This window comes from Paraburkholderia sp. JHI2823, assembly GCF_038900695.1.
Taxonomy (GTDB): Bacteria; Pseudomonadota; Gammaproteobacteria; order Burkholderiales; family Burkholderiaceae; genus Paraburkholderia; species Paraburkholderia mimosarum.
In genome coordinates, this window is the sequence record NZ_JAYMRY010000005.1 from 230,687 (window position 1) to 284,422 (window position 53,736).

A 53,736-nucleotide genomic window follows, 5' to 3' on the forward strand; every position below is an offset into this window, starting at 1 on the left:
GACGCACTGTACCGCAACCTCATATGTACGCAATGGAGTCCAGGCTCGAATCGGGCAACTCGCTCGCAGCAGTTAGCGTGCCGGCGACGTGAGTCGTCCCGATCAAGGCAGCGCGTCAGAGACCGAGGTCGGAGAGGCCCGGATGATCATCGGGGCGGCGCCCGAGCGGCCAGCGGTAGAGGCGGTCCGTTTCGCGAATCGGCAGATCGTTGATGCAGGCATGGCGACGCGCCATCAGGCCGTTCACATCGAATTCCCAGTTTTCGTTGCCGAACGATCGGAACCAGTTGCCCGAATCGTCGTGCCATTCATAGGCGAAACGCACCGCGATGCGATTGTCCGTGTATGCCCACAATTCCTTGATCAAGCGATAGTCGAGCTCGCGTGCCCACTTTCGTGCGAGGAACGCAACGATCGCCTCGCGGCCCGTCACGAACTCCGCGCGATTGCGCCAGACGCTCTGCGGCGTGTACGCGAGCGAAACACGTTGCGGGTCGCGCGTGTTCCAGCCGTCTTCGGCGGCGCGCACTTTCTGGATGGCGCTCTCGCGCGTGAACGGCGGCACCGGCGGGCGGACTTCGGTCGCTTCACTCATGGTCTTTCTCCTGGGGTTGGTTCGCGCGATGCAACGGTGCGCGGTCTGGACTCACTGCCAGACTTGCTTCGGGTATAAGCGGTGCTTCATGGCGCGAGCGCCGCGAGCAACGATCGGCCTGCCGAGCGTGCGTCGAGCGCGGCATCGGCGTCGCCGCTCACGAGCGCAACGCCGATCGCGCCATCGATCAGGATCAGCCATTGGCGCGCGAGCCGTGCAGCAACCCGGCGATCGGCGCCGACCGCCAGGGCCCACGCATCGCTTTGCTCTCGCACGAATGCGAGCAGGCGCTCCTTGTGCTGCCGCGCGACCACGCGCACAGGGTCGTCAGGCGATGCGATCTCGCCCGCAGCATTGAGGAACGCGCAGCCGTGAAAGCCGTCCGATGCGAACCATTCGCGCAGCACGTCGAACATGCCGATGAGGCGGGCCTGCGGCGTACGCCCGCGCGCGAGCGTGCCGGCGACGAACCAGCGCATCCAGCGCTCGTCGCGCCGCGACAGCGCGGCCGCGACGAGCGCGTCCTTCGAGTCGAAATAAGTGTAGAAGCTCTTGCGCGCCGCACCCGCCGCACGAACGATCGCATCGACTCCCGTTGCGTGAATGCCGCCCGCATAGATCAACGCCTCGGCGGCGTCGAGCAGGCGCTCGCGTGCGTCTGCCTCACGGGCTTGCGGATTCTGGACAGCGGGTGTGTTCATGGCTTCGTGCCGTTAGCGGCATTGCGTGGATCATCGGGAGAATGATCGTTCTCCCGATGCGCAATGTAGAACGATCATTCTCCTGAGTCAAGGGGTGTTACGGCCGCGCGCGCCGCGGAGTCGGCGCCTCACGTGCACGCGGCGGCCCGACACCGCGAACACGGCGCCGACAACGAGCGCGAGCCCCACCGCGCGCGTGAATGTGAGCGGCTCGCCCAGCAGCAGCGTGGCGAGCGCGACGCTCGACACGGGCGCCACCGCCGTGAAGACGGCCGCCTCGCCGCCCGGTACACGCGCAGCGCCCGCGTACCAGAGCCAGAATCCACCCACGGTCGGCACGAGCGCGTAATACGCGACGCCGAGGAAAGCGTGCAACGGAATGGCATGCGGCGCGCCGAGCCAGCCGGGTAGCGCACACGCGCCGGAAACGACGAAGCCGAGTCCCGTCATCACGCCAGCCTGCGCAAGCGGCGGCCACGGCTGCGAAAGGCGCTTGTTTAGCAAGACGAACAAGCTTTCGCAGATGACCGCGCCGAGAATCATCGCATTGCCCATGAGCGAGCGGACGCCGTCGCGATGTTCGCCGGGTGCGAGCGTGACCATCGCCACGCCGAGGCTCGCGATCGTCACCGAGACGATCGTGCTCGCACGCAGCCGCTCGCCGAGCACCAGCGCCGCTGTCAACGCGCAGACGGCCGGCAGGGTTCCGAGGATGATGCCGGCGTCGCTCGCGGAGGTGCGCTGCGTGCCGGCAATCAGCAAGACCGTGTAGCCGACGCTGCCGATCGCGGCCTGGGTGAGCAGGAGGAGCGCATCACGCAGGCCCGGGCGCGGAAACGCGGTGCCGGTGAGCCGCATGAACAGCAGAAACACCGGCAACGCAATGGCGAAGCGCAGCGCGGTGGCCGGCAGCGGATCGAGCCCGGCGCCGATCGCCTTGCTGGCGATCACCGTGCTGCCGACGGTCAGCATGGCGCCAGTCAGTTGCAGATGGGCGATGGATCGGGGGGACAGTGCAGTGCGTCGTGCGTTGGCGCACGACGGCAATCGAATCGACATGGAGCGCTCCTCGTGGTGATACGCCTGTATAGGCCCACCACGGCGCGCCGTCTTGGATCGATGTGCGTCAGCGCGTGGGAAACTCGCCGCGCGCGAGGCGGTAGCGCCCCGGCGACACGCCGAACTGTCGTGCAAACGCGCGGTTAAGGTGGCTCTGGTCGCAGAATCCGGCGGCCAGCGCGGTTTGCGCCGGCGCGTGCCCCGCCTTGAGCAGGCGCCGCGCGAGCGCCACGCGGCGATGCAGGATGTAGCCATGGGGCGCGACGCCGAACGCACGCAGGAAGCCGCGATGGAGCTGGAAGCGGCTCAGACCCGCCGCATGGGCGAGCTCGGCGAGCGAGAACGCCTGGGCGGGATCGGTGTCGATCATTTCGCGAACGCGGGCAAGCGATGCCGGCGAGCATGGGGCGAGCGCGCGCCGGTGGCCGAGTGCTTCGACTAGGCGGGTCATGATTTCGAGCGCCGCGCCGTAGAAGGCCATCTGCGACAGGTCGCCGCTTTGAGCGCCCTGATTGTCCAGCTGGGTCACGTGGGCGAAGGCTGCATCGAACAGTGCGCGCAAAGGCGGTTCGGAGATCACCGGCGCATGCAGCGCGAACGCGGTGTCGTCGCCCTGCGTGATGTCGGCCTGCAGCGCGTCGATCCAGCGCGGCTCGAAATAGAGCATGCGCCACGTGCGGCCCGCGGCGTCGAGCGGGCGGCCGTCGTGCACTTCGCCGGGATTGACGAGGATGAGATCGCCCGGCACGGCCTGGACCTGGCCCGCGTCGCTCAGCGAGACGTGCCCGCCGCGTTCGATCACGCCGATGCCGTACTGGTCGTGCGTGTGCCGGCCGAACGAGCGCGCCGTGGCAGCCGTCATCGCATCGACGTCGCGCACGAGCGTGGCGTGAAAACACACGGCGTGGTTCGTGACTGGCATGGCTCGGCGCTCCGCTCGTTCGCACTTCGATGGGCGTATGAAACCCGAGTTTCGCGCGGCATGCAATGTGCGGCTCATCTACGGCCGATGGCTCCCTTCGCTGCGATCCGGCCCCGACGCGTTATGCTTCGCGAGCCGCGTGGAAGAAACGCGGATCGCCAAACGTACTGGAAATATCGACGAGCCAATGGGAAGAAACATGAAAGAGCGGCCGTTTTCGTCTCGCATTCGCCAATCGCGCCGCGCCTTTTGCGCGGCGCTGTGCGCGGCCGGCATCGCCGCATGCACGCCGCTGCGCGTCGTCACGCACAGCGTGAGCCGCGCCGAGGCCGATGTGCCGCCGGGGCGCTACACGATGGACGAGCATCACTGGAGCGTCCTGTTCGACGTCGATCACTTCCATTACTCGCGCTTTGTCATGCGCTTCGACCGGGCACAGGCCACGCTCGACTGGCGCGCGGGCGGCCTCGAAACGGCCGCGGTCGACGCGACCATCGACGCCACGAGCCTCGACACCAATGTCAGTGCGCTCGACGCCATGGTGAAAGGCCCGCAGATGCTCGACGTGCAACGCTTTGGGCAGATCCGCTTCACGAGCACGCACTTCGAGCGCACGGGCGAAGGGCGCGGCAGGCTCACCGGGAATCTCACGATACGAGGCGTGACGCAGCCGGTCACGCTCGACGTCACCTTTAACGGCTCCGCGCCGAATCCGCTCACGAAGCAGCCCACGCTCGGCTTCGCGGCCACGGGCCAGTTCAGCCGTGCGGCGTTCGGATTGACGACCTGGTATCCGGCCGTGGGCGACGAGATCGGCGTGCGCATTCAGGCCGAGTTCGCGCAGCCCGCGCCGGGTGCGCAGCCACCAGCCGCCGCGCCAGCGCAATGAGAGGCGGCGCGCTCAAGGCTCGGACCAGTCGAGAATCACCTTGCCGCTCTCGCCCGAGAGCATGGCTGCGAAACCTTTCTCGTAGTCGTCCACGTTGAAGCGGTGCGTGATGGTGGGCGAGAGATCGAGCCCGCTTTGCAGCATCGCGACCATCTTGTACCAGGTCTCGAACATTTCGCGGCCGTAAATGCCCTTGATTTCGAGGCCCTTGAAGATGACCTGATTCCAGTCGATGGCGGTTTGCGCGGGCGGAATGCCGAGCAGCGCGACCTTTCCACCGTGATTCATCGAATCGAGCAGCGCCGTAAATGCGCTCGGCACGCCCGACATTTCGAGCCCCACGTCAAAGCCTTCGGTCATGTGCAGATCCGCCATCACGTCGCGCAGCGACTCGCGCGCGACGTTCACGGCACGCGTCGCACCCATCTTGCGCGCCAGTTCGAGGCGATAGTCGTTGACATCGGTGATGACGACGTTGCGCGCGCCTACGTGCTTCGCGATCGCCACGGCCATGATGCCGATCGGCCCCGCGCCCGTGATGAGCACGTCCTCGCCCACGAGGTTGAACGAGAGCGCCGTGTGCGTGGCGTTGCCGAACGGATCGAAGATCGCGGCGAGATCGTCGGAGATTTCCGGCGGGATCTTGAACGCGTTGAAGGCCGGAATCACGAGATATTCGGCGAACGCGCCTTCGCGGTTCACGCCTACGCCCGTCGTGTTGCGGCACAGGTGCCGCCGCCCCGCGCGGCAATTGCGGCAAAAGCCGCACGTGATATGCCCTTCGCCCGAGACGCGGTCGCCTGGTTCGAAGCCGCGCACTTCCTGTCCCATCTCGACGATCTCGCCCACGTATTCGTGGCCCACGTGCATCGGCACCGGAATGGTCTTCTGCGCCCAGTCGTCCCATTTCCAGATGTGGATGTCCGTGCCGCAGATCGCGGTCTTGCGGATCTTGATCATCACATCGTTGTGGCCGACTTCGGGTTTCTTCACGCGCGTGAGCGTGAGTCCCGGCGCGCGTTCGAGTTTGGCGAGAGCTTTCATTTGGTTCGCAATCCTTGTTAAATCACGCCGAGCTGCTTGCCCACCCGCGCAAAAGCGTCGACGGCGCGCCCGATCTGTTCGGGCGTGTGCGCGGCGCTCATCTGCGTGCGGATGCGCGCGCGGCCCTTCGGCACGACGGGATACGAGAAACCGATCACGTAGACGCCTTCTTGCAGGAGCGCGTCGGCCATCTTCGCGGCGACCTGCGCGTCGCCGAGCATCACGGGAATGATCGGGTGTTCGCCGGGCACGAGCGTGAAGCCCAGTGCGCTCATTTCGCGGCGAAACTGCGCGCCGTTCTCGCGCACGCGCCGACGCAGTCGCGCGCCTTCGTCGCTCGCAATCAGTTCCAGCACCGTGAGCGACGCGGCGGCAATGCTGGGCGTGAGCGTATTCGAGAAAAGATACGGGCGCGAGCGCTGACGCAGCAGGTCGACCACTTCCTGCTTCGCCGCGATGTAGCCGCCCGACGCGCCGCCAAGCGCCTTGCCGAGCGTGCCGGTGATGATGTCCACCCGTCCCGCCACCCCGCAATGCTCGGGCGTGCCGCGCCCATGCTCGCCGATGAAGCCCACCGCGTGCGAGTCGTCTACCATCACGAGCGCGTCATAGCGGTCGGCGAGGTCACAGATGCCCTTGAGGTCGGCGATGATGCCGTCCATCGAGAACACGCCGTCGGTGGCGATGAGCTTGTAACGCGCGCCGGCTTCGTCGGCTTCTCTCAGCTTTGCTTCGAGGTCCGAAAGATCGTTGTTCCTGTAGCGGTAGCGGCGCGCCTTCGAGAGGCGCACACCGTCGATGATGCTCGCGTGATTGAGTTCGTCGCTGATGATGGCGTCGTCTTCGCCGAGCAGTGTTTCGAAGAGGCCGCCGTTCGCGTCGAAACAGCTCGAGTAGAGAATGCAGTCTTCGGTTTGCAAAAAAGCGGCGAGCGCACTTTCGAGCTGCTTGTGCACGGTTTGCGTGCCGCAGATGAAACGCACCGACGCCATGCCGAAACCGTCGCGCTCGAGCCCGTCTTTCGCGGCGGCGATGAGGCGCGCGTCGTTGGCGAGCCCGAGGTAGTTGTTCGCGCAGAAGTTAAGCACCTCGCTGCCATCGGCAAGCCGGATATCGGCGGACTGTGGCGTGGCGATCACGCGCTCGTTCTTGTAGAAGCCGTCTGCGCGAATCTGGTCTAGCGTTGCGCGCAAGTGATCGATATACGGGGTACGCATGAATCGTGCTCCTGTCATAAGCCGCGGGCCGCCGCGGTTGCCGCGGTTTGATATAGTCGCCATCAGCCGCTGGCGAATATTTCCTTTATTTCGAACCTGCGTTCGATATGTCGAACGCACTCTAAACGATGAGGCCGTGAATGGCAAGCACCCGCAAAACACGCGCCGCCGCGGCGGCTCCTGAAACGCTCCCGTCGGCTGTATCGAGCGCTCTGCCGGCATCCGCCGTACCCGCCGCGATCGCGCCGCCGCGCGTGGGCGAGCAGATCCAGCGGCTGCGCACCGAGCGCAAGATGACGCTCGATGATCTCTCGCGCGCGGCGGGCGTCTCGAAATCCATGCTATCGGAAATCGAGCGCGACAAGGCGAATCCGACGATCGCCGTGGCCTGGCGGCTCACCAACGCGCTGGGCGTCAAGCTCGATTCGCTGTTCGCCGCTCCCAAGGCGCCCGAGGCCATCGCCGTTGCCGGGCCGCACGATATCCCGACGCTGCTCGGCCACGAGGCCGGTTATCAGTTGCGCGTGTGGGGGCCTATCGAGCTCGCCGGCCATTTCGAGTGGTATGAACTGACGCTCAAGCCCGGTGGTGCGCTGGTTTCCGGCGCGCATGAGCCGGGCACGCGCGAGCACCTCACGGTGCTGCAAGGCAGCATCGAGGTGGAGGCGGCGGGCACGGCGCAGCGTCTGAAGGCGGCGGACACGGCGCGCTACATCGCCGATCAACCGCACGCCATCCGCAACGCAGGCAAGGGCGAAGCGCGCGCGCTGCTCGTGGTGATCCACGGCTGAGTGCGCGCGTCACCGCCTGGGCTCCTGCCGATCGGATGAGGCTGCACGATCGGAGCGACTACTGTATATTCATACAGTGAAAGTCCGACTGGAGCCGCCGATGTCCCTCCCAACCGAACTGCCGCGCGAGCACGATCTCGCCGCCTTGCGCTTTCAGGCCGCCGCCCGCGACCTCGAACACATTGTCCGCAATATTGCGCACCGCTATATCGCTCAGCAGGTGCCGCTCACGTGGCGCCTGCTGCATGCCATCGAAGCGGAGGCGCTCGCCGACCTCGGCTTCGCCAGCCGTCACGACGCCCTCATGCTCGGCCTCTTTCAGCGGCCGGGCGGCCTCGCGTGGCCAGAGACGGACGACGCCGTCGACTTCGGCCGGTCCAACGCGCTGCCCGCCGTATTCGCGTTTGCGGTCTCGGCCTACGAACGCGCTGCGCAATGCGCAGAGGAAGCACGCCGGCAGGCGCGTCGCAGCGGCCCCACGCGACGCGCACGCGCCTGGGGCGGTTGAACGTGTATCGTGGACGTCGGGTCGCACCGATGACGAACCGCTATAATGTTCCAGCTACGCAACTAACGGAATGATAGAGATGGCGTCCTCCACTTCCTCACGCGACCTCTTCGACCAACAGCGCCAGGATTGGCAGCGCGACCCCGTCGCCGCGTTCGATGCGTGGCTCGTCTCCCAGGACTTGCGCCGTTCTTCAGCGGATGTCTATCGCGTGCAGTGGGGCCGTTTTCTCGAATGGCTCGCGCTCAAGCGCAAAACCATCATGACGGTGGACACCGGCACGATCGCCGAATTCGTCGCGAGTCTCGAGGTAAAAAAGCCGCAGCGGCTTCGCTATCTGCGGCTCATCGAGCGCGTGCTCGATCATGTTCGCGAGATCGAACTCGCCTCCACGAATCCCGCGCGCTTCATCGCGCAGGACGGTGAAGCCGCATGGCGCAACGCGCGCGAGAACGAGCCGACCGGATTTCTCACGCCCGCCGAGCGCGCCGCGATCATCGGTCAGCTGTTCTCGCCGCTCGTCGAGCCATCGGCTGCGAAGCGATGGCGGGAACGCCGCGACCGGGCGCTCGTCGCGATCTTTCTTGGCGGTGGGTTGAAAACGGGCGACGCCATCGCGCTGACGCTCGACTGCGTGGCGATCGGCTCCGAAGCGGTCACGATCGAAGCCGCCAACCCGGTATTCACGCGCGTGGCGCGGCTCGCGCCGTTTGCGGTCGATGTGCTGGGCGCATGGCTCGAAGCGCGCCGGCTCGCGGGATTACCAGGCCAACTGGTGTTTCCTGGATCGCCTTCTGGACGCGCGATGCACAAGGCCACCGTACTGCGCGCAATCGACGCGCTGATGGAAGCCGCCGGCGTGGCGCAAACGCGCGCTGAGCGCGCAAGCCCGCAGACCTTGCGCAACACGTACGCGGCGGATCTCTTCGAGCGCGGATTCGATATCGATCAGGTCGGGCAGTGGCTCGGTTTCCTGCAGCCGATTTCCGCCGGGCGGCTTCATCGCGCATGGAAGACATGGGCGGAACGCGAGGCCTTGAATCCGATTTCCGCCGTGAGCGACAAGGCGTGAAAACGCAGCACGGGCCGGCGGTTTCGCATGGAACATGCGACACGACCGTCTCCCGTAAAAGCTCACTGGCCGGGCCCGCGGGGATGCTCCATCCACGCCGGGCTGCCGGCTTCCCGGCTCCCGTAAACGCTCACCTCAAGCGCGTTCGCGCGCAGCGTTGGCCGCCATGAAGCGCGCGTACGCCCCCAGCTTCGACACCGCCGTTCCCGATGTGTAGTCACACTCGGGGCACGTGAACTCGAAACCATCGTCCATTTCAGACAACTCTGGTTCCCCTTCGTGGCAGTTAGGACACCGCGCCGGTAAGGCGACGTGCCCATCCGCCACCGTACCGAGGCTCGCGAGTTCCGCTTCCGAGAGCCGCCCGGCTTCGGCCAGCGAACACAACACCGCCGCGACAGAAGCATCGAGTCCCTGCTGACCGCGCAAGGCGGCGACCTCCCGGGTCAAAACTTCGACTTCGTCGGAACGCTCACGCAGCACCGCATCGAGCCGGTCCGCGCGAGCCTTCGCCGTCGCCAGCTGCTGGATGAAATCGAACTCCTTCTTGCTGGCGTCGCGCTGGGTCGCCTGCCAGGTCGCCGACATCGTGCGCAGGGAATCGAGTTCGACGAGCATCGGTTTCACGCGCCGCTCGGCCTCGGCAAGCGCGTCCTTGATTTGCTGCGCATAGTGCTCAGTGCTCTTGCGCATCTCTTCGTGCAGGCCGTCGATGCGATCACGCAATCCCGCATTGGTGGTCTGTTCCGACTCGATCCGCTTGCGCAGCGACTCGTTTTCGGCCTCGAGGCGCTGGATTTGCACCGCGAGGTTGCCGTGTGCCAGCACGTCTTGCGCGGATGCAGTAGCGAGCTGACTTTCCAGTTCGCGCACACGGACAAAAGCCGCTTCGATACGGGCTTCACTACGCTGCAGCATTTCATCTGCCGCCGCACGGCGGGCTTCGGCATCCCGGACGGCCTGCTCGGCATCGAGGCGCCCGGCTTCGAACTCGGCACGTTCTGCCTTCAGCGCATCGGCCGCAAGCGTCAGCGCTTCTTCGAAAAGCGCGCCAAGCAATTCACCCGCGCGTTCCTCCAGTGCGGGCGGGATGGACCCCACGCCCGCACGCACTTTCGACGTCGCGCGGATGCGTTGCCAGAAAAGCTCGATGTCCTTGGGAATGTCGCTCGCGCTACCTGTCTGTGTCAGCTCACGGACAGCGGCCATCGACGGTTTGATCTCGAAGTCGAAAAACAGCCGTTTGCAGGCATGCAGAGATAGGTCTTGCCGGCGTGCGCCGTTTTTGCGCAATTGATCGAGCTCTTCGCGGATTGCCTGGCGGTCTTGGTCTCTCACGTTCGTCTTCTCGGCAGGGGAGTGGACGAATCATAACAAATTACGTTCTATTTGCTACGCTTTTCGAATTGAAGGCTGCGCAAGCCGGCGCAGCAGTCCTCAAGCGCGGTTTTACAACGCGAGTGACAGGCTTCCACGGACCAATTGCGTGAAACAAATTGAACTTCGCAACGTAAACCGTTGTAAATATGCTGTTTTTCGGATGAATTTTACTGCGATGCGTTGTTTCACGCGAGCAGAACAGAGGCGTCGCGGCAGCGAGGTGGGGAATAGTGAATTTTCAAGCCGCTCACAGGGAGTCATCGTGCTTGAGAGTCATAAAAGTAAACACCCTTGATACCAGTTAAAAACGTTAACGCCATGGCAAACCCTTACCTGGCGGGCGTTTTCGGCCGGTCAGGTGAAGCTTTACGGGATCCTGGGTGAGCGGGTGCGGGAAAGTCCGGTGAAGGGCTTCGGGACGATGGGTGAGCCGGTGCAGGAAAGAACGTGAGCGGGTTCGGGATCGAGGCGATTCTTGACTGCTGCGCAAGGGTGAGAGGATGCGGGAGGCCGCCCCCGGACCGGTCACGGTTGGCAGTCCTGGCCGCGATAGTTACGTGAAACGCAACGGTGAGCGGATTCGGGGCCGCGGATTGGCGCCACTTTTGTGCGAGATCAGGGTGCTGCGAGGCATGCGGTGAGAAGAATCGGGAAAAAATACGGATCGAAGGTGAAGCTTTTCGGGAGCGGAAGGCCGAAACCTGATGAAATGGGCGCTTTCGCGCGCCATAGGTGAGCTTTTTCGGGAGGGTCATTGCAGGCCGGGCGGGCGGCTGTCCGGCCCGGATGCGTTTTCACAGGTTTTTCGCCGCTAGAGGTGAGGCTTTTCGGGAGTAGCCGCGGTGTCGCGTAGCCGGGTGGTTGCGCGGTCAAACGTACGCAAAGGTGAGCGTTTTCGGGGGCTGCATTTAGACCCGTTGATGCCCTGGATGAGCAATTATGGGAGAAAGTTGGCGTTCACTACGCTGCAATGGCCGAGATTGCGCGGGTTCAGGCGGGGCGTTGTCGGCTCGGGATGTTGCACCGGTGAGGAAATTCGGGAGCATTTTCGCGCTGCTAGTTCGCTTCCCATTTGGGCCGTTGCTGCTTGAGGTGAGGTGATACGGGAGCAGCGCGATGGGTTTGCCGGCCTTCGATGCATGTGGATAAGTTACGGAATCTATTGAGCTTTTCTCTATGCCCGTTCAAATGGTGAGCGTTTCCGGGGGCGTTCGCCTCAGGGCTGCTGGACCGTCCTGTCGCACCGAAGGTGAGCGTTTTCAGGAGTATTCGCCCTCAGGCAGACGCGGCGACGGCGCTTTGAGGCCGACCGACACGGCGACCCTTTTTGGCTAATGGTGAGGATTTACGGGGGGCGATACGGGTTTTCGGACCTTCGGGAGGCCCATCTTTCGTCCGTTTTACCGAGAAAGAGGGTTTTGAGTCTAAACAGGAGGCACATTCAGCCTTTGCGGCGAGTTTGTGTCGTCAAGGCGAATATTTTTCGCTCAAAGGAGGGCCGCCGGGATTCCGCCACCAGCAAAAGGGATTTTTCACTGGCCGGGAGAAATTTTTAAGGTGAGGCAATACGGGAGTGGTCATCGCCCGTTGACTCGAGCGGAAAAACACGGATCGTGCCGGATCGCGCGACACGCAAAGCACCCCGCCAGACGGGCGTCCGGCTAACGGTGAGCCGATACGGGAAGTCGTCGCGGTGAGCGGCGCACGCGATGCCTCCATCACCGGCAATGGTGAGGGACGCCCTATAGACGCCTATCACCACAGGCGGTATCCTTTCGCGAAATTCTCTCCTCGATCCGACGCATGGCCACGAAGCGCGTGAAAAAGACCGATGTGGTAAGCCCCAGCTCGGCGGAATTGCGCAAGGCCGTCGAGGCGATCGCGATCCAGCCGAAAAGCGGCAAGATCACCCTGCTGACCCGCAAGCTGTTCAACGTTCTCCTGGCCGTTGCCCAGCAGGCCGACGAGTCTGGCGATACCTATCGCGCGCTGCTTTCGGACATCGTCGCCAACTCGGCGTTCGATTCGAACGATACGGCGCTCGTAAAGGAGCATCTGCGCCGCATGGTGTCGGTGCAGGTCGAATGGAGCCAGGGCACATCGAGCCAGAAGCCCGGCCGCAAGTGGGGCATCTCCACGCTGATCGCGGACGCGGAAATTCTCGAAGATCCGCAAACGCGTCGCGTCTGGGTGGAATTCTCGTTTGCGCCGAAGATCAAGAAGAAGCTGCTGGACCCGGTCCAGTACGCGCGCCTGAGCCTGCAGTTCCAGAGCCAGTTGCGCAGCAGCGCAGGGCTGGCGCTATACGAGATCTGCGTGCGCTATCTCACGAATCCCAGCCATCTGACGATGCGCGAGACCTGGGAGTGGTGGCGCCCGATCCTCTCGGGCACGCCGGATACCGAAGCGGGCGACGAGGCCAAACGCGAATACAAGTATTTCAAGCGCGATTATCTACGGCCCGCGATCGCCGAAGTCAACGCGGTGACGAACATCTTCGTCGAGCTGATCGAACATCGCGAAGGGCGTCGTGTCGCCGAAATCCAGTTTCGCGTGACCGAGCGCAAGCAACCGATGCTCGCGCTCGACGAGCACCCCAATGTGTTCGACAGTACGCTCGTCGACCGGATGGTCAAGATCGGCATTCCGCTCAAGGAAGCGCAATCGCTTTATGCCGACAGCGAGGAAAACCGCATCCGCGCCGCGCTGCAGTTGACCGAACAGCGTATGCGCAGCACGAGCTTGCCGCCGGTGCGCAGCGCCGCGGCGTTGTTCAAGGACGCGCTGAAGAAGGGCTATGCGCCGCCGGTCGAAACCGCGACGGGCGCCACGCCGGCGGTTGGCCGGTCAGCGGCCGCGTCCGTGACGGCGGACGATCCGAAGGCGCGTCTGCTCGACGAGTACGCGGCTTATCGGCGCAAGGAGGCACGCTCGCTCTACGAGGAACAGGGCGACACAGAGCGCGAACTGGCGCGTCAGTCATTCGAGGCAGATGAACTGCCGGTACTGGGCGCACACTTGCGCGATGACTGGCGCCGCCGTGGGCTTGAATCGAAACTGGCAGACACGGCGTTTTTCGACTGGCTCGCACGCAAGACCTGGGGCGAACCGACCGACGGTGACCTTCTGGCGTTTACGCTCAGCCAGTCGCGCGCGGCCTGAGCTGTCGCTGGGTAACAGCCTGACCTGACCATGAGCCGTGGGCCGCCCCATCCGATGCGGGGCGGTAAGGCGATCGCCGGCGGTCTGCCACAATGACCGCCAAGCGGTTTTCCAGCATTATTTATTTTTCAGGATCTGCTCGATCTGCTGAAGAATCGAGTCACGTCGATCTTTGGTCAGGCCTTTCAGCCGCAGTTCCAGCCGGTCGTCGCCGTATGACTTCAGGTCGCCGACGGCCACACCATCCAGCTTGATCTCCAGCCGTTGTGCATAGCGCTGACGACCCGCGGGCTTCGGGCTTTCCTGCGCATTCGCCCGGCCTTTCACGATATCGGCCACCTGGCGCGTGCTCAGATCGTCGGCGACGATCCGGTTGATGAGACGCAGCGTGGCATCCGTTCCGCGCGCGCCGTGATAGCGCCCAACCTGGTAGGCCATGTTCGAGCCGAAGCGGTCCGGGCGCGCGACCATCTCCTGCATGACCGATTCCGGCAACTTGCCGATCGACAGCGCAACGGCAACGGTCGATTCGTCGAGTCCGAGATGATCGGCAAGTTCGCGCTGGCTCTGGAAATGTTTCTCGTCGATGAATCGCTTCCAAACGACCGCATTGTCGAAGACGGTTTGTGAGTCGCGCTGAACGTTCAGGTCGTAACCGAGCTTGTAGCTCTGAATGCCGATCGGCAGATCGACAACGATGGCTTTGACGACCTCCTTGTTTGCTTCTTTCAGTGCGCGCACCCGGCGCCCGCCATCGCTCACGTAGTAGCTTCCGGGCGCCGAATAGTCTGGTATCACGTGAATCGCCTGTTGCTGGCCTTGCTTTGCGAGGTTGACGGCAAGTTCAGCGATCGAAGCTTTCAGATAAAAATGACGAGGGTTGAAGGGGCTCGGCTTGATGTCCTTGAGAGGCAATTCGATGATTTGCCCCGGGCGGTAGCCGCGCGCCATGCGCCAGGCGCGGTATTCGGCCGACTCATTTTCGAGGCCCGGCGTGTCTTCGAGCGCCGGTGCGGCGGCAGGCTCGAAACCCGGCACAAGCGCAGGCTGGCTCGCATGTCCCGCGACCTCTCGCGTTTTTTGCGGGTCCTGGACGAGTCCATCGATGGCGTTCAGGCGATCGAGTGCGGTGCGCTTTTCGCTGCTTGTCGTATCAGGGCGTGCCTGAAAGCCTTTGGCGAACTGGGAGGGTTTCATTCAGGGTCCTTTATGCGCATAAAGTCAGGGAAGCATGGCCGCGATCTCGTCGGCGCATGCGCGCACTTCGACTGCGGCGAGGCGCGCGCCGCGGTCGTTCATTTGCAAAACTGTCTGGCCTAGCGCCATTGCCTGCTTGTACGCCTCGCGGGTTGGAATCTGCGTTCTTAGCAGTGGGAAGCCGAGTTCTTCGAGGGCGCGTTTCAGTTCGCGTGTAAGCATGCGCTTCTCTTCGGTCTTGTTCAGCAGGAATACGGCGCGCAGGTCTTCATTCATGACCTGGGCCTGCTGGATCAACTTGACGAGACCGACGCTCGACCAGTAATCGGCTGGGGACGATGAGGTGGGAATCACGGCGACAGTGGCGGCCAGCAGCACGACGCCGGAAACCTTCTCCGTGATCGACGGCGGGCAATCCACGACGATCACGTCGTAGTCGTTGATGAACTTCTTGATCTCCCGATGAATCTGGCCGCCGGCTTCTGAGAGATTGACCACCGGAAACGGGATGCCGGTTTCGCCATCGGCTGACGCACTGGCCCAGTGTACCAATGTGTTTTGACCGTCGGCATCCACGACGAGAACTCGCTTCCCCTTCTCGTGAAATGCCGCGCCGAGATGCATCGCGATCGTGCTCTTGCCGACCCCGCCCTTTTGTTGCGTGACTGCGATTATCTCTGCTGCCAATTGGTATTCTCCGCTTTTGCTAATAGCTTGGGATTCTACCTGGATTGTTTTTCGATTCAACGATTTTGATGCAATTCGTCGCTGAATTAGCCACACGGACAAGGTTTATGCGCATAAAGCCCCGCGACGGGCTAGGCAAATCACATCGTGGTTACATTCGGCATGCGCCATCGGCGCTGGTATTCACCTCGCCGGTGTTACTGATGCCGTCGTGCACCCGAGCGTCTTTATGCGCATAAAGTCCGCAGACGCTCTCGGCCTAGGGTCTGTCCTCTACGGGTGACGTTGCCCGAATCGCACAAGAGGCCCGTTCCAGCGATTCGCCGTTAGCGACCGGATCGCGCCTACGCACACATCGTAAGTGGCCGGCACGCCAGCTAAAATCACAATTCTCGTCGGCTGTTCCCAATAGTCGCCCATCACCCCTTCTCGCACGCCTGAAGTCATGATCACGATCTACCACAACCCCCGCTGCTCCAAATCCCGAGCCGCCTGCGAACTGGTCACCAACGCCAGCGCGAGCGAGCCTGTCCAGGTAATCGAATACCTGAAGCACCCCCTCACCGTCGAGCAACTCAAGGCGCTGCATTCGATGCTAGGCGGCGAGCTGCTGGAAATGGTTCGCACGGGCGAAACCGAATACAAGGCGCTCGGTCTCGATGCTGACGGCGTCACAGAAGATCAGCTGTACGAAGCAATTTCGCGGCACCCGATCCTGCTTCAGCGACCCATCGTCGTGCGCGACGGCCGCGCCGTGATCGGCCGTCCGACTGAAAACGTCGCGGCGTTGCTCGACTGAAGGCGGTCGCACCTGCCATCGCCGCCGTTGCGTTGGCGCGCCGGCGGGAACCTCGCCGATGTGCGCCCGCGTGCATGACTGCGGCGCAATGGCCGTTATGCCCGCGCGCAAAGTGCATCTTTGCGAACCTGTAGACGAATCCGACGCGAGGTCCGTATATATCGGCCCTCCGCCTAAGTTGTCCACAACTTTATGCCCAAAAATTGTGGATAAATGTGCGCAAGCCAGAATTATCCACAGAGGCTATCGTGCGGGTTGCGCGCGTCTGCATCGCCGGATTTCGCGTGCGCCTATGATGTTGCTTCCATCCACTGCGCTTCGTGCGCGCTCTCGAGGACACTGAAATGACCTACAAAATTGCGGTCGTGATCGGTAGTTTGCGGAAGGACTCGTTCAATCGGCAACTTGCGCATGCGGTGACGTCTCTCGCCCCCGCCGATTTCACTTTCGACTATGTCGACATCGGCGTGCTGCCGCTCTACAGCCAGGATTACGACGCGGACTATCCGGAAGTGGCGCGCCGGTTCAAGCAACAAATCGAAAGCGCCGACGGTTTCCTCTTCGTCACACCGGAATACAACCGGTCGATGCCAGGTGTGCTGAAGAATGCGCTCGACTGGGGTTCGCGGCCATGGGGCACGAATTCGTGGCGCGGCAAGCCCGGTGCGGTTCTCGGCACCTCGGTTGGGGCGACCGGCACGGCGCTCGCGCAGCAGCATCTGCGCAATGTGCTCGCGTATCTCGACGTCGCGCTGCTCGGGCAGCCCGAGATCTTCATCAGGCATGACGCCAGCCGCATCAACGAGAAAGGCGAGATCGTCGCTGAGGACACGCGCAAATTCCTGCAAGGGTTCATGGATACCTACGTGGCCTGGATCAAGCGCCAGCTCGGCCGCTGACGCCCGATCTCGCGCATGCGCGCAAATTCAGTGCAGCGAGCGCGGCGGCATGTCCCTATGATGCTCAGGCGTGTCCTCCTCATACTCGAGGAATTCGTCGGGAATCTGCGGCGCGGCGCCAGCGGCGGGTCGCGTCGCCTCGGGCGCGGCAGGAATGTCCACATGATGCACGCCCATCACCGCGCCGGAGCCGGGCGCGCTCGCCGACGTGAGCACGGTTGCTTCCGCTTCGCTCGTCGGGCGCATGGATTCATCCGCTGGTGCGACGGTGGGGTCCGGGAACGTGGGTTCTCGCGGGGCCTCGCCCGCTGACCCGGTCTGAGCGGCGCGGCGCCGCATGGCCTCGGCGAATTCCGAGAGACCCAGTTCATCGAGCGCCGAATGCTCGCGCGCAAGCGGACGGTCCGCCGCAGGCCAGCCCCACGACGTGCCGCGAAGCGCAACGTCCATCGCGTGTTCCTCGCGCAGCGTTTCGTAAGCGAGGTTGGCGTGCACCTCGTCGCTCACGTGCACGCCAATCCGCACCGATTCGCCCGACGGCGGCGGCATGCCGGTCTGGGCCTCCGTTGTTCGCCGCACGTCGCCCGTCGCCGAAAAGAAACCTCCGACAAGACGCTCGATGCCGGCCAGCACGCCCTCCGTGCGCGCCGGCAAGTCGATATCGCTCGCCGCGAAGCCGCGCTGCAACAGCGCGGCCTGCGCATGGCGCGCTCCCTCGTAGGTCTGGAAAACGCCCGTCACGATCTGTTTCATGGCAGCCTCCTTCGCCAGATTGCGACACCGTTCCCATCATGCGCCGAATGGCTCAGGCTGTGCACGGCGTCTCGCCACGTGTTTGGCGGGTCGCGCTGCCCGCAGCAAGCGCCGTGCCTCGCTCAGTGCGTGTCGCGGTCCGTCTCGAGCGTCGCATCGCGCTCGTCGCTTGCGCGGCCGTGCCGGTCCTTGCGGATCCCGTCGAGCATTTTCTCGAGCAGCGCGATGTCGAACGGCTTCGAGAGCACGCGCACATCCACGTTGCGCGCGCGGTCGAGCTCTTCTGCGTAGCCTGTGACGAGGATCACGGGCAACCCCGGCTTGAGCCCTTGCAGGGTCTCGGCGAGATCGATGCCGTTCATCGTCCCCGGCATGTGGATGTCGGACAGGACGAGATCGAAGCGCGGCGTATCCTCGCCGTCGAAGTGTGGCGCCTCGATCCGCTCGAGGGCGCTTGCCGCGTCGCTTGCGCAGGTCACGCGGTGGCCCATCATTTGCAGCAGCGCCTCGGTCCCGGCGGCGACTTCGTCGTTGTCCTCGACGAGCAGCACGTTCAGCCCTTGCTGCACCTCGGGGGTTTCCTCGCGCGCCTCGCCCGGACGCTGCGCGGGAGGCTCGGCGAGCGAGCGCGGCAGATACAGATGCACCGTCGTGCCGGCGCCGATCGCGCTGTCGATCGCGGCGAGTCCGCCGGAGCGTTCGCAGAACGCGAATACCTGCGGCAAGCCGAGGCCCGTGCCCGTGCCTTTCGATTTGGTCGTATAGAGCGGCTCGAACGCGCGCGCGAGCACGCCCGGCGGCATGCCGGCGCCGGTGTCTTCGAGCGTGACGTGGACGAACTCGCCGTCGAGCGGGAAGCCTTCGCCGGGCCGGAAGGTGATGTTGCGCGCGCGCACGGTGAAGCGGCCGCCGTTGGGCATCGCGTCGCGCGCGTTGACGGCCAGGTTGATGAGCGCGAGTTCGAACTCGGCCACGTCGACGAGCACGGGCCACACGCCGTCGTCGACTTCGACGACGAGCGACGCCTTCGCGCCCAGCGACGCGCGCAGCAACTCGCGGGCCGCGGGCAGCCAGCGCCCGACGTCGATGGTCTCGTTGCGCAGCGGCTGCTTGCGCGCGACGCCGAGCAACTGGCGCGTGAGCGACTGACCGCTCTTGAGCGCGCGCTCGACCGCGGAAATTTCGCGCTCGAGGCCCGCCGCGCCGCGCCGCCGCACGATCTGCACGTTGGCCGAGATGATCATCAGCAGATTGTTGAAGTCGTGCGCGACGCTGCCGACGAGATTGCCGAGCGCTTCCATCTTGCGCGCCTGCCGGTAGGCGGACTCGATCGAACGTCGCATCGAGGCCTCGGCTTGCCAGCGCTCCCATGCCTCCTCTTCGGCGGCGAGGCGCCGCAGCGAAAGCCAGATCACGCACCACAGCGCGATCGACGGCGCAAACATCGAGATGATGAGCACGCTCAGGTGCCGGTACCAGGCCGCCCAGATTGCCGGCGTGCGATACGCGCAGGTCACATAGACGGGGTAGCCGCCCACGCGCCGGTACGCGACGATCACGTTGCTGTCGAGCACCGCGGAATGCATGCGCACGACGCCGGACTCGCTGCCGCGCGCGAGCGCATCGTCGAGCGGCGAGCGCGGCGTGATTGCGGAGGCAGACGCGCGCGGCGGCGGACCGAACGCGAGGATCGCGCCGTCGCTGCGCACGAGCCCGAGCGCCATCGGCGACGCGGGGCCGAGCAGATCGCGATAGAACGAGCTGAAATAAGCCGTGCGCAGCGCGACGGAGACGAGACCCGCGAACGCATCGGCGTCGTCGCTGCGCGATACACCCATGTTGAACACGGTTTCGCCGTTCACCTGGCCTGGCATCACGCGCGAGACGTGCTCGAGCACGCTGCCATCGCGTGTGCCGGTGAAGTCGTCGCGCGTGGCGATCGAGAGGGGCGGCGGCGGAGAGTAGCGGCTGCTCGCGAGCAGGTCGCCGTCGCGCCCGAAAATCGACACGGCGGCCACCTGCGGAAAACCACCGCCGATGTCGTCGAGCTTCTGGTGGATCTGCACCTCGTTCGCGCGGATGCCGTCGTCGTCGAGGCCGCGCACGAGGTCGCTCACGCGCGCATCGAGCGCCTCGTTCATGTCGAACACCTTGAGCGCGTGCTCTTCGGCCACGCGCAAGGTGCGTAGCGTGATATCCGTGGCGTCGGCTTCGCGCATGCGCAAATCGTTGTACGCCATGGCGATCACGTAGACGCAGGGCAGCACGATCGCCGCGACGAGCAGCGCGAGCAGCGTGCGCCGGCGCACCTTGAAGTCGTGGCCTGGCGCGGCCGGAAACGGGGCCTCGTTGGCGGGGCGTGGCAGGGATTCGTGTTGGTCTGGCCGCTCGGGCCGGTCAGCAATCATCGTACGGAAAAACAGGGAAAAGGCCGCGGAGCATGCGACATGATAAACGACCGCGATGACACGCCGATTCACGGCCAACTACAAGGTCAGGGCCGCCGCGCCGCGCGAATGTTCCCGCGTGCCTTGCGTTCAGCGGTTTTCGCTCGCTTCGCGCCGAATTCGCGAAAATCGGCGAAGCGCAAACGTACCACACAGGGATAATCGACGCCCTTTAATTAGGGGAATGATCATTTATTTCGAAATATTCGCGACTCTGAGTTAATTTTGTTCGTTCATCGATTAACGACGAGTTGCATTTGATTCAATTTGATTCGAAAATCGCGGAGACGATAAATAACGCGTTCGCATGAAATCCGCGCGCCCGACCACCGGAGCGCGGGCATGCTACGGGGTGGCGGCACACATGTAGACCAAGTCTTTCGCGACCGTGGGCGTGTTACCGGTATCCGTTGCGCGATGCCGCAGCCGCGATTTTGCATAGATGCAAGGTCGCTCCAGCCAGCCCAACCAATACGCATAACGAGGCTTGCTCGCAATTTTCTTTGCCGTTTCCCTAAAGTCATTGCGCGTGCTGCCGTTAATCCGTCGAAACGCACTCCGTCCAACGCACACCCATTCAGCATATCCATGTCCTTGCCCATCGTGATCGCCGATGATTCGCTGTTAGCCCGCAAGGTGCTCACGAAGGCGTTGCCCGAGGATTGGGACGTCACGATCTCGTACGCGTCGAACGGACTCGAAGCGCTCGAGCATTATCGTGCCGGTCGCGCGGCCGTCATGTTCCTCGACCTCACGATGCCAGACATGACGGGTTTCCAGGTGCTGGAAGCGTTGCAGCACGAGGATCTGAACACGTTCGTGATCGTCGTTTCAGCCGATGTCCAGCCGCTTGCCCGCGAGCGCGTGCAGGCGCTCGGCGCCGCGGCGTTCGTCGCAAAACCGGTAACCCAGGAGGCGCTGCTGCCCATCCTGAAGGAGTACGGGTTGTATGCCTGATCGAGTGTTCACGGAACTCCAGCGCGACGCGCTGCAGGAGATCGCCAATCTCGGCATGGGGCAGGCGGCCACGCGGCTATCGGGGCTGCTCAACGCCTTCATCGAACTTTCGGTGCCGCGCGTGCGCGTGGTCGCCGTGTCGGAAGCCGCGGCGGCGCTGCGCGAAATGACCGGCATCGACGGCCCCGTCGCGGCCGTGCGTCAGGGCTTCCGCTCGGAGATCAAGGGCGAGGCCCTGGTGATCTGCCGCAGCGGCGAAATCGCCGAGCTGGGCAGTCTGGTCGGCGGTCGCGCCGACGATCACGATGACGAAGCGCATCACGGCACGCCCGGTGTCGACGACGCGCTCACCGAAGAAGAACTGATGTTCGACGTCGCCAACGCGCTCACGGGCGCGTGCGTCTCGTCGATGCTCGATCAGCTCGGGCGCATGCCCATCTTTTCGCAGCCGGGGCTGCTCGGCGAGGCGATCATGCTCGACCAGGTGTTCCAGCCGGGGCTGCTCGCCTGGGACGTCGCGCTGCTCGTCGAAGTCAATTTTGCGCTGGAAGACCAGCGCTTTCGCGCTCACCTCGTCATGCTGATGGCCGAGGAATCGATTCACGTCGTGAGCCGGGCCATCGACGCACTGTTGCACAGCCTATGAACGCGCCAGCCGGGTTGCCATCGCTTTCGGACCTCGTCGTCGAACGGGTGGGGTTCGGCATTTTCGTGGTCGATCGCGACATGAACGTGCTGATGTGGAACCGCTTCATGCAGGACCACAGCGGCGTGTCGGCCGACGAGGTAATCGGCCGCCCGATATTCGAGCGCTTTCCGGACTTGCCGCGCGCGTGGCTCACGCGCAAGGTGGAGAGCGTGTTCCAGCTGGGCAGCTTCGCATTCAGCTCGTGGGAGCAGCGTCCCTATTTGTTCCAGTTCGACCATGACCGGCCCATCACGGGCGGTGTGGATTACATGCAGCAGGACTGCACCTTCATGCCGCTCATGCGCGGGCGCGACGTGATCGCCGTGTGTGTGACGATCTCGGACGTTACGCACGTGAGCGTCATGCAGCGCGAGCGCGAGGAAGCGGTGGCCCAGCTGCGCGAGTATGCCGATCGCGACGGCCTGACGGGCATCGCGAACCGGCGCTATTTCGAGGCGCGGCTCGCCGACGAGTTCCAGCGCTGGCAGCGCTATGGCGGCGAGCTGTCGATGCTGTTGTTCGACCTCGACCACTTCAAGCGCATCAACGACGAGTTCGGCCACATGGCCGGCGACACGGTGCTTCGTTCGATGGCGCAGCGCGTGTCCGGCGTCGTGCGCAAGCAGGACGTATTCGGCCGCTTCGGCGGCGAGGAGTTCGCGCTGCTCCTGCCGTGCACGCCCCTCGACGACGCCCTCTACGTGGCCGAGAAAATTCGCTGCACGATTGCCGACGAGCCAGTCGAAGTCCAGGGCGTGATCGTGCCGGTGACCGCGAGCGTGGGTGCCGCCACCGCACGTACCGGCGCGCCCGATTACGAAGGCATGATCAACGAGGCGGACGCCGCCCTCTACACCGCAAAGCGCCAGGGGCGCAACTGCTCGGTGGCGCTCGCCTGAGTCACCAGGGGCCAAGCGCGCCATCCACGCGCCGCCTTCGGCCGCGCACTCCCTTGCCCGACTGGGGCTCGTCAGCGGGCCGCCCTACGCGGGCCGCCCCAAAGGTTGCTATACTTTTGGCCGTTTCCGGCCTTGCGCGCCTCCTGGCAGCCGATTCCAGGGCCGGTGCCTCGCGCGTGTCCGCGCGCGCGGGCGACCCGCGGCAATGCGGGCCCGAATAGAGTCAAAAGCCCGTTGAGGGCTCCCCCAGCGGAGATCGTCTTGGCCGTTTCCAACCTCGTCGTGGACGATACACAACAAACCGACGCAGCTGCCGCTTCGTCGGGCAGCTCGTTTTATCTGGCGATGCGGATCCTGCCGCCTGCGCAGCGCGACGCCATGTATCAGGTCTACGCTTTTTGCCGCGCTGTCGACGACATCGCGGACAGCGACCTGCCGCGCGCCGAGCGCGCGGCAGGGCTCGATCAATGGCGCGCCGACATCGATGCGTGCTATGCCGGCACGCCGCGCGCCTCGCTCGCGGCGCTCACGCGCCACATCCATACGTTCGGGCTCAAGCGCGAGGACTTTCACGCGATGATCGACGGCATGGCCATGGACGCCGCCGAGGACATCTGCGCCCCCGACGAGGCCACGCTCGACCTGTACTGCGACCGCGTCGCGAGTGCGGCCGGCCGGCTGTCGGTGAGGATATTCGGGATGCAGGACGAGCCGGGCCACGCGCTCTCGCACCATCTGGGGCGCGCGCTGCAACTGACCAACATCCTGCGCGACATCGACGAAGACGCGGACATCAACCGCTGCTATCTGCCGCGCGAATTGCTCGCGCGCGAGGGGATCGCGCCGGGCAATCCGCACACGATCGCCGCCGACGCCGCGCTGCCGCGCGTCTGCGAGACGCTCGTTGCGCGCGCGCGCGCTCACTTCGCGCAGGCCGACGCGATCATGGACGCCGCGCCCCGCGTGCAGGTGAAGGCGCCGCGCATCATGTCGGGCGTCTACCGGGTGCTGCTCGAGCGCACCGTGGATCGCGGCTTCGATCTGCCGCGCACGAAAGTCAGCAAGCCCCGCGCGCGGCTGATGTGGATCGTCGCGCGTTACGCGCTGTTCTGATGCCTCGGCTAGTCCACGTCATCGGCGCTGGGCTTGCGGGCCTCGCGACGGCCGTGCGGCTTCAGCGGCGCGGCGTGCAGGTGGCGCTCTACGAGGCCGCCGGCCAGGCAGGTGGACGCTGCCGCTCGTACTACGACCCCACGCTCGGGGCCACGCTCGATACGGGCAACCATCTGGTGCTGGCCGGGCATGCGCGCACGCTGGAATACGTGCGTACGATCGGTGCCGGTGACGCGCTATCAGGCGCCAACGAGCCCGGTTTCGCGTTCATGGACGTCGCGGCGCGCTCGCGCTGGACGGTGCGCTTTTCACGCTCGCGCATGCCGTTCTGGATCGGCGACTCGCGCTCGCGCGTGCCGGGGACGCGGGCCGCGGACTATCTGTCGGTGCTGCCGCTGCTGTTCGCGAAGCCGGGCCGCACGATGGCGCAAACCATGCGCTGCGAGGGCGTGCTCTGGGAGCGGCTGCTCCATCCGTTCTTTCTCACGGCGCTCAACATCGAGCCGCGAGTGGGCAGCGCGCAGCTGGCGGGGGCGATGTTGCGCGAGTCACTCGCGGCGGGCGGCGAGGCGTTCCGGCCACTGTCGGCGCGTGGCGGCCTTTCCAGCGCATTCGTCGATCCGGCGTTGCGCATGCTCCAGCATGGCGGCGCCGCGATCCGCCTCGACTCGCCGCTGCGGGAGATCGCGTACGACGACGCGGCGCGCCGCGTCGTCGCCCTCGATTTCCCGGACGGACGTATCACGCTCGCTCACGACGAAGCGGTGGTGCTCGCCGTGCCCGGCACGGTGGCCGCGACGCTGGTGCCGGCGCTGCAGGCGCCGCAGCGCCACACCTCGATCGTCACGGTGCACTACTCGGTGCCGGCGCCGGCGGGCCTCGTCACGCCGATGGCGCTCGTCAACGGCATGGCCCACTGGCTGTGCGCGCCTGAAGGGCGTCTGTCCGCGACGATCCACGACGCGCATCGCATGCTCGACGTCGACCCCGACGAGATCGCATTACGGGTCTGGGCCGATGTGGCCGCGGCAGCCTCGCTGCCGCTCGAGCCGCTGCCGGCGTGGCGGGTCTGCGCCGAAGTGCACGCGACCTTCGCCGCGGTGCCCGACGAGGAGTGGCGGCGCCCCGCGACGCGCACCCGCTGGAGCAATCTGATGCTCGCGGGCGACTGGACGGCTACCGGTCTGCCCGCGACGATCGAAGGAGCGATCCGTTCAGGCCGCAAGGCTGCGGAGCTGCTCCTGACCGAAAATTTGGAACGTAGATGAACGATTTATCCCAAGCCGCGCCGACCGAAGATCTCGCCAGCCGCCACAGCGGCGCCGACGTCATCGACCCGGCTCCCGTGGCGACGCCCGACGTAGCGATGCCCGACGTAGCGACGCCCGACGTAGCGACGCCCGACGTAGCGACGCCCGACGTAGCGACGCCCGACGTGGCGACGCCCGACGCCACGCTCGAAGCCGCCGTCGCCCGCGCGACCGATGCGATCCTCGCCGACCAGCGCGCCGACGGCCACTGGGTCTACGAACTCGAAGCGGACGCCACGATTCCGGCCGAATACGTGCTGCTCGTGCATTACCTCGGCGAAGAGGCGAACCACGAGCTGGAGCAGAAGATCGCGCGCTACCTGCGGCGCATCCAGCTGCCGGACGGTGGCTGGCCGCTTTTCACCGACGGCGCCATGGACGTGAGCGCGAGTGTGAAGGCGTACTTCGCGCTCAAGATGATCGGCGACGCCGAAGATGCCGTGCACATGGTCCGCGCGCGCGAGGCGATTCTCGCCGCGGGCGGCGCGGAGCACGTCAACGTGTTCACGCGCATTCTCCTCGCGCTCTTTGGCGTGGTGACCTGGTACGCAGTCCCGATGATGCCCGTCGAGATCATGCTGCTGCCGCAGTGGTTCCCGTTCCATCTTTCGAAGGTGTCGTACTGGGCGCGCACGGTGATCGTGCCGCTGCTCGTCCTCAACGCAAAACGCCCGGTGGCGCGCAACCCGCGCGGCGTGCGCATCGACGAGCTGTTCCGCGGCGCGCCCGTGAGCGTGGGCCTGAATGCGCGCGCGCCGCACCAGAGCAAGGGCTGGTTCGCCTTCTTCCGCGCCGTGGACGGCGTGTTGCGCGTGACCGATCCGCTGTTTCCCAACTACCTGCGCCAGCGCGCCATCGACGCGGCCGTGGCGTTCGTCGACGAGCGGCTGAACGGCGAAGATGGCCTCGGCGCGATTTTCCCCGCCATGGCCAACGCCGTCATGATGTACGACGTGCTGGGCTATCCCGCCGATCATCCGCACCGCGCGATCGCGCGCCAGTCGCTCGAAAAGCTCGTGACGGTCCACGCGGAGGAAGCCTACGTCCAGCCGTGTCTTTCGCCGGTGTGGGACACGTCGCTCGCGGCGCATGCGCTGCTGGAGACAGGCGACGCGCGCGCCGAGGAAGCCGCGCGCCGCGGCCTCGAATGGCTGCGCCCGCTGCAGATTCTCGACGTGCGCGGAGACTGGATCTCGCGCCGGGCCGAGGTGCGTCCGGGAGGCTGGGCGTTCCAGTACGCGAACCCGCACTACCCCGATGTCGACGACACGGCCGTGGTCGTGGCCGCGATGGATCGCGTCGACAGGCTCTATAAGACGAACGCCTACGATGAGCCGATCGCGCGTGCGCGCGAATGGGTGGTGGGCATGCAGAGCAGCAACGGCGGCTGGGGCGCGTTCGAGCCGGAGAACACGCAGTACTACCTGAACAGCATTCCGTTCTCGGATCACGGCGCGCTGCTCGATCCGCCGACCGCCGACGTCTCGGGCCGCTGCCTGTCGATGCTCGCGCAACTGGGCGAATTGCCGGCCGCGAGCGAGCCCGCACGCCGCGCGTACCACTATCTGCTCGAAGAACAGGAAGCCGACGGCAGCTGGTATGGCCGCTGGGGCATGAACTACATCTACGGCACGTGGACGGCGCTGTGCGCGCTCAACGCGGCCGGCCTCGAGCACGACGACCCGCGCATGAAGCGCGCGGTGCAATGGCTCGTGCAGATCCAGAACGACGACGGCGGCTGGGGCGAAGACGGCACGAGCTACAAGCTCGAATACCGCGGCTACGAGCGCGCAACGAGCACCGCTTCGCAAACGGCGTGGGCGCTGCTCGGCCTGATGGCAGCGGGCGCGGTCGATCATCCGGCGGTCGCACGCGGCATCGCGTACCTGCAGACGACCCAGCGCGCACACGGCCTCTGGGACGAAACGCGCTTCACGGCGACGGGCTTCCCGCGCGTGTTCTATTTGCGCTACCACGGCTATCGCAAGTTCTTCCCGCTGTGGGCGCTCGCGCGTTACCGCAACTTGAAGCGCGCGGGCGTGACGCGCGTCGTGTCTGGATTGTGAGCGTGGCGGCTGGAGCAAAGGTACGCGCGCTGCCCGTGATCGCGGTGACGGGCATGGCCTTCGAGGCGAGCATCGCGGCGGGCAAGGGCAAGGGCCGGGACGGCGTGCGCGCCGTGTACGCCGCACGCGCCGATCTGCTGCAACGGGAGCTCGCGGCGGCGCTCGCGGAGGGCGCCGCGGGCATCATCAGTTTCGGCACCGCGGGCGGCCTTGCGCCGGATCTCGAACCGGGCACCGTGGTGATCGCTCATGCCATCGACGGGCCGTTCGGTCGCGTCCCGACCGACGCCGCATGGAGCGCGCGCATGGCCGATGCGCTCATGAATTCGCCGCTCGCCGCACAGACACGGCGCGGCGTGCAGGCGGCCGTTGCCGCGCCGCTCACCGGCGCGGCGGACAAGGCCGCGCTGTTCGGCGCGTGCGGCGCGCTCGCTGTCGATATGGAGTCACATCTGGCCGCGGCGGCAGCCGCCGCGCACGGCGTGCCGTTCGCCGTGTGCCGCGCGATCGTCGATCCGGCGTGGCGCAGCCTGCCGAAGGCGGCCATGGCCGGACTGCGCGACGACGGCACGACCGCCGTACTGCCGATCCTGCGCGAGCTGGCGCGCGACCCGGCGCAACTGGGCGGCCTGCTGCGCGTGGCCGCCGATGCGAAAGCCGCGCGCCAGTCGCTAAACGCCGCGCGCCAGACGCTGATAACCGCGGGCGCCTTTTTCCCGGCATGACCCGGCCGGAATATTGAAATACTAGGGAAAACCCTTATCTCTGGTAACATCTCCGCGTTTACCCTGGATTCGCCGCTGCGAATTGGGGGCGAAATGCATTTTCGGGAGTTACCAGCCATGAATTTTCACACTCGCAAGTGGGTCAAGCCTGAAGACCTCAATCCAAACGGCACGTTATTCGGCGGCAGCCTGCTTCGCTGGATCGACGAAGAAGCGGCGATCTACGCGATCTGCCAGCTCGACAACCAGCGCGTGGTGACCAAGTTCATGTCGGAGATCAACTTCGTCAGTTCGGCGCGCCAGGGCGACATCATCGAACTCGGCATGAAAGCGACGCATTTCGGCCGCACGTCGATCACGCTGCGCGCCGAAGTACGCAACAAGATCACGCGCAAGAGCATTCTGACGGTCGAGAGAATGGTGTTCGTGAACCTCGGTGCCGATGGCGTGCCCGCCCCGCATGGCCGCGACCGGATTCGCTACGCCGACGAAGCGTACGAGCGCTATCGCCAGACCGTGCAGACGGCGGCCGACGCCACGGCGCTCGCGGCGGCGAACGAGGCGGCGCGTGAAACCGAGAGCGAGGATGCCTCGGTGCATTGAGCGGTAGACGTGGCTCGAATGAAAGGCCCGGCAAGCTGAGCAGGTTGCCGGTTTTTTTGCGTTCGAGCTGTCGCAGGCGGGCTTGATCCAAGGGCTTAGCCAGACTAGACCCATGACCTACGTGAACATGCTGGAAGCCAAGTCGTCGCTTTCAAGGCTCGTCGAGGATGTCGAACTTGGCCGCGAAAAGGAAATCATTATTGCCCGCGGCGGCCGGCCGGTCGCCCGGCTCGTGCCGCTCGCACCGGAAACGCCAGTCGAGCGGCGCATCGGGGTAGCGAAAGGGGCATTTGAAGTTCCCGATGATATCGATGCGCATAACGACGAGGTCGCGGCACTGTTCAACGGGGGCGGCGCGTGAACGTGCTGCTGCTCGGCACGCATATCGCGCTTTGGGCCATCGCGGATAGTCCAAAGCTGCCTGCGGCCGCGCGCGATCTCATTCTGGCGCCAACCAGCACGATCTACGTTAGTACTGCGAGCATCTGGGAAATCGCGATCAAGCATATGCTGCAGCGCGGGGATATGCCTCTGTCCGGGGAAGCTGCGCTGCACTACTTCAGGCAAGCGGGTTATCGCATCCCGCCAATCGAGGCCGTGCATGTCACAGCCGTCGAATCGCTGCCGTTGCACCATCATGATCCGCTTGACCGGCTCCTCGTGGCGCAAGCTTTGACCGAACCCCTGCGACTGATTTCGCACGACCGGCGGGTCGCGCAATACAGCGATACCGTCGTTCTGGTCTAGACGGCAATGGCACCTTCGCGCCGCCCGTATGCGTACGGGCGGCCGTCATACCCGCTTCACGGCGCCGACGCGGGCGTTGCCGGCGCAGCCGTCACACCTGAAGCCGGTGCAGGAGCCGAAGCCGCAACGGGAGCCGACGCCGTAGCGGGCGCGGAAGCCGCCGCCGCTACACCGGCCGTACCGGCAGCCGCTGCTGCACCAGGACCCGCGCCGGCCGCGGCCGCAGCCGTTCCAGCCGCGCCGGTCGTGCTCGCGTCACCCGGATCCTGGTAATTCGGCAGACCATCGTTCGGCGCGGCCGCTCCTCCCGCGCCACCCGACTCGCCCGGATCCTCGTAATTGGGCGCGCCGTTCTCGTTCGGCTTGCCCTCGCCACCCGAGTCGCCCGGCTCGCCGTAATCGGGCAGCGGCGCGTTGTTGCCCCGCGAGCCGCGAATCAGCGATTCCCGTTGCTGGCGGTAGGCGTCGCGCACGAACGAATACGGGTCGAGCGCCGCCTGCCGCAGCAGATCGGTCGCGCCGAGCAGATCCGCGCGCGCGCTGATGAACTGCGCGAGATACATCGGGTTGCGCACGGCAGGCTCGAAATAATTGATGACGTTGAACTTCACGTCCACGGCCATGCCGATGCCGTCGCGCACCGAACTCGGTCCGAACAGCGGCAGCACGAGGTACGGGCCGGCCGGCATGCCGTAATGCCCCATCGTGAGGCCGAAGTCCTGGTGGTGCTTGGGCAGCCCCGCCGCGGTCGCAAAGTCGATCAGACCGCCCAGACCGAAGACCGTGTTCATGGCGATGCGCATGAGGTCCTGGACGGCGTCGGTGATCTTCAGCTGCAGCAGGTTGTTGGCGAAGTTGTCGGCGTCACCGATGTTCGAGAAGAAGTTGGTGATCGCCTGGCGCAGCGGCTGCGGCGTCACCTTCTGATAGCCCTTCGCGACCGGCTGCGCGATATAGGTATCGAGCTTGTCGTTGAACGTGAAAATTGCGCGATTCGCGGGCTCGAACGGGTCGCCCGGCTTGCGGTCGGGGCCCGTCGCGCAACCGGACGTCACGAGGAGCGCCAGGCTCGCCGCTGCCATGGTGAGCGCGGCTTGTTTCTTCTTCATTGGTCGATCCCCTGAGTTTGCGCTCTTGCGCGCTTCGCGCGCGGCTTGCCCATCAGCACCGGCTGGAACACCACCGCACCGATCAGCGTACAGAATAATGACAGCGCGAGCAGTTTGCCCATGCTCGACGTGCCCGGATGATGCGAAAGCCACAGGCTGCCGAACGCCGTGGCCGTGGTCGCGGCCGAAAAGAGCACGGCGTGCGTGAGGCTCGACTGGAGCAGGCCGGTTTGCCCCGCACGCCAGGCCATCACGAAATAGATCTTGAATGCGACGCCGACGCCGAGCATCAGCGGAAGCGCGATGATGTTCGCGAAATTGAGCTGGATACCGAACACGACGCACAGCTCCAGCGTCACGAGCGCCGAGACCAGCAGCGGAATCAGCGTGCGCAGCACGTCGCCGAAATTGCGCAGCGTGATCCACAGGAGCGCCGTGATGAGCAGCACCGACCACCCCGCCGCCTGGAAGAACGCAAGGATGATCACGTTGGCCGAGTGCAGGATCGAGATCGGGCCGCCGATGGCGTTGGGCTCCGCCGCCTTCACCGCGTGCGCGAAGCGCGCCAGCATCACGTCGTCGTTGGGATCGACGCCCGGCGGCACGCGCGGCGCGACATCCACGATCGCCTGGCCAGTCGGCGCCACCCAGTCGCGCACCATCTCGGGCGGCAGCGTTTCACGCGTGATCGCCGTGGGTTGCAGGAGGCGCGTGAGCTGTGTAAAGGCCAGCTTGAGCGTCAGGCTGAACGCCGTTTCCGCACGGTCGCGCGTGGCCGGGCTCGCGTTCGCGAGCTTCATGAGCGAATCGGACAGATGCCTGGCCTCGGCCGCGCCCGGGCCCGGATGGTCGCTCGCGGCGAGCGAGAGCTGGTTGGCCGCGCGCTTGAGCGTCTGCACGCGCACTTCGTCGGTCACGGGCGACGACGGCTGCTGCGTGAGCGCGGGCAGAAGCTGCTGCGCGGCGCTCGAAATCAGCATGAGCTTTTGCTGCTGATCGTCCGGTATGAGCGAGCTGAGCGTGGTTGCGCGCGCCACTTCCGGCAGCTTCGAGAGCCGCGCGGCGATCTTGTCGGCTGCTTCGAGCGAAGGCGCGAGCACGCTTACGTCATTGATCGAGATGACGGGCGAGTTCTTGAGCGCGAGCAGCGTCGCCATCGATTCGGTATGCGGGTCCTTCAGATGCAGCGGGTTGAAGTCGAAGTGCAGATGCCGCAGCAACGGCATCGCGCCGACGACGACGATGAGCGTGCCGATCAGCACGGGCTTGCGATGCTCGGCGAGCCACGTGTCTACGGGCGCGAGAAACGCGAAGCCAGGCGAGGCGCGCTCGCCCCTCGGCTTGAACACGCTGATGAGCGCCGGCAGCACCGTCATGTTGCAGATGTACGCCACGAACATGCCCACGCCCGCGATCTGCCCGAGTTCGGACAGGCCTCTGTAGGCCGTCGGCAGGAAGGAGAAGAAACTTTCGGCAACCGCGATCGCCGCGAGCGTGAGCGGCACGCCGATCGAGCGCGCCGTCTTGAGGAGTGCCCAGTCGAGCCGCTCGTCCCCATAGCGCTCCTCGCGATACTTCACGCCGAACTGCACGCCGAAATCGACGCCTAGCCCCACGAACAGCACCATGAACGCGACCGAAAGCATGTTGAACGAGCCGATCATCATGAGGCCGAGCGCAGCCGTGACCGCGAGGCCGATCACGAGCGAGATCAGCGTCGCGCCGATGAGCTTGCCCGAGCGCAGCGCGAGCCAAAGGATGACGAGCACCACGACGAACGTGACCGCGCCGTTGAGCGCGGCGCCGTCCTGGACCGAGGCGAATTCGTCGTCGGCGAGCGGCTGTTCGCCGGTGAGGCGCACGCGCGCGCCGAATTCCGTGTCGAGGTGGAGCGACGCGGCGGTCTCGCGTATCGCCTCGGAGGCGTTGGCTCCTGCCTTGAGCGCGCCGAAGTTGAGCACCGGCTGCACGGTGATGAACGCGAACGCGGGTTTCGTAGCCGCGTCCGGGTCGACGAGCGCTCGCCACGAGAATGCGGCGGGTTTGCCGGCCAGCACCTGGTCGACGACGTTGGCGGCGCTGCCGAGCAGGTTCGCCATCTGCGGGAGCTTCACCTGCCCGATTGTCAGCGGCAGTTGCAGCGTGGTGGTGAGCGTGCCGGCGAGGCCCGTGAGGCTCGGATCTTTCGCCAGCTGGTTCACGAGCGGGCGCGCCTGGACCAGCTGGCCCGTGGTCGAGAGCACGGTGGCCGTGGACGGGAAGAGCAGCCCGTTGTGCTGGAAGAACGGGCCGCCCGCGGGCTGCGACACGGCGCTGAACTCGCGCGAGTCGGCCGCGAGGGCCTTCGCGAGCTTGTCGGCGGCGGCGTCGGCGAACTCGGGCGCATCGGCTTCGACGACCACGAGCAGCGAGCTCGCGCGCTGCGGGAAGGCCTTGTCCTTGGCCTCGCTGAGCGCAGCCCATTCGGCAGTGTTCTCGACGAGGCCGCTGACGTCGGTGTTGATCTTGAAATGCCTTGCTACGTACGTGCCGCTTAATACGGCAAGCACGATCGCAAGTGTGATGACCCACGCCGCGCGGCGAACCGACCAGGCGACGAGGCTAATGATGAATGGCTTCAGCATACAGACGAGGGGGGCCCTGTCGATTGAGTTTTTTGACGCGAAGCGCACAAGTATACCGGCCCTGTCCGTCCCGGCGCGGCTCTTGCGCACTCGGGACCGCGCGGCGGCGCCGCGGCAGCCCATGCGCCAAAGCCGTTATACTGGCCCAGCCGGGGTGCGGACTGCACCGCACCGTACCGGCGCCTGAATTTCACTGTTCCAGAAGAGCGTATGAAACGTTATCTGACTGCATTTCTTGTAGCCGCCTGCTTCATGGGCGTTTCCGGCGCCGCGAGCGCGCAGGCTTCTCCGGATGCCACGGTCAAGGCCGCGGTGGAAGGCACCGTGAAGGCGATGCAGGCCGACCCGCAGGCGCGCGGCGGCGACATGAACAAGATCACGCAAGTGGTCCAGACCCATTTCGTTCCCGCCACCGACTTCAAACGCACCACGCGCATCGCCGTTGGCAAACCGTGGGCGACGGCCACGCCCGAGCAACAGCAGAAGCTCTATGAGCAATTTCAACTCCTGCTCGTCAAGACTTACGCATCGTCGCTCTCGCAACTTCGCGATACCCAGGTGAACTTCAAGTTCCTGCCTTCGAGCACTGGGGCCGGCGCGAAGGACACCGTGGTGCAGTCGCACGTCATCAGCAACGGCGGCGACGACGCCATCGACTACCGCCTCACGCAAACGCCCAGCGGCTGGAAGATCTACGACATCAACATGATGGGTGCGTGGCTGATCCAGGTCTACCAGACGCAGTTCGCCGACCAGATCGCCAAGGGCGGCATCGACGGGCTCATCAAGTTCCTCGTCGACCACAACGCGCGCAGCTGATCGCCTCTGGTTGTACGCGCATCGAGCCTCCGCGGGCGCGCTGGTCGATCCGGCGCACCCGCTTCACTTCCTGCGGTGCTCCACCGCGAACTTGATCAACTCCGCCTGACCTTCGATCTCGAGCTTGCGCTTGAGATTGAGCCGGTGCGTTTCCACCGTGCGCACGGAAAGCCCCTCGCGCTGCGCGATCTGCTTGCTCGATAGCCCTTGCGCGAGTGCGTCGAGAATGTCCCGCTCGCGCGGCGTGAGGCGCTCCACGGGCGTGCTGCGCGCCGACGCCTGGATCATGCGCGCGCTCAGGCCCGCGCTGAAATACGTGCGCCCGGCCAGCACGGCCTCGATCGCGCCGATGATCTCGGTGGCCGGCGAATCCTTGAGCACATAGCCGCTCGCGCCCGCGCGCACGGCTTCGGTCACGTACTCGACGTTGTCGTGCATCGAGAGCATCAGCACGCGGATGCCCGGATAGCGCTCGTGGAAGATTCCCGCGAGCGCGATGCCGTTCACGCCGGTCATGCCCACGTCCATCAGCACGAGATCGGGTTCGAGCGAGGCCGCGAGCGCGATGGCTTCGTCGGCGTTGCCGGCTTCGCCCGCCACCTCGAAGCCCGGCACGGCTTCGAGACGCGCACGCAGGCCGTCGCGCACCAGCGGATGGTCGTCGACGAGGACAAGGCGCGCGGGCTTCGCACCGGGCGTGGCAAAGTCGTTCACGTTTGTAGTCGTCGTCATGTCGGCGTTCCTGATCCGGTGGCGGCCTTGGGTGCTGCGGGTGCTGCATTCGTCGACACATCCGGCACAACCGGCACCCACGCGGTCACCAGCGTGTGGCCGGGCTGCGAGGTGATGTCGAGGCGGCCGCCCAGCGACTCCAGCCGCTCGCGCATGTTGCGCAGTCCGAGGCCCGCTCGCGGATCGGCCAGCGCGTGCGCCACGTCGAAGCCGCGGCCATTGTCGGCGACGCTCAATGTCACGCCGCTCGCAGCGACCTCCAGCGTGAGCGTGGCGCGCGCCGCGTGGGCGTGGCGCACGATGTTAGTGAGCGCTTCCTGCGCGATCCGGAACAGCACCGTGTTGACGGCATCCGGCAATGCGGGCGGCCGCGCCTTGCGGCTCGCCGGCTTCGGCGCGGTTTGCGAGAAGCCGATCTCGATGCCCGCTTGCTCGGACAGCTCGCGCGTGAGCTGCTCCAGCGCGGCGGCGAGACCGAGGTCGTCGAGCATCGAGGGGCGCAGCGCGTGGGAGATGCTGCGCACTTCGCGCAGCGTATCGGAAAGGCGCGACAGGCCGGTGGCGAGCGATGCCTCGGCGGCGGGCACGCGCGTTTCGCCGCGTTCGAAGCGCGTGAGCGCCGATTCGAGCAGCAGCTTCACCGAGACGAGCATCTGGCTGATGCCGTCATGCAGCTCGCGCGAGAGCCGCGCGCGCTCCTGCTCCTGCGATTCGACCACCTGCTGCGCGAGACGCTTGAGCTTGGCGTCGGCGCTGCGATGCTCGCTCACGTTGAGCACGAGCGCGCCGAGCGCGATCACGAGCACGCCTGCGAGTGCGATCACGCCGAGCCACTGAATGGTGTGCTCGATATTCGCGGAAGCGCGTTCGTCGATGCGCGCGAGCGTCGAATCGACATCGTCGAGATAGATGCCGGTGCCGATCATCCAGCCCCAGCGCGGCAGCGGCACGACATAGCCGAGCTTGGGCGCGAGTTTGCCCGTGGACGGCCGGTGCCACATGTAGCGCACGAAGCCGCCGCCGCGCTGGGCTGCGGCGATCAACTGCTGGATCGTCAGCGCGCCTTGCGGATCGCGCAGATTCCACAGGTCCTGGCCGACTAGCGCGGGCTCGCGCGGGTGCATGAGCGAGCGCCCGTGCATGTCGTAGACGAAGAAGTAGCCGTCGGGGCCGAAGTCCATCTTCTGCAGCACGGCGAGCGCGGCGAGCTGGCGGTCGGCTTCGTCGGCGGGCGCGGGCAACGCGGCGCTGGCGTTTTCGTCGGGCGCGTAGAGCGGCGCGATGGCGCTCGTTGCCAGCTCCACGTAGTGACGCAGTTCGTCCTCCTTGCTCGACAGATAGGCGCTCTGCATGGTCGCGTGCTGGGTATGCGCCAGTTGCGTGGCCTGCTGGCGCACGCCGATCCCGATGCTGGCAATGGCGGCGAGGAAAGGCACGACCGCGAGCAGGAAGATTTTCGTCTTCAGGCGGCGGTCGGCGAAAAAAAATGGGGCGGGCATGGCGGTGTTCTGAAGCTGAATCTACAAGGATAACCGGGCGCGCGCGACAGGCGGCAATCCACGCTGCGTTCTGAGACGGGCCCCCCAGCCTGCGGCCTGCCACGCTGGTTGCGCGCGCAACGAAATTTGGCATCTGCTACGTAATACTACGTAGCGCACTTACGTAGTTGTCCGCTTGTGGCTTACGCTCTGAAAGCGAATACTACCGCCCACGACATGGCGCAATGCGCGTCGTGCGTGCGCCGGCGTGAACGGCGCGACGGAGCCCGGTTCCGCAACGGGGCGCAAAAGTAAAACCATAAACGGAGACACCGCATGAGTCGGACATCCAGTTTTGTCGTCTGGACGCTGGTCGCGCTGCTTGGCGCGTTCGCGTTCGGCACCATCGCGCTCGCGCACGGCGAGCGAATCAGCGCACTATGGATCGTGATCTGCGCCGTCTGCGTTTATCTGATCGCGTATCGCTTCTATAGCCGCTTCATCGCGAGCACCGTCCTGCAACTGGACGGCTTGCGCATGACGCCGGCCGTGCGCCACAACGACGGGCTCGACTACGTGCCCACCAACAAGTTCGTGCTGTTCGGCCACCACTTCGCGGCGATCGCGGGCGCGGGTCCGCTGGTCGGCCCGGTGCTGGCCGCGCAGATGGGCTACATGCCCGGCATGCTGTGGATTCTCGCGGGCGTGGTGTTCGCGGGCGCCGTGCAGGACTTCGTGGTGCTGTTCCTCTCCACGCGCCGCGACGGCCGCTCGCTCGGCGACCTCGTGAAGATGGAACTGGGCCCGGTGCCCGGCGTGATCGCGCTGTTCGGCACCTTCCTCATCATGATCATCATTCTCGCGGTGCTCGCGCTGATCGTGGTGAAGGCGCTCACGAACTCGCCGTGGGGCACGTTCACCGTGGCCGCGACGATTCCCATCGCGATCTTCATGGGCCTCTATGTGCGCTACATCCGCCCGGGCAAGATCGGCGAGATCTCGATCATCGGCTTCGTGCTGCTCATGGCGTCTATCGCCTTCGGCCAGCACGTGCACGATTCGCCCGCGCTTGCCGCGTGGTTCACGTTCACGGGCACGCAGCTCACGTGGATCCTGATCGGCTACGGCTTCGTCGCTTCGGTGCTGCCGGTGTGGCTGCTGCTCGCGCCGCGCGACTATCTCTCGACGTTCCTCAAGATCGGCACGATCCTCGCGCTCGCGATCGGCATTCTGATCGTCGCGCCGGAACTGAAGATGCCCGCGTTCACGCGGTTCATCGACGGCACGGGTCCGGTGTGGTCGGGCAACCTGTTCCCGTTCCTCTTCATCACGATCGCGTGCGGCTCGGTCTCGGGCTTCCATGCGCTGATCTCGTCGGGCACGACGCCCAAGCTGCTCGATAACGAAACCAACGCGCGCTTCATCGGTTATGGCGCGATGCTGATGGAATCGTTCGTCGCGATCATGGCGCTCGTGGCCGCCTCGGTGATCGAGCCGGGCGTGTACTTTGCGATGAACGCCCCGCTCGCCGTGCTCGGCACGACGCCGGACGCCGTCGCTCAAACCGTGGGCCACTGGGGCTTCATGCTCACGCCGGACATGCTCACGCATACCGCGCAGGCCGTGGGCGAGACGACCATCGTCGCGCGCGCGGGCGGCGCACCCACGCTGGCCGTGGGGATGGCGCAGATCCTGCACCAGGTGATCGGCGGCGAGGCGATGATGGCGTTCTGGTATCACTTCGCCATCCTGTTCGAAGCGCTCTTCATCCTGACCGCCGTCGATGCGGGCACGCGCGCGGGCCGCTTCATGCTGCAGGATCTGCTCGGCACGTTCCACCCGTCGCTCAAGCGCACGGAGTCGCTGCCGGCCAACCTGATCGCCACGGCGCTGTGCGTGGCCGCCTGGGGCTACTTCCTGTACCAGGGCGTGGTCGATCCGCTCGGCGGCATCAACACGCTGTGGCCGCTCTTCGGCATCTCGAACCAGATGCTCGCCGGTATCGCGCTGATGCTCGCCACCGTCGTGCTCTTCAAGATGAAGCGCGAGAAGTTCGCGTGGGTCACCGCCACGCCCACCGTGTGGCTCCTCATCTGCACGCTCACGGCGGGCTGGCAGAAAATTTTCGACAGCAACCCGAAGGTGAGCTTCGTCGCGCACGCCCAGAAGCTTTCGGCGGCAATCGCGGAAGGCAAGATCGTCGCGCCCGCCAAGTCGCTCGAGCAGATGCAGCGCATGGTCTTCAACGACTACGTGGATGCCGCGCTCTCGGGCCTCTTCATCTTCGTGGTGCTGAGCATCGTGGTGTATGGCCTGATCGCGATTGCGCGTGCACGCCGGATCGCCCGTCCGACCGCGCAGGAAACGCCGTACGAAGCGATGCCGGCTGGCGGCGCGGCCGTCATGAGCCAGCGCGTACACTGAACGCGCGCGAACCACTGAACGGAGCACATCATGTTCTCGGGACTTTGCGACAACGTGCAGACCGCCGGGCGCTATCTGGGTCAGGCCATGCGCCTGATGGTGGGTCTGCCCGACTACGAGGGCTATGTCGCGCATATGCGCGCGACGCATCCCGACCGCCCGCTGATGACGTACGAGCAGTTTTTCCGCGAGCGGCAAAACGCGCGGTATGGGGCGGGCGCGGGGAAGTGCTGCTGAGATTTCGCTGGGCGATTCGATGCAAGGCGCGACGGCAAAGGCCGTTGCGCTTTTTTTTTTCGCCTGTCATCGGCGCGGCCGCGGGTCGCCAGCAAAACGCGCTCAATTCTTGCGGCGCTACGCCGTTAACTTTTACAACGTTCCACACCTGTCCGACGCATGGCGCCGCGCACGGATCCGGTTCGTCCGGGACCGGACTGCGCGCTTGTTTCCGCTGGCGTCGTCGTTAGCGACACCGCACCTTGAACACTCGTACCGTAAGGTATGCGAAACAACTGACATCTCATGATCCTTCATCGAATTGGTGTCGCATGGCTGGCGGCAACCCTCACGGCCACGATTGCGCCGCTTTGCGAAGCGCAATACTCCACCGACTGGATCGCGAATACCTATGGCACCAACGCGACTCGCGTGGGCAATGCGGCCCGCTCGATGTGGGTCGCGCCCGAAGGCGTGATCTACACGGCGTCGATGTGGGATGAAAACGAAGGTGGCGTTGCCCTCTACCAGAACGGCCAGAGCCTCGGCTCGATCGGCGGGCACGGCGACTTCCAGGGCGGTGCGATCACGGGCAACGCGACTTCTCTGTTCGTCGCGATGCAGTACAACGCCGCGTATGGCAGCGGCAGTGTCGGACGCTACAACCGTGCCAGCGGCGCACGCGATCTGCTGATCGCCGTGAGCGCCGATACGACCGAAAAACTCGCCGATGTCGTCACCGGACTCGCCACATCCGGCGCGCTGCTCTACGCAAGCGATTTCCCCGGCAACCGCGTGCGCGTGTACACCACGGATGGCGTCTGGCAACGCGACATCGGCGTGGCCGGCCCGGGCGCGCTGGCCGTGGACGCGAGCGGCAACCTCTGGGTCGCGCAGAAAAACGCGGGCGCCGTGCTCCAGTTCGGCCCCGGCGGGCAGCTTCTCAACACCATCCAGCTGGGATCCAGTGCCCGGCCGTCGTCGCTGTACTTCGATTCGCAAAGCCTGCAATTGATGATCGGGGACTCGGGTCCCGACATGAACATCAAGAACTACAGCGTGGCGAGCACACCGTACTTCGCCGGCACGTTCGGCGTGAGGGGCGGCTATCTGGATACGACGTCCGGCATCAAGGGGCAGGTCGGCGACAAGCGCTTTACGCGCGTGACCGGTATCGGCAAGGACTCGTCGGGCACGCTGTACGTGCTCAACAATCCGTGGGGCGGCTCGCGGGACCTCGGCCGCAACGGCGGCACCGACATCCAGGCATACGACGGCACCGGCACGCTGCGCTGGAAGCTCCAGGCGGTGAACTTCGAAGGCAACGCGACGCCGGACCCCGCCACCGACGGCGCGATGTTCTACGGCGGCACGAACCTCTATTCGGGCACGGCCGGCGGCACCTTCGTCGCCAACACCATCGATCCCATCACGTACCCGTCCGATCCGCGCATCAATCTCGCTGACATCTCGCGCGGCGAGCATTTCGCGCAGGTCGCGAGCGTGAGCGGACAGCGTATTCTCGTGGCCGCGGGCCAGAATCCCGATACCTTCTACTTCTTCCACTTCAACGCGGCGAGCGGATATATCGCCATTCCCGATTACACGCTGCCGGGTTCGGCGTTCAACACCACGGCGCCGGCGCGCAACGGCTTTTGCCTCGACAGCAAGGGTGATCTCTGGGTGGGCCTCGACAAGACGAACGCCATTACCCACTACCCGCTGACCGGCTTCGATGCAAGCGGCAAGCCGCTCTGGAGCGCGGCGCTCACCACGCCGGTTCCAGCCACGATCTCGCGCCTCACGCGCATCGTCTATCTGCCCGAAAGCGACACGATGATCCTCACGGGAGAAGACGCGAGCATCACCGACTGGACGGCGGTCGGCACACGCGTGGAGGTCTATCACGGCTGGCTCGCCGGCAATACGGGCGCGCCGGGCCCGGTGATCACCCTCACGAGTGCGAATCCCAAATCGATTGCGGCCGCCGGCAATTATCTGTTCGTGGGCTACGTGCACACCGTGCCGAACATCGACGCGTTCAACCTTACGACCGGCGCGATCGATACGACGTTCGTCAACAGCAGCCCGAATACGGTGTACGTGGGCAACGACGTTGATTCGATGTACGGCCTGCGCGCGTTTCTGCGCTCGACTGGCGAGTATGTGGTGACGAAGGACAACTACAACGGCGCGAGCGCGGTGGTGTATCGGTGGACGCCGGCGGCGGGGCATTGAACGGCGCGCGCCGCTCGACGCCTCACCGAAAAAGACAAAGGGCGCAACGGCCAGAACCGTTGCGCCCTTTTCGCATGTCCGCTTTGCAGCGCAAGCCGCTTCAGCTTGCCGCGACCGTAGCCGGCTTCCTGGTCTTGGCCGCGTTCTTGATCTCTTCGAGCTTGATCTCGACGTGGCGCGAGAACACGTATTCAGCCGGACGCGCACCTTCGAGCGGGATGTCCTTGACGAACGCGCCTTCGGTCTTCGGACCGCTCACCGCGACCTTCAGCGCCTTCAGCGGATGGGCGACGGTGTCGAGCACGGCAGTGGCTTCGAAGCCGCAGTGGACCATGCAGTTCGCGCACTTCTCATACTTGCCCGTACCGTACTTGTCCCACTCGGTCGTCTCCATCAGCTCCTTGAAGGTCTTCACGTAGCCTTCGCCGACCAGGTAGCAGGGCTTTTGCCAGCCGAACACGGTGCGTGCCGGGTTGCCCCACGGCGTGCACTGATAGGTCTGGTTGCCCGCGAGGAAGTCGAGGAACAGGCTCGACTGGCTGAACGACCACTTCTTGCCGTTGTTGCCGCGCTTGAAGATCTCGCGGAACAGGTTCTTGGTCTTGTCGCGGTTCAGGAAGTGCTGCTGGTCCGGCGCGCGCTCGTACGCGTAGCCCGGCGATACCGTGATGCCGTCGACGCCGATCTCTCCGACCGTGTCGAAGAACTTCGCCACGCGCTCGGGCACGGCGTCGTTGAACAGCGTGCAGTTGATGTTCACGCGGAAGCCGCGGCGCTTGGCTTCCTTGATGGCCGCGACGGCCTTGTCGTACACGCCTTCCTGCGAGACCGAGTGATCGTGCGCTTCGCGGTCGCCGTCGAGGTGCACCGACCAGACGAAATACGGGTTCGGCTCGTAGTCGTCCATCTTCTTTTCCATGAGCAGCGCGTTCGTGCAGAGATACACGAACTTCTTGCGCGCCATGATGCCCTTCACGATCTGCGGCATTTCCTTGTGCAGCAGCGGCTCGCCGCCTGCGATGGAAACGACCGGCGCGCCGCATTCGTCCACGGCTTCGAGGCATTCTTCCAGCGACAGACGCTGATTCAGGATGGGATCCGGATAGTCGATCTTGCCGCAGCCATTGCAGGCGAGATTGCAGCGGAACAGCGGCTCGAGCATGAGCGCGAGCGGATAGCGCTTGTTGCCGCTGAAATGTTGGCGAAAGATGTACGAGCCAACGCGGACTTTCTGTAGCAGCGGAATAGACAAGACGTGTCCTCCTTAAACTTCGCGCGCGACGAGCGGTTGCAAGAGCTTCGCCGGCAGCTTGAATTCGACTTTTTCTTCACGGCCCGCCATCGTCGACACCTCGACAGGCCCCAACGCGCGCAGCGCGTCAATGACGTTCTCCACCATCTCTTCGGGCGCCGATGCGCCGGCCGTGATGCCGACCGTTTGCACATTGGCGAACCACTCGGGCTTCACTTCCGACCCGTCGGCGACGAGGTAGCTCGGCACACCCGTTTCGCTGCCGATCTCGCGCAGACGATTCGAGTTCGAACTGTTCGTCGCGCCCACGACGAGCAGCACGTCCACCTGATCCGACAGTTCGCGCACCGCTGCCTGGCGGTTCTGCGTCGCGTAGCAGATGTCGCGCGTATCCGGGCCGACGATGTCGGTGAACCGCGCGAGCAGCGCGTCGATGATGCCGCGCGTGTCGTCCACCGAAAGGGTGGTTTGCGTCACGTAGGCGAGCGGCGCATCGAGCGGCAGATCGAGCTTCGAAACATCGGCCTCGCTCTGCACGAGCAGCACGGTGCCGGGAATCTGGCCGATCGTGCCTTCCACTTCAGGGTGACCGGCGTGACCGATCAGGATCAGTGTGCGGCCCGCCGCAACGTACTGGCGGCCCTGCACGTGAACCTTCGTGACGAGCGGGCACGTGGCGTCGAGCACGTCGAGGTCGCGTTCCTCGGCGGCGCGTTCCACGGTCTTCGCCACGCCGTGGGCACTGAAAATCGCCACGGCGCCTTGCGGCACTTCGTCGAGCTCTTCCACGAAACGCGCGCCCTTGTTGCGCAGGTTTTCGACCACGTGACGGTTGTGGACGATTTCATGGCGCACATAGACGGGCGCGCCGTGCTTCTGCAGTGCGCGATCGACGATTTCGATGGCGCGGACAACCCCCGCACAAAAGCCGCGGGGTTGGGCAAGGATCACTCGCATAAGGTGGCGAACTCCGACTGCCGCAAAAGGCGAGCGAATCGGTAAAGATGACCTGATCGCCGGCGGCTGTCTAATTATTAAGATGCAAGAATCCGTCAAACGGTGACGGAAGAAAAAACCAGACGCGCATTTTAACCCCTCCGCCTTTCCTTTGCTGTATAGACCCCTCACGGGTGCAGCGTGCGCGCGACGGCCGCCCAGGCGCGGCGACAGGCTTCGCCAAAAAGGCCCCGCGACATTGCGCCCCGCACGCTGCGCGCAAGCCCACGGGGCGCGGTGGCGATCGATACCACGGAGCGCGAGTGCGGCTCTTGCGCAGTGCAGCATGCGCCGGGAACCCTTAAAATAACGCGTCCCGTGGCCCGCCGGCTGGCGCCGCAGGATACGACCCCATTCTGGACGCCCTGATGCAACCCGACCACTACGACGATTTTCCGGTAGCGCGCGTATTGCTGCCGAAGGCGCTGCGCGCGCCTGTCGGCGTGATCTACCGCGTCGCGCGCACGCTCGACGACATCGCGGACGAGGGCGACTGGAGCCCCGAGGAGCGCCACGCGCGCCTCGCCGATTTCCGGGAAGGCCTGAACGCCGTTGCCGAAGCACGTCCGGCGGGCGTGCACCCCATGCTGTTCGCCAGGCTTGCGGACGTGGTGCGCGAATGCCACCTGCCGCTGGCGCCGTTTTACGATCTCGTCGCGGCGTTCGATCAGGATATCGACACCACGCGCTATGCCGACCGATCCGGGCTGCTCGATTATTGCCGGCGCTCGGCAAACCCCGTCGGCCGCCTCATGCTGCACCTGATTCACGAGGCGACGCCCGAAAATCTTGCCGATTCCGACGCGATCTGCACGGCCTTGCAACTCATCACCTTCTTGCAGGACGTGGGTGCAGACTGGCGACGCGGCCGCATTTACCTGCCGCTCGCCGACCTGCAGCGCCACGGCGTGACGGAGCCGCAGATCGCCGCGGGCGTCGTGGACGACGCCTGGCGCGGACTCATGGCGAATGAGATTGCGCACGCCAGGGCGCTGATGGTGAGCGGCGCGCCGCTCGCGCTGCGCGTGCCGGGGCGCTGCGGTCTCGAACTGTGCAGCGTGGTCCATGGCGGCCTGCGCATGCTCGAGGTCATCGAGCGCAACGATTACGATGTGTTCCGCGCGCGGCCCGTGCTGCGCGCCCCCGACTGGGCCGTGCTGCTGCTGCGCACGGCGGCCATGTGGGTGTCGCGCCGCGTGGGCGTGCGCGCACCCGCGATCGAGAGCAATAACGCATGACTACCACCATTCTGTTTGCCGTCTCCTGCCTCTCGCTGCTGATCTGGCTCGTCCTGCTGTTCGGGCGCGGCGGCTTCTGGCGCGCGCGCCCGGCCGAGCCGCTGCCCCTCGTCGAGCCGGCGGCCGGCTGGCCGGCCGTGTGCGCCGTGGTCCCGGCGCGCAACGAGGCCGACGCGATCGGCGAGGCCGTCAGCTCGCTGCTCCAGCAGGACTACGGCGGCGAATTTCACGTGATCGTGATCGACGATCACAGCACCGACGGCACCGCCGAAGCCGCCCGCGCCGCCGCGCTCGCGCTGCAGTGCCCGGAAAAGCTCAGCGTGATCACGGCGAGACCTTTGCCGCCGGGCTGGTCGGGCAAGGTCTGGGCGCAGTCGCAAGGCATCGAGGCCGTGCGCACGCTCAAGCTTCCCGCCGACTACCTGCTGCTCACCGACGCCGACATCGGCCACCCGCCCGAGGCCGTCGCGCAACTCGTCGTGCGTGCGCAGGCGGAGGGCCGCGATCTCGTCTCGCTGATGGTGCGTCTGCGCTGCGATTCGTTCTGGGAAAAGGCGCTGATTCCGGCGTTCGTGTTCTTCTTCGCGAAGCTCTACCCGTTTTCCCGGGTCAACAATCCGAAGAACCGCACGGCGGCCGCGGCCGGCGGCTGCATGCTGGTGCGCCGCGTGGCGCTCGAAGAGGCAGGCGGCATCGAGTCGATCCGCGCCGAACTGATCGACGATTGCAGCCTGGCCGCGCGCATCAAGCATCGCGGCGAAGGTCGCCACCCGATCCGGCTCGACGTCGCCGCGAAGAGCGTATCGCTGCGCCCATACGACTCGTGGAAAGACATCTGGAACATGATCGCGCGCACGGCGTTCACGCAGCTGCACTACTCGGCGTGGCAACTCGCGGGCACGATCGTCGGCATGACGGTGATCTATCTCGCGCCGCCCGTGGTGGCGCTCGTGCTCGGGCCGAAGGGCTGGCCCGCGTGGATCGCCTGGGCGCTGATGTGCTGCGCCTACTCGCCCATGCTCGCCTACTACCGGCGCTCGCCGCTATGGGCGCCGTTCCTGCCGCTGGTCGCTCTGTTCTACGTGGGCGCGACGTTCGCCTCGGCGTGGCGTTTCTGGCGCGGCAAGGGCGGACAGTGGAAGGCGCGTGTGCAGGCGCCGGTGCAGGGGCGCTGATCTCCGTCAATGCGGTCCAAAGTGATCACTTTGGACCGCATTGACTTTTATGGCTTCTTTGGTCTACTCTGTTTTGCGCCCTGGCATCTCGGGCCTTGGCCGGCGCCGCCCGGCAAATCCTTGCGCGAGATCCAGTGGCACTCCCTGAATTCGCGCAGTCGCTCGATTTGCCGATAAATTAGCCGGACCCAGGGCGAGGAGCGGTAAGCGCGATGATTTTTCCCCTGAGAGAGGCAGCTATGAACAGCAACACCCTCGTAACTTACAGTGCGAGGGACGCCAAGACCCGTTTCGGCGAAGTTCTGGACGAGGCCCTGGGCCGCCCGGTAGGCATCACGAGGCACGAGCGGCTGACGGCTTACGTGGTTTCGAAGCGCGACTTCGAAAGCCTGCGTGCGCGTGTCCAGGAACTGGAGGAAAAGCTTTGGCTGATCGAGGCCGAAGTCGCCCGCAAGGAAGGTTTTGCGAGCAATGACGAGGTTGCGACGTTCCTGCGCGATGCCAGGAACCCGGTGAATGAACCTAAGGATGACGAAGCAGGCGCTGAAGGCCTGTCAAAGCCTTGACGCGAAGCAGTACCGCCAGGTCGTTACGGCGATTCTTGCGCTTTTGAGTAACCCCGAACCGCACGACAGTCAGCCATTGCGTGGCGCTACTCGGGGTGAACGCAGGCTCGATGCTGGCGAATATCGTGTGATCTATGCGATTGCGGGCGAAACGGTCGAGGTGCTCGTCGTGGGCAAACGCAACGGCGACGAAGTCTACAAGATCTGGCAACGCATGGCTTAATCGCAAAAAAGGGCGCCCCGGCGCCCTTTCTTCTTGTGCTATCCGCTCGCGCGTTAGCGCTGCGTGAGCATCATGTACATCTGCACGACGATATCGGGCGAGAACGTGAACGGCACCCAGCCGTGGCCCGTGTGGCGCAGCACCAGCAGCCGGTCGCCGTTGGACTGCTTCTGTACGGCCATCATGGGATTCTTCGTCGATGCGAAACGCCAGCCGGGCGGAATGCCGGGCGGCGGTTCCGGTTGCATCGAGGCGCGCGCGTTCGACAGCTCCTCGATCATCTGACCGACTTGCAGCGCGTTGAGCGTCACGGTCTGGCCGCCGATCGTCAGCGTGATTTCGTTCTGGGACGGGCGCGCGACGAGCAGCTCCGGCTGCGCGCCGGCGGGACGTGCCGTGTCGGCTGCGGGTTCGGCGGGTTCTACTGCAGCTTCGGTCACGGTTGCGTTTGCAGTTTCTACGGCTTGCGCTGGCGTGGCGCCTTCGGCGCAGGCATTGCCCGCGTCGGCGATATCCACGGCTTCGGCTTGCGCGGCGGCGTGCGCCGCTTCGCCGGTTGCAGCGGAGGATTCGTGGCGGGAAGCGGCTGCGGCGCGTTCATCGGCACGCGGTGCATGCACGGCGGCGGCCTGAAGGAGCTGATCGATGCCCGCTTCGAGCACGCCAATCTGGTCTTGAAGATTCATGCGGGCTTCTCAGGTAAGACCCGCGATTTTACCCATAGCGCGCACGCATTGCCCTTCCGGCGTTGTACGCATGTTGCAAGAAAAGTTGTAACAATTTCCTCGCCGCGCTCATTTGCCGTCCAGATAGCCCGCCTCCCGGAACCACGCGAGCGCATCCTTCAAGCCTTCACGATACGGCCGCGCGTGATACCCCAGCTCGCGCTCCGCTTTCGCCGACGTGAAATACATCTTGTTTTTCGACATCTTCAGCGCATCGACGGTCACGAACGGCTCGCGCTTCGTGAAGCGCGCCACGGCTTCCGCGCCCATCGCGAGCGGGTACAGGGGCCAGCGCGGCAGCGCGATCGTGGGCGGCTTGCGGCCCACCATGCCGGCGATGTCGGCGAGCATCTGCTGCAGCGGGAGATTCTCGCCGCCGAGGATGTAGCGCTCGCCGATGCGCCCGCGCTCCAGCGCAAGGAAGTGCCCGTTGGCCACGTCGTCCACGTGCACGAGGTTCAGGCCCGTGTCGACGAACGCGGGAATCTTCCCCGTCGCCGCCTCGACGATGATGCGGCCCGTGGGCGTCGGCTTCACGTCGCGCGGGCCGATCGGCGTGGACGGATTGACGATCACGGCGGGCAGCCCGTCGCGCTCGATCATGCGCTCCACGGCGCGTTCGGAGAGCACCTTGCTGCGCTTGTACACGCCGATCGCCTGCTCGGCCGTGAGCGGCGAAGTCTCGTCGGCGGAGTTGCCCGAACTCGTGACCTTGAGCGTCGCCACGCTGCTCGTGTAGACGATGCGCTCCACGCCCGTGTCGAGCGCCGCGCGCATGGTCGCTTCGGCGCCTTCGAGATTGGCGCGCTCGATTTCGTGCGGATCGGGCGCCCACAGGCGGTAGTCGGCGGCCACGTGGAAAAGGTAGCGGACGCCGTCGAGCGCGCGGCGCATCGAGGCGGCGTCGCGCATGTCGCCGGTGACGATCTCGGCGTCGAGCGCTTCGAGGTTCTTGCGCGGGCTCGTCGCGCGCACCAGCACGCGCACGGCGTAGCCCTTTTCCTGCGCGATGCGGGCGACGGCCGAGCCGACGAAACCGGACGCCCCGGTGATCAGCACGAGATCCCGGTTGGCTCGGGAGGTGTCAGTCATTGTGTGTTCGCTTTCGGGTTCGACGGCCGGCGCGAAGTGCGCCGCGCCGCTAAGGTGGCACGGATTGTACGTGGCGCGGGCCCGGCGCGGGTGCGCGTTGGCGTCTACAATGCCGACCGTAACGAATGCACGGGCATGGGAACAGGAGATTCAGCAATGAGCGAACCGGATCTGGATGCGCGCCTCGAAACGTACTACGTGCGCGTGCGCGGGACGGTGCAGGGCGTGGGTTTTCGGCATGCGACGGTGCGCCAGGCGCACGCGTTGCGCATTCGCGGCTACGTCGCGAACATGGAAGACGGGTCTGTGGAAGCCGTGATCCAGGGCACGGCGAACCAGGTGGACCGCATGCTCTCGTGGCTGCGCCACGGGCCACCGGCTGCCCGCGTGAGTTCGGTGGAGAGCGAGGAGCGCGCGACGGAAAAGCGTTACGAACGCTTCGAGCAGCACTGAATTTGCCCGATAAAGAGCGGTGCGCCTTGCGAAAGGCGCACCGCTCTTTCGTTTCACATTCCCTTCACTTCACTGCGAGCAGGCTCTCTGCGAATCCCCACTCCTTCCCGATCCACTGGCGCGCGCACTGGAAGCCTGCGTCGGCGGCGATCGACGGGATTTCGTCGGCGTGGTACTTGTGGCTGCTCTCGGTCCAGATCGTCTCGCCCGCGCCGATCTCGACGGCGAGATTCGCCGCGTGCACGTGGGCGCGCACCGCGCGCTTCGCGCGCAGATGCATTTCGACGCTGCGCACGTCGGGATTGAAGCGCGCGACATGTTCGAAGTCGTGCAGGTCGAAGTCGGCGTCGAGCTCGCGGTTGATGCGCGCAAGCAGGTTCAGGTTGAACGCGGCCGTGGCGCCGATGGCGTCGTCGTACGCGGCGATCAGCGTGTCGACGGGCTTCACGAGGTCCGTGCCGAGCAGCAGCGAGTCGCCGGGACGCAGCATCGCGCGGATATCACGCAGGAAGCGCGTGGCCGCGAGGCGCGCGAAGTTCCCGATCGTGCTGCCGAGAAAGAGCACGAACAGCTGCTCGCCGTTCTTGCGCTTGCGGCTCACTTCGGCAAGGCCCGCGAGATAGTCGCGCTCATAGCCGACGATGGAAATGCGCTCGATGTCGGCCAGTTCGCGCCGGCACAACTGCAGCGCGGTGCGTGAGATCTCGATCGGACAGTACGAGGTGGGGCGCTTGCGGCACAGCGCTTCGAGAATGCGGCGCGTCTTGCGGCCGCTGCCGCTGCCAAGCTCGGCGACGGTGACGTCGCGGGGCAGTGCCTCGACGATCTCGGCCGCGTAGCGCGTGAGCAGACGCTCCTCGGCGCGCGTGACGCCGTATTCAGGCAGCACGGTGATCACCTCGAAGAGGGCGGAGCCCACTTCGTCATACAGATATTTCGACGGCAGTTCCTTTTGCGGCGAGCGCGTCAGGCCCGCGCGCACTTCGGCGGCGAATTCACTGGCGGCGGGAGAAAGGGCGAGTGATCGGTCGAATGCACGGGCGGGGTCGGCAACGGCGGGGCGGGGCGCAGAAAATGTCATGCGGGGCTCCAGGGGCGTTGGACTTCGGGACGGCGTCGCGATCGCGGCGGCCGGCGGGAAAGCCGCGCGCTCGCATGCGCATGGGCGCGGCTTCGGTGGAAAGGATCCCGCTTTTTGCGATGGATTCCAGCCGATTACTGCATGGGCGGGCTGGCGCAGCGAGACTTACGTTCTAGTCCATCGTGGTGCGGTCTGCAGGACTAATTTGTTCGGCTGCGGCGAAGCACCGGGAGCGCACACCGCGTGCCCGCCTTGCCCGGCAACGGTTTGCTGCGCCTCGCCCTGCCCAAACGCGACTAGAATGCGGTCTCGCCGGCGCGTTAGCCGGCTCGTGCCTTATTCAATACCCAATTCAAATGACAACGTTTTTACCCGCGCTGGCGCAATGCGCGCGCCGCGCCGTTCCCGAACGCTCCCTTTCCGTTTGCCATAACCGCGCATGCCGATGAACCCGTACGAACCCGGGCGCGGCATCGGCCTTTCCGTGGGCGCTTCGGCGCTGTTCGCGCTGATGTCGGCCTATACGCTGCTGCTTGCGCCGCTCGGCGGCCTCGATATTTTCGCGTGGCGTGTGATCTGGACTGCGCCCGGGGCGCTGGCCCTGCTGGTGCTGCGCAAGCGTGCGCCGCAGCTGCGCGCGCTCATCGCCCGCATGGTGCGCGAACCGCGCACCATGCTCGCGCTGGCGGCGAGCGCCGCGCTGCTCGGCTCGCAGCTGTGGGTGTTCCTGTGGGCGCCGCTGCATGGCCGCATGCTGGAGGTGTCGCTGGGCTACTTCCTGCTGCCGCTCGTCATGGTGCTGGTGGGCCGCTTTTACTATCACGAGCGTCTCGAGCCGCTGCAAGGGTTCGCGGTGGCATGCGCGGCCATGGGAGTGGCGCACGAACTGTGGGCGACGCACGCGTTTTCGTGGCCCACGCTGCTCGTCGCGCTGGGCTACCCGCCGTATTTCGTCCTGCGCCGCAAGATCCACGCGGACTCGCTCGTCACCTTTGCCGTGGAGATGGTGCTGCTGGTGCCCGCCGCGGTGATCCAGGTGCGCGCGGGCGGCTCGCTCGCGCTGCTCGACGCGCACCGCTTCCTCGCCTTCGTGCTGCTGCCGGGGCTGGGCGTGCTGAGCACAGTGGCGCTCGCGTCGTACCTCAAGGCGAGCCGCCTGCTGCCGATGGCGCTGTTCGGCATCCTCGGCTATGTCGAGCCGGTGCTGCTGGTGATCGTTTCGGTGACGCTGCTGGGCGAGCATCTCGGCCTTCGCCAGCTCGCGACCTATGTGCCGATCTGGCTCGCCGTCGCGCTCACGGCGGTGCATGCGGCGCGGCTCGTGCGCTTTGAGCGCTGAGGGTCGCGCAACCCCCCTTTACTGCCGCGCTTCGCGCCCGCGCGGCGGATTGATGCGCGTAGGCCCCACCCTGGCCTCGATCGCCGAGCGCAATTCGGGGCGCCAGCCGATGCTGAACAATGCTTCGGCGAGCACGAAGAGCGGTCCGATCATGAGGCCGATGAGATCGTCGACGAAAGCGGGCTTGCGATGCTCCCACGCGATATGCCCGACGAACTGAAAGATCCACCCGAAGACGAACAGCGCCACGCCGCCGCCCAGCCACGCGGCCGTGCCTAGCTGCGCGAGCCACGCGCCGAAAGCCACGCACGCGGCGCAGACGACCGCCATCATGAGGCCGAGCGGCACGTCGAGAACGAGGTAGTAGATCGTCGAGGCGCCGAAGAGCAGCCATGCCGGCGAGACCGGGACCGGCAGTCCGGCCGCGCCAGGGGCGATGGCCGGGCGCGAAAGCAGCACGGCCAGCGCGAGCACGATGAGCGGAATGCCGATGAAATGTGTGCCGATGTTGCGCGTATCGCGGTGATAGGCCGCGTACTGCGTGAGTTGTTCGGTCAGGCTTCTCATGGATGTCTCTCCGGCTCCAAAATTATTATGATCGTCGGGCTGACCGGCGCGAACTCGCAATCCTTCGCTTGGCCGATGCGACATGCACCGGTCGATTCAGGTACGGCGATTCGTCTGGCATGTGAATACATATTGACCGATTGAGTCAATAGCGCAAGATGCGCGTCCCCTTACGTTGCAGCCGCCTTGCGTTTGCGTCGACAATGACGCCGGTTTGCCGCGCCTCGCCGCGTCGCTTTTCTCTTCCACGTTTGCTCGTCACGCTACATGAATGACCGCGTCGTCGCCGCCTTCGACTTTGACGGCACCATCACCACGTCCGACAGTTTTCGAGCCTTCGTGCTCGACGCCGCGGGGCCGGCCCGCTTCGCCGCGGCCGCGCTGCGCTGCCTGCCCTGGCTCATCGGCGTCCCGCTCGGCTGGTCGCCGCGCGGGCCGACCAAGGCGCGCTTCCTCTACGCCGCGATGGGACCGGTGCGGCACGAGGCGCTCGAAGCCGCCGCGCGGCGCTTCGTCGAGCGCCGCCTGGGCGCGCTGCTGCGCCCCGAGATGCTGGCGCGCCTGGCCGAGCACCAGGCGCTCGGGCATGAAGTGGTGCTGGTGAGCGCGTCGCCCTCGATTTATCTGCGTATGTGGGCGCAGACGGTCGGCATCGGCACTGTGCTATCGAGCGAGCTTCAATGGCGCGATGGGGTCTACACCGGCCATCTCGCGGGCGAGAACTGCTGGGGCCCGGAGAAGGTCGCGCGGCTGCGCGCCTGGTGGGGCGCTCGCGCGCCCACCACGCTCTACGCTTACGGCGACAGCCGCGGCGACCGCGAAATGGCAAGCCTTGCGCAGCACGCATGGATACGCGGCGAGTCGGCGCTGCCGCCGCTCGCGGCGCCCGGCGGCTTCGGCGCGGTGTAGTCAGTTCGATGCCCTGCGCAGCGAGGGCATCGACGGTGAGTGATGGCGGCCGAAGATGCCCGAACGAGAGTAGCCTTGCCGTTCCAGTCGACCCAGGGGATCAACCTCCGCGTGCACGTTTTTCAGTTGAACGGATTGTCGACGACGCCCGGCTTCTGGTCGGGCTCGTCGGCGACTTTCGCGGGCAGCTGCGGGTCCGTCTGCAGCTTCTTCACGACGTCGTCGAGCGCCGCCTTCAGCGCCAGCGCGGCGGCGAGCCCGCGCTTGTCGCGCGTGAGTTCGAGTGTGCCGGCGAGCGTCACGCGTGTTGTGCCGTTCGTGAGCGTGAGCGCGTCGCCCTGCACGTTCAGGACGTCGTCGTCGTTTGCGAATGCGTCGAACACCTTTTGATCCTCCTATGCGTTACGGCGGCCATGCGCCTGAGGCTCCATCGCACTCCTGGCCGATGGAGGACCCGCTGGCGCCTGCGATCCTGCGGCCCGCATTATAGAAAGCCGCTCGCCATACGGGCTACCCGGTTCGTCGATTCCCGCACGCGACTTCATCTTTTCCGCAGCAATTTGCGGGTGTTCTGTCATGCCAGTGACAAAGCCTGAGACCCGCATGCGTCGCACGCTGATACAGGTCAACTCGCACGCGCTAAACCACGGCTTCCCCAGGCAAACCAACGATGATGACGCACTTGCGCCCACCGGCGCGGACGGTTTTTATCATTGCGGGAGAGTCATCGATGGGAATTCTGGATAAGGTAGCCGAAATCGCCGGCGCGCTCGCGGCGCTGGCGCAGGGAACGTTGAACGGGACGGACACGGCGTCTGACGCCGATCCGCGGGCTTGACGATGCGCGGCCAGCATCGTGGGGCAGCGAGGCACGCCCCGGCCCCGCGTGTCGCGCTCGGCGCGGCGCTTGCCTTCACATTTGTGTTCGCCTTGGGCGCCTGCACGATTACGCCATGGAATGCCACCGAGAGCGCCGACGGGGAGACGGTGGAGGACGCCGGCGTGAGCGCCACTGCGGTGCCGCCGCAGGTCATTGACGCATCGACGTTGCCCGCCACCGGAGCGGGGGCCAAAACCGCATCCGGCTTCTACCGCGTGAAGCCCGGCGACACGCTCGATGGCGTCGCGAAAGCCCACAGGCAACGGCGCGCCGACCTCCTCAGCTGGAACAAGCTTCCCGCCGACGGAAAGATCCGGGTGGGTCAGCTCCTGCGCATCGCGCCTCCCGCGGCGACCGGCGGCGTGCCGTC

Annotated in this window: 51 protein-coding genes; 29 read left to right on the top strand and 22 right to left on the bottom strand. The window is 65.5% G+C overall.

Annotated features, from left to right (window positions below; translation table 11 throughout):
- Positions 1–115: 115 nt before the first annotated feature.
- The 4 genes from VSR34_RS08695 to VSR34_RS08710 all read right to left on the bottom strand — a co-directional run bounded on the left by VSR34_RS08695 (position 116) and on the right by VSR34_RS08710 (position 3,277).
- Positions 116–595 (bottom strand): nuclear transport factor 2 family protein, encoded by a 480-nt coding sequence (locus VSR34_RS08695; protein ID WP_028209861.1) that lies wholly within the window; start codon positions 593–595, stop codon positions 116–118.
- Positions 596–681: 86 nt separating this feature from the next.
- Positions 682–1,296 carry a TetR/AcrR family transcriptional regulator gene (locus tag VSR34_RS08700; protein WP_028209860.1) on the bottom strand — a complete coding sequence of 205 codons (615 nt, stop codon included), beginning with the start codon at positions 1,294–1,296 and terminating at the stop codon, positions 682–684.
- 87 nt (positions 1,297–1,383) lie between these two features.
- A complete protein-coding gene (locus VSR34_RS08705) occupies positions 1,384–2,355 on the bottom strand; it encodes a DMT family transporter (protein ID WP_081715808.1) in 972 nt (323 codons plus the stop codon).
- A 67-nt stretch (positions 2,356–2,422) separates the two neighbouring features.
- On the bottom strand, positions 2,423–3,277 hold the full coding sequence (locus VSR34_RS08710; RefSeq protein ID WP_342962331.1) for an AraC family transcriptional regulator: 855 nt from the start codon (positions 3,275–3,277) through the stop codon (positions 2,423–2,425).
- Between the two features lie 199 nt (positions 3,278–3,476).
- Here VSR34_RS08710 and VSR34_RS08715 point away from each other — a divergent pair, with 199 nt between their 5' ends.
- A complete protein-coding gene (locus VSR34_RS08715; protein ID WP_342962332.1) occupies positions 3,477–4,166 on the top strand; it encodes a YceI family protein in 690 nt (229 codons plus the stop codon).
- Positions 4,167–4,178: 12 nt separating this feature from the next.
- Here the strand turns inward: VSR34_RS08715 and tdh are convergent, their stop codons facing one another.
- Complete coding sequence (gene tdh / locus VSR34_RS08720; RefSeq protein WP_342962333.1) at positions 4,179–5,210, bottom strand: L-threonine 3-dehydrogenase; 1,032 nt, start codon at positions 5,208–5,210, stop codon at positions 4,179–4,181.
- Positions 5,211–5,227: 17 nt separating this feature from the next.
- Positions 5,228–6,427: a glycine C-acetyltransferase gene (locus VSR34_RS08725; protein WP_028229728.1), complete on the bottom strand. Its 1,200-nt coding sequence runs from the start codon at positions 6,425–6,427 to the stop codon at positions 5,228–5,230.
- A 140-nt stretch (positions 6,428–6,567) separates the two neighbouring features.
- Here VSR34_RS08725 and VSR34_RS08730 point away from each other — a divergent pair, with 140 nt between their 5' ends.
- The 3 genes from VSR34_RS08730 (at position 6,568) to VSR34_RS08740 (ending at position 8,798) form a co-directional block, all read left to right on the top strand.
- On the top strand, positions 6,568–7,218 hold the full coding sequence (locus VSR34_RS08730) for an XRE family transcriptional regulator (RefSeq protein WP_028229727.1): 651 nt from the start codon (positions 6,568–6,570) through the stop codon (positions 7,216–7,218).
- Positions 7,219–7,318: 100 nt separating this feature from the next.
- On the top strand, positions 7,319–7,726 hold the full coding sequence (locus tag VSR34_RS08735) for a DUF2471 family protein (protein ID WP_028229726.1): 408 nt from the start codon (positions 7,319–7,321) through the stop codon (positions 7,724–7,726).
- A 79-nt stretch (positions 7,727–7,805) separates the two neighbouring features.
- Positions 7,806–8,798, top strand: coding sequence for a tyrosine-type recombinase/integrase (locus VSR34_RS08740; protein ID WP_342962334.1), 993 nt, complete (start codon positions 7,806–7,808; stop codon positions 8,796–8,798).
- A 135-nt stretch (positions 8,799–8,933) separates the two neighbouring features.
- Here VSR34_RS08740 and VSR34_RS08745 read toward each other — a convergent pair whose 3' ends face one another.
- On the bottom strand, positions 8,934–10,091 hold the full coding sequence (locus VSR34_RS08745) for a DNA-binding protein (RefSeq protein WP_238327599.1): 1,158 nt from the start codon (positions 10,089–10,091) through the stop codon (positions 8,934–8,936).
- Positions 10,092–11,981: 1,890 nt separating this feature from the next.
- On the opposite strand from VSR34_RS08745, the gene VSR34_RS08750 reads away from it, so the two are divergent.
- Positions 11,982–13,340: a replication initiation protein gene (locus tag VSR34_RS08750; protein ID WP_028209853.1), complete on the top strand. Its 1,359-nt coding sequence runs from the start codon at positions 11,982–11,984 to the stop codon at positions 13,338–13,340.
- Positions 13,341–13,457: 117 nt separating this feature from the next.
- Here the strand turns inward: VSR34_RS08750 and VSR34_RS08755 are convergent, their stop codons facing one another.
- Positions 13,458–14,537, bottom strand: a complete 1,080-nt coding sequence (locus tag VSR34_RS08755; protein ID WP_028209852.1) for a ParB/RepB/Spo0J family partition protein — start codon at positions 14,535–14,537, stop codon at positions 13,458–13,460.
- A gap of 24 nt (positions 14,538–14,561) precedes the next feature.
- Positions 14,562–15,224 (bottom strand): ParA family partition ATPase, encoded by a 663-nt coding sequence (gene parA, locus VSR34_RS08760; protein WP_028209851.1) that lies wholly within the window; start codon positions 15,222–15,224, stop codon positions 14,562–14,564.
- 445 nt (positions 15,225–15,669) lie between these two features.
- Here parA and arsC point away from each other — a divergent pair, with 445 nt between their 5' ends.
- Positions 15,670–16,023 carry an arsenate reductase (glutaredoxin) gene (gene arsC / locus VSR34_RS08765; protein WP_028209850.1) on the top strand — a complete coding sequence of 118 codons (354 nt, stop codon included), beginning with the start codon at positions 15,670–15,672 and terminating at the stop codon, positions 16,021–16,023.
- A gap of 344 nt (positions 16,024–16,367) precedes the next feature.
- A complete protein-coding gene (locus VSR34_RS08770) occupies positions 16,368–16,922 on the top strand; it encodes an NAD(P)H-dependent oxidoreductase (RefSeq protein WP_342962335.1) in 555 nt (184 codons plus the stop codon).
- 27 nt (positions 16,923–16,949) lie between these two features.
- On the opposite strand, the gene VSR34_RS08775 is transcribed toward VSR34_RS08770, so the two are convergent.
- Positions 16,950–17,675, bottom strand: coding sequence for a hypothetical protein (locus VSR34_RS08775; protein ID WP_028209848.1), 726 nt, complete (start codon positions 17,673–17,675; stop codon positions 16,950–16,952).
- A gap of 122 nt (positions 17,676–17,797) precedes the next feature.
- A complete protein-coding gene (locus VSR34_RS08780) occupies positions 17,798–20,083 on the bottom strand; it encodes a response regulator (protein WP_342962336.1) in 2,286 nt (761 codons plus the stop codon).
- A gap of 627 nt (positions 20,084–20,710) precedes the next feature.
- Here VSR34_RS08780 and VSR34_RS08785 point away from each other — a divergent pair.
- The 10 genes from VSR34_RS08785 to VSR34_RS08830 all read left to right on the top strand — a co-directional run bounded on the left by VSR34_RS08785 (position 20,711) and on the right by VSR34_RS08830 (position 29,230).
- A complete protein-coding gene (locus VSR34_RS08785) occupies positions 20,711–21,079 on the top strand; it encodes a response regulator (protein ID WP_028209847.1) in 369 nt (122 codons plus the stop codon).
- Positions 21,072–21,725, top strand: coding sequence for a chemotaxis protein CheC (locus VSR34_RS08790; RefSeq protein ID WP_028209846.1), 654 nt, complete (start codon positions 21,072–21,074; stop codon positions 21,723–21,725). The genes VSR34_RS08785 and VSR34_RS08790 overlap by 8 nt, the downstream gene beginning before the upstream one ends.
- Positions 21,722–22,666 (top strand): diguanylate cyclase, encoded by a 945-nt coding sequence (locus VSR34_RS08795; protein WP_342962337.1) that lies wholly within the window; start codon positions 21,722–21,724, stop codon positions 22,664–22,666. Before VSR34_RS08790 ends, VSR34_RS08795 begins: the two co-directional genes overlap by 4 nt.
- 261 nt (positions 22,667–22,927) lie before the next feature.
- Positions 22,928–23,779 (top strand): presqualene diphosphate synthase HpnD, encoded by an 852-nt coding sequence (gene hpnD, locus VSR34_RS08800; RefSeq protein WP_028209844.1) that lies wholly within the window; start codon positions 22,928–22,930, stop codon positions 23,777–23,779.
- Positions 23,779–25,047: a hydroxysqualene dehydroxylase HpnE gene (gene hpnE, locus VSR34_RS08805; RefSeq protein WP_342962338.1), complete on the top strand. Its 1,269-nt coding sequence runs from the start codon at positions 23,779–23,781 to the stop codon at positions 25,045–25,047. Before hpnD ends, hpnE begins: the two co-directional genes overlap by 1 nt.
- Positions 25,044–27,155: a squalene--hopene cyclase gene (gene shc / locus VSR34_RS08810; protein WP_342962339.1), complete on the top strand. Its 2,112-nt coding sequence runs from the start codon at positions 25,044–25,046 to the stop codon at positions 27,153–27,155. Before hpnE ends, shc begins: the two co-directional genes overlap by 4 nt.
- Positions 27,156–27,208: 53 nt before the next feature.
- Positions 27,209–27,880, top strand: a complete 672-nt coding sequence (locus VSR34_RS08815) for a phosphorylase (RefSeq protein WP_051390734.1) — start codon at positions 27,209–27,211, stop codon at positions 27,878–27,880.
- 117 nt (positions 27,881–27,997) lie between these two features.
- The gene (locus VSR34_RS08820; protein WP_028209840.1) at positions 27,998–28,483 is read left to right on the top strand and encodes a hotdog domain-containing protein; all 486 of its coding nucleotides are present in this window, start codon (positions 27,998–28,000) and stop codon (positions 28,481–28,483) included.
- A 112-nt stretch (positions 28,484–28,595) separates the two neighbouring features.
- Positions 28,596–28,844 (top strand): type II toxin-antitoxin system Phd/YefM family antitoxin, encoded by a 249-nt coding sequence (locus VSR34_RS08825; protein WP_028209839.1) that lies wholly within the window; start codon positions 28,596–28,598, stop codon positions 28,842–28,844.
- Positions 28,841–29,230 (top strand): type II toxin-antitoxin system VapC family toxin, encoded by a 390-nt coding sequence (locus VSR34_RS08830; protein WP_342962340.1) that lies wholly within the window; start codon positions 28,841–28,843, stop codon positions 29,228–29,230. Before VSR34_RS08825 ends, VSR34_RS08830 begins: the two co-directional genes overlap by 4 nt.
- Before the next feature lie 56 nt (positions 29,231–29,286).
- Here the strand turns inward: VSR34_RS08830 and VSR34_RS08835 are convergent, their stop codons facing one another.
- Both VSR34_RS08835 and VSR34_RS08840 read right to left on the bottom strand, forming a co-directional pair.
- Positions 29,287–30,339 carry a VacJ family lipoprotein gene (locus tag VSR34_RS08835; protein WP_342962341.1) on the bottom strand — a complete coding sequence of 351 codons (1,053 nt, stop codon included), beginning with the start codon at positions 30,337–30,339 and terminating at the stop codon, positions 29,287–29,289.
- The gene (locus VSR34_RS08840) at positions 30,336–32,963 is read right to left on the bottom strand and encodes an MMPL family transporter (RefSeq protein ID WP_028209836.1); all 2,628 of its coding nucleotides are present in this window, start codon (positions 32,961–32,963) and stop codon (positions 30,336–30,338) included. The genes VSR34_RS08835 and VSR34_RS08840 overlap by 4 nt, the downstream gene beginning before the upstream one ends.
- A gap of 210 nt (positions 32,964–33,173) precedes the next feature.
- Here VSR34_RS08840 and VSR34_RS08845 point away from each other — a divergent pair, with 210 nt between their 5' ends.
- On the top strand, positions 33,174–33,782 hold the full coding sequence (locus tag VSR34_RS08845; protein ID WP_028209835.1) for an ABC transporter substrate-binding protein: 609 nt from the start codon (positions 33,174–33,176) through the stop codon (positions 33,780–33,782).
- 63 nt (positions 33,783–33,845) lie between these two features.
- Here the strand turns inward: VSR34_RS08845 and VSR34_RS08850 are convergent, their stop codons facing one another.
- Positions 33,846–34,514, bottom strand: coding sequence for a response regulator transcription factor (locus VSR34_RS08850; protein ID WP_042288483.1), 669 nt, complete (start codon positions 34,512–34,514; stop codon positions 33,846–33,848).
- The gene (locus VSR34_RS08855) at positions 34,511–36,013 is read right to left on the bottom strand and encodes a cache domain-containing protein (RefSeq protein ID WP_342962342.1); all 1,503 of its coding nucleotides are present in this window, start codon (positions 36,011–36,013) and stop codon (positions 34,511–34,513) included. The genes VSR34_RS08850 and VSR34_RS08855 overlap by 4 nt, the downstream gene beginning before the upstream one ends.
- 315 nt (positions 36,014–36,328) lie before the next feature.
- Here VSR34_RS08855 and VSR34_RS08860 point away from each other — a divergent pair, with 315 nt between their 5' ends.
- The 3 genes from VSR34_RS08860 to VSR34_RS08870 all read left to right on the top strand — a co-directional run bounded on the left by VSR34_RS08860 (position 36,329) and on the right by VSR34_RS08870 (position 40,870).
- The gene (locus tag VSR34_RS08860) at positions 36,329–38,416 is read left to right on the top strand and encodes a carbon starvation CstA family protein (RefSeq protein WP_028209832.1); all 2,088 of its coding nucleotides are present in this window, start codon (positions 36,329–36,331) and stop codon (positions 38,414–38,416) included.
- Positions 38,417–38,446: 30 nt separating this feature from the next.
- Positions 38,447–38,653, top strand: coding sequence for a YbdD/YjiX family protein (locus VSR34_RS08865; protein WP_028231294.1), 207 nt, complete (start codon positions 38,447–38,449; stop codon positions 38,651–38,653).
- Between the two features lie 285 nt (positions 38,654–38,938).
- Positions 38,939–40,870, top strand: a complete 1,932-nt coding sequence (locus VSR34_RS08870; RefSeq protein ID WP_342962343.1) for an SMP-30/gluconolactonase/LRE family protein — start codon at positions 38,939–38,941, stop codon at positions 40,868–40,870.
- Between the two features lie 100 nt (positions 40,871–40,970).
- Here VSR34_RS08870 and hpnH read toward each other — a convergent pair whose 3' ends face one another.
- Positions 40,971–42,122, bottom strand: a complete 1,152-nt coding sequence (gene hpnH / locus VSR34_RS08875; RefSeq protein WP_028231296.1) for an adenosyl-hopene transferase HpnH — start codon at positions 42,120–42,122, stop codon at positions 40,971–40,973.
- A gap of 12 nt (positions 42,123–42,134) precedes the next feature.
- A complete protein-coding gene (ispH, locus tag VSR34_RS08880) occupies positions 42,135–43,079 on the bottom strand; it encodes a 4-hydroxy-3-methylbut-2-enyl diphosphate reductase (RefSeq protein WP_028209828.1) in 945 nt (314 codons plus the stop codon).
- A 407-nt stretch (positions 43,080–43,486) separates the two neighbouring features.
- On the opposite strand from ispH, the gene hpnC reads away from it, so the two are divergent.
- The 4 genes from hpnC (at position 43,487) to VSR34_RS08900 (ending at position 46,320) form a co-directional block, all read left to right on the top strand.
- Positions 43,487–44,356: a squalene synthase HpnC gene (gene hpnC, locus VSR34_RS08885; RefSeq protein ID WP_342962344.1), complete on the top strand. Its 870-nt coding sequence runs from the start codon at positions 43,487–43,489 to the stop codon at positions 44,354–44,356.
- On the top strand, positions 44,353–45,531 hold the full coding sequence (locus tag VSR34_RS08890; protein WP_028209826.1) for a glycosyltransferase: 1,179 nt from the start codon (positions 44,353–44,355) through the stop codon (positions 45,529–45,531). Before hpnC ends, VSR34_RS08890 begins: the two co-directional genes overlap by 4 nt.
- A gap of 239 nt (positions 45,532–45,770) precedes the next feature.
- Entirely contained in the window at positions 45,771–46,097 is a 327-nt protein-coding gene (locus tag VSR34_RS08895) for a type II toxin-antitoxin system Phd/YefM family antitoxin (RefSeq protein WP_161635532.1), read from the top strand.
- Positions 46,060–46,320 (top strand): type II toxin-antitoxin system RelE/ParE family toxin, encoded by a 261-nt coding sequence (locus tag VSR34_RS08900; protein ID WP_202905067.1) that lies wholly within the window; start codon positions 46,060–46,062, stop codon positions 46,318–46,320. The genes VSR34_RS08895 and VSR34_RS08900 overlap by 38 nt, the downstream gene beginning before the upstream one ends.
- Before the next feature lie 53 nt (positions 46,321–46,373).
- On the opposite strand, the gene VSR34_RS08905 is transcribed toward VSR34_RS08900, so the two are convergent.
- Positions 46,374–47,006, bottom strand: coding sequence for a hypothetical protein (locus VSR34_RS08905; protein ID WP_342962345.1), 633 nt, complete (start codon positions 47,004–47,006; stop codon positions 46,374–46,376).
- A 108-nt stretch (positions 47,007–47,114) separates the two neighbouring features.
- Positions 47,115–48,137: a hopanoid-associated sugar epimerase gene (gene hpnA, locus VSR34_RS08910; protein ID WP_028209823.1), complete on the bottom strand. Its 1,023-nt coding sequence runs from the start codon at positions 48,135–48,137 to the stop codon at positions 47,115–47,117.
- 156 nt (positions 48,138–48,293) lie between these two features.
- On the opposite strand from hpnA, the gene VSR34_RS08915 reads away from it, so the two are divergent.
- The gene (locus VSR34_RS08915; protein WP_028209822.1) at positions 48,294–48,590 is read left to right on the top strand and encodes an acylphosphatase; all 297 of its coding nucleotides are present in this window, start codon (positions 48,294–48,296) and stop codon (positions 48,588–48,590) included.
- A gap of 64 nt (positions 48,591–48,654) precedes the next feature.
- On the opposite strand, the gene egtD is transcribed toward VSR34_RS08915, so the two are convergent.
- Positions 48,655–49,671 (bottom strand): L-histidine N(alpha)-methyltransferase, encoded by a 1,017-nt coding sequence (gene egtD, locus VSR34_RS08920; protein ID WP_342962346.1) that lies wholly within the window; start codon positions 49,669–49,671, stop codon positions 48,655–48,657.
- A gap of 445 nt (positions 49,672–50,116) precedes the next feature.
- Here egtD and rarD point away from each other — a divergent pair, with 445 nt between their 5' ends.
- A complete protein-coding gene (gene rarD / locus VSR34_RS08925) occupies positions 50,117–51,010 on the top strand; it encodes an EamA family transporter RarD (RefSeq protein ID WP_028231297.1) in 894 nt (297 codons plus the stop codon).
- A gap of 18 nt (positions 51,011–51,028) precedes the next feature.
- Here the strand turns inward: rarD and VSR34_RS08930 are convergent, their stop codons facing one another.
- Entirely contained in the window at positions 51,029–51,577 is a 549-nt protein-coding gene (locus VSR34_RS08930) for an Mpo1-like protein (RefSeq protein WP_028231298.1), read from the bottom strand.
- A gap of 267 nt (positions 51,578–51,844) precedes the next feature.
- Here VSR34_RS08930 and VSR34_RS08935 point away from each other — a divergent pair, with 267 nt between their 5' ends.
- On the top strand, positions 51,845–52,486 hold the full coding sequence (locus VSR34_RS08935) for an HAD family hydrolase (protein ID WP_028231299.1): 642 nt from the start codon (positions 51,845–51,847) through the stop codon (positions 52,484–52,486).
- A gap of 122 nt (positions 52,487–52,608) precedes the next feature.
- Here the strand turns inward: VSR34_RS08935 and VSR34_RS08940 are convergent, their stop codons facing one another.
- The gene (locus tag VSR34_RS08940; protein ID WP_028209818.1) at positions 52,609–52,869 is read right to left on the bottom strand and encodes a hypothetical protein; all 261 of its coding nucleotides are present in this window, start codon (positions 52,867–52,869) and stop codon (positions 52,609–52,611) included.
- Positions 52,870–53,326: 457 nt separating this feature from the next.
- Here VSR34_RS08940 and VSR34_RS08945 point away from each other — a divergent pair.
- Positions 53,327–53,736: LysM peptidoglycan-binding domain-containing protein (locus tag VSR34_RS08945; protein ID WP_342962352.1), on the top strand; the 410-nt coding region annotated here is incomplete at its 3' end.

Excerpts from the sequence above, each read along its gene's own strand:
- VSR34_RS08695 (WP_028209861.1), bottom strand. The coding sequence starts at position 595 with ATGAGTGAAGCGACCGAAGTCCGCCCGCCGGTGCCGCCGTTCACGCGC.
- VSR34_RS08700 (WP_028209860.1), bottom strand. The coding sequence starts at position 1,296 with ATGAACACACCCGCTGTCCAGAATCCGCAAGCCCGTGAGGCAGACGCA.
- VSR34_RS08705 (WP_081715808.1), bottom strand. The coding sequence starts at position 2,355 with ATGTCGATTCGATTGCCGTCGTGCGCCAACGCACGACGCACTGCACTG.
- VSR34_RS08710 (WP_342962331.1), bottom strand. The coding sequence starts at position 3,277 with ATGCCAGTCACGAACCACGCCGTGTGTTTTCACGCCACGCTCGTGCGC.
- VSR34_RS08715 (WP_342962332.1), top strand. The coding sequence starts at position 3,477 with ATGAAAGAGCGGCCGTTTTCGTCTCGCATTCGCCAATCGCGCCGCGCC.
- tdh (WP_342962333.1), bottom strand. The coding sequence starts at position 5,210 with ATGAAAGCTCTCGCCAAACTCGAACGCGCGCCGGGACTCACGCTCACG.
- VSR34_RS08725 (WP_028229728.1), bottom strand. The coding sequence starts at position 6,427 with ATGCGTACCCCGTATATCGATCACTTGCGCGCAACGCTAGACCAGATT.
- VSR34_RS08730 (WP_028229727.1), top strand. The coding sequence starts at position 6,568 with ATGGCAAGCACCCGCAAAACACGCGCCGCCGCGGCGGCTCCTGAAACG.
- VSR34_RS08735 (WP_028229726.1), top strand. The coding sequence starts at position 7,319 with ATGTCCCTCCCAACCGAACTGCCGCGCGAGCACGATCTCGCCGCCTTG.
- VSR34_RS08740 (WP_342962334.1), top strand. The coding sequence starts at position 7,806 with ATGGCGTCCTCCACTTCCTCACGCGACCTCTTCGACCAACAGCGCCAG.
- VSR34_RS08750 (WP_028209853.1), top strand. The coding sequence starts at position 11,982 with ATGGCCACGAAGCGCGTGAAAAAGACCGATGTGGTAAGCCCCAGCTCG.
- VSR34_RS08755 (WP_028209852.1), bottom strand. The coding sequence starts at position 14,537 with ATGAAACCCTCCCAGTTCGCCAAAGGCTTTCAGGCACGCCCTGATACG.
- arsC (WP_028209850.1), top strand. The coding sequence starts at position 15,670 with ATGATCACGATCTACCACAACCCCCGCTGCTCCAAATCCCGAGCCGCC.
- VSR34_RS08770 (WP_342962335.1), top strand. The coding sequence starts at position 16,368 with ATGACCTACAAAATTGCGGTCGTGATCGGTAGTTTGCGGAAGGACTCG.
- VSR34_RS08775 (WP_028209848.1), bottom strand. The coding sequence starts at position 17,675 with ATGAAACAGATCGTGACGGGCGTTTTCCAGACCTACGAGGGAGCGCGC.
- VSR34_RS08780 (WP_342962336.1), bottom strand. The coding sequence starts at position 20,083 with ATGATTGCTGACCGGCCCGAGCGGCCAGACCAACACGAATCCCTGCCA.
- VSR34_RS08785 (WP_028209847.1), top strand. The coding sequence starts at position 20,711 with ATGTCCTTGCCCATCGTGATCGCCGATGATTCGCTGTTAGCCCGCAAG.
- VSR34_RS08790 (WP_028209846.1), top strand. The coding sequence starts at position 21,072 with ATGCCTGATCGAGTGTTCACGGAACTCCAGCGCGACGCGCTGCAGGAG.
- VSR34_RS08795 (WP_342962337.1), top strand. The coding sequence starts at position 21,722 with ATGAACGCGCCAGCCGGGTTGCCATCGCTTTCGGACCTCGTCGTCGAA.
- hpnE (WP_342962338.1), top strand. The coding sequence starts at position 23,779 with ATGCCTCGGCTAGTCCACGTCATCGGCGCTGGGCTTGCGGGCCTCGCG.
- shc (WP_342962339.1), top strand. The coding sequence starts at position 25,044 with ATGAACGATTTATCCCAAGCCGCGCCGACCGAAGATCTCGCCAGCCGC.
- VSR34_RS08815 (WP_051390734.1), top strand. The coding sequence starts at position 27,209 with ATGGCCTTCGAGGCGAGCATCGCGGCGGGCAAGGGCAAGGGCCGGGAC.
- VSR34_RS08820 (WP_028209840.1), top strand. The coding sequence starts at position 27,998 with ATGAATTTTCACACTCGCAAGTGGGTCAAGCCTGAAGACCTCAATCCA.
- VSR34_RS08825 (WP_028209839.1), top strand. The coding sequence starts at position 28,596 with ATGACCTACGTGAACATGCTGGAAGCCAAGTCGTCGCTTTCAAGGCTC.
- VSR34_RS08835 (WP_342962341.1), bottom strand. The coding sequence starts at position 30,339 with ATGAAGAAGAAACAAGCCGCGCTCACCATGGCAGCGGCGAGCCTGGCG.
- VSR34_RS08840 (WP_028209836.1), bottom strand. The coding sequence starts at position 32,963 with ATGCTGAAGCCATTCATCATTAGCCTCGTCGCCTGGTCGGTTCGCCGC.
- VSR34_RS08845 (WP_028209835.1), top strand. The coding sequence starts at position 33,174 with ATGAAACGTTATCTGACTGCATTTCTTGTAGCCGCCTGCTTCATGGGC.
- VSR34_RS08850 (WP_042288483.1), bottom strand. The coding sequence starts at position 34,514 with ATGACGACGACTACAAACGTGAACGACTTTGCCACGCCCGGTGCGAAG.
- VSR34_RS08855 (WP_342962342.1), bottom strand. The coding sequence starts at position 36,013 with ATGCCCGCCCCATTTTTTTTCGCCGACCGCCGCCTGAAGACGAAAATC.
- VSR34_RS08860 (WP_028209832.1), top strand. The coding sequence starts at position 36,329 with ATGAGTCGGACATCCAGTTTTGTCGTCTGGACGCTGGTCGCGCTGCTT.
- VSR34_RS08865 (WP_028231294.1), top strand. The coding sequence starts at position 38,447 with ATGTTCTCGGGACTTTGCGACAACGTGCAGACCGCCGGGCGCTATCTG.
- VSR34_RS08870 (WP_342962343.1), top strand. The coding sequence starts at position 38,939 with ATGATCCTTCATCGAATTGGTGTCGCATGGCTGGCGGCAACCCTCACG.
- ispH (WP_028209828.1), bottom strand. The coding sequence starts at position 43,079 with ATGCGAGTGATCCTTGCCCAACCCCGCGGCTTTTGTGCGGGGGTTGTC.
- hpnC (WP_342962344.1), top strand. The coding sequence starts at position 43,487 with ATGCAACCCGACCACTACGACGATTTTCCGGTAGCGCGCGTATTGCTG.
- VSR34_RS08890 (WP_028209826.1), top strand. The coding sequence starts at position 44,353 with ATGACTACCACCATTCTGTTTGCCGTCTCCTGCCTCTCGCTGCTGATC.
- VSR34_RS08895 (WP_161635532.1), top strand. The coding sequence starts at position 45,771 with ATGAACAGCAACACCCTCGTAACTTACAGTGCGAGGGACGCCAAGACC.
- VSR34_RS08900 (WP_202905067.1), top strand. The coding sequence starts at position 46,060 with ATGACGAAGCAGGCGCTGAAGGCCTGTCAAAGCCTTGACGCGAAGCAG.
- VSR34_RS08905 (WP_342962345.1), bottom strand. The coding sequence starts at position 47,006 with ATGAATCTTCAAGACCAGATTGGCGTGCTCGAAGCGGGCATCGATCAG.
- hpnA (WP_028209823.1), bottom strand. The coding sequence starts at position 48,137 with ATGACTGACACCTCCCGAGCCAACCGGGATCTCGTGCTGATCACCGGG.
- VSR34_RS08915 (WP_028209822.1), top strand. The coding sequence starts at position 48,294 with ATGAGCGAACCGGATCTGGATGCGCGCCTCGAAACGTACTACGTGCGC.
- egtD (WP_342962346.1), bottom strand. The coding sequence starts at position 49,671 with ATGACATTTTCTGCGCCCCGCCCCGCCGTTGCCGACCCCGCCCGTGCA.
- rarD (WP_028231297.1), top strand. The coding sequence starts at position 50,117 with ATGAACCCGTACGAACCCGGGCGCGGCATCGGCCTTTCCGTGGGCGCT.
- VSR34_RS08930 (WP_028231298.1), bottom strand. The coding sequence starts at position 51,577 with ATGAGAAGCCTGACCGAACAACTCACGCAGTACGCGGCCTATCACCGC.
- VSR34_RS08935 (WP_028231299.1), top strand. The coding sequence starts at position 51,845 with ATGAATGACCGCGTCGTCGCCGCCTTCGACTTTGACGGCACCATCACC.